Below are 41,123 nucleotides of genomic sequence, written 5' to 3'. Positions count from 1 at the left end.
ACCGGGTTTTTGATGCCGGCGAAATTGCGGCTGCCGGGCTGATCGGCGGCCTCGCTTGACCAGAAGACGCGCTGTTCATTGCCCGGTGTCAGGGCCTGCGTCCACCAGAAGGTGGTAACGTCAAAGTCAAAGGCCTGAATACGGTTGACCCACTGCCCGGTATCGATCAGGCGGATATCCATCTCAACGCCAAGCTGTTTGAGGCGCGCCTTGAAGACCAGCGCGATTTTTTCCAGTCCGGGTTGGCGAATGATCAGTTCGAACCGGAAAGGTTCGCCGGTTTCCTTATTGACCAGAATCTTGTCGCGCAGTTCCCAACCCGCTTCGTTCAGAAGGGTCATGGATTCCCTAAGCGCCTTGCGACGGCCATCGGGTTCGTCAAAATTTGGCAGCCTGAAAGGCTGGGTAAACAGTTCCGGCGGCAATTGATCGCGATAGGGTTCAAGCAAGGCCAGCTCATCCCCGGTTGGAATGCCGCTTGATGCCAGTTCGGAATTCACGAAATAGCTGTCTGTGCGTTTATAGGCCCCATAGAACATCGCACGGTTGAGCCACTGGAAATCAAAGCCGTATTGCAACGCCTTGCGCACCCGCCAATCGGCAAAAAGCGGCAGACGGTTATTCATCACATAGGCCTGCATGCCCACCGGAAGGTTATCGGGCAGGAATTCTTTTTGAATGTCGCCGCGTTCAACTGCCGGGGTGTTGTAGGCGGTGCTCCAGTCGCGCGATGAATGTTCGGAACGCACCATATATTCGCCGGCAAGGAATGCCTGGCGCTGGACTTCCGGATCGAGATAGGTGTCGTAACGGATGATGTCGAAATTGTTCTGTCCGCGATTGACCGGCAGATCTTCGGCCCAGTAATCCTTGACCCGTTCATAGGTGATGCGTCGGCCCGCCTCGATGCTGGCAATGCGATAGGCGCCGCTACCGACCGGGATTTCAAAGGTGGTTTTCGAGAAATCCTTACCGTCCCAGAATTTCTTGGGCATGATCGAAATGCCCGCCGCCGTCATTGGCGTTTCGCGGTTATTGCCGGGCTTGAAGGTGAATTTGACGGTCAGATCGTCAATCGCTTCGGCCCCTTCGATCTGGGAGAAATATTGCCGGTAGACCGGACTTCCTTTTTCGACCAGCACTTCATAGGAAAACACCACATCTTCGGCGGTGATTTCCGATCCGTCCTGAAAACGGGCGCGCGGGTCCAGATGGAAGATGGCAAAGGACCGGTCATCGGGGACTTCGATGCTGCGCGCAATCAGGCCATACATCGCATAGGGTTCATCGGAACTGGCCACCATCAGGCTGTCATAGATCAGACCAAGCCCGGCAGCCGATGTCCCCTTGAGCGTGAAAGGATTGAGCGTATCAAAGGCGACAATCGATGACTGGATCAGGGTTCCGCCCTTGGGCGCGTCGGGATTAACATAATCGAAATGGGTGAAATCCGGCCCGTATTTCAGATCACCATAAAGCGATATGCCATGGGATGTAGTGGTCAGGGGGGCAAGTTCGGCTTCTTCGACGGCGACGGTCGGGGCCGGCTTGATCACCGGTTTGTCACTGTCCTGTGCCCGGGGGGCGGTGACGGGCAATAGCGATGCAAAAACCGTCACACCAAGCGCAAGACATGCGGATGACACCGCCTTGCGCACAAGTTGCTTGCCCGACAGTTTCATATTGGCGACATACGCGATCATGTGACTTATCGTCTTTCCCCTGATGCAAACTGGTTGCGAGTCTTGTCACGAATTGGGACGCAGCAGGCCGGGTTTCCCGGACATTATATTCGATACACGGTCATCGCCCGGCTGCGGTCTTTTATCTGCGGATCATAATGAAGAATAAAATGGTTCAATTTCAAGGCATCATGACGGCCCCGGTGCCTTTTGCGCCAGTTTTCGCCGTTCGGTTTCAATTTTGATTTCACCCATCAACCAGTTGCGGAACGCCCGGACCTTGCGCCGTTCAAGCCGACCTTCGGGATAACAAAGCGAATAGGCATAGGGACTGTCGACCGGCAGATCAAAAGGCACGGTCAGACGATTGGTCACGACATATTCCCCAATCATCGCCGGATCAGAAATCACCACGCCAAAGCCGCTTGCCGCGGCCTCCATCGCCATATCAAGGGTGGCAAAGACCGGGCCGCGATCGGCATCAACGCCCTTGATCCCCGTACCGCTCAGCCAGATGCGCCAGTCTTCGCGCTGGGCCGAGCAATGCAAAAGCGTCACCCCGGCAAGGTCTTCGGGGGTTTTGAGCTTTTTGGCAAGATCGGGATGACAGACCGGCAATAACCGTTCCCCGGTCAGAAATTCATGCACAAGCTGCTCATCCTGGGTATCGGCGAAACGCACGGCGATATCGACCTCGTTGAAATCGACCGGGGCCTTGTCATCATTATAGGTGCCCAGTTGCACCTGAAGATCGGGATGTTCCATCTGAAAGCGGCCAAGCCGCGGCACGATCCAGCGCATGGAAAAAGTCAGCGGCGCCAGAACCGAAAGCTGGGTGTCATCAGCGCGGTCTTCGACCCGGGCCACCGCATGTTCGATCGCATCAAAGGCCGGGGTCAGCCCAACCAGAAGATTGCGCCCCGCGCGGGTGAGCTTGAGACTTCTGTGCTGTCGCTCAAAAAGTTTACGGCCCAAAACTTCTTCAAGATGCTGCACCTGTCGGCTTACCGCACCTTGGGTCACGTTAAGCTCATGTGACGCTTTGGTGAAACTTTCAAGACGACCGGCTACTTCAAAGGCCCGAAGCGCATTTAATGGCAATGGACGGCGTTTCATCGCGAAGACTTTGCATGACTAAAACTCATGCCATGATGACAAAAGATGGTTTGAGCGCAAGTGTTTTTCGGCGTAACTCTGGGTTTATCGAAACGAGACACACGCATCACAGATGCCGGGCCGCTGATGTATTGAGAGCAGGCCTCAGATTACAAGGATGAGAATCATGGTCGCGATCACCAAAGATGCAGGCGCATTTGTTGCAACCCGCCCCCATAACACCGTCAGCCTGATGGATCTGCCGCGCGAATGGTACAAACGCCACGATCTGCGCAAGAAACTTGGCCTGATGGATGCCCGTATGCTGCGCGATATCGGCTGGAACGTCTATGACGCCCGTCGCGAAGCTGCAAAACCGTTCTGGAAAGCCTGATTTCCGGACAAAACCCGCGCTGATGCGCACAACAGAGTATGTATCATGTCTGCCCCGATGTTTCGCTTGCAGGGGTCCCTTTCATTCCCCCTGCAGGTGCTTGATGCTCTTTTGAGCATATTGAAGATCCCGAGCCTTAAATAAGGTTTGGCATTCTTCTTCTCCCTGAACGCAGATGCCAGCATCCCCCCGTTGGCACATGCGTATGAGATTGCCGGTCACTTCCCCTGGTGACCGGCATTTCTTTTGGGCAATACCCGCCTGTCAAAAGTCGCTATTTCTTTGCCGGTTGGCGTAAATACATCAGGTTTGCGGCATTCAGAACCGAATACATCACGGCAAACTGCGCATTGAATTCAAATTTTTCCGGTTTCGGATCGAACATTTCGTAAATTTCACGAATGCTGCGTTTACCGTCGATCCGCGACAGGATGGCCGGTGATGCGGCGGGCATGGTGCGGGTAACGGACAGACCGGTAAAGGTGATCTTGATATTGCCCGACTTGGCCACCGACCGGGCAAGGGCCGCACCATCAACCCGGGTAAAGAACGGAATGGCGTCTTCGGCCGGGACCGGTGGTTTGGTCTTGTTCTTGGCCTTTACCACATAAAAGATGTGCTTGGTGATGTTGCCGGCCATCAGTTCGGCCAACGCAGCCCGTTCACGGAACGGCACATGAACCGCCTTTTCCAGAACATCATGGCGCGAACAATAGGTGGTCGGGTCATAGCGCATCGGCTCGATAAAGCTTTGCAGGCGCAGACCGGCCTTTTCAACGAAATCAAACACTTCATCGACGCGATAGGCCCGATCCTGCTGATGCAAAAGCAGGTCATAAAACCCGGCATCGCCGCCATGAATATGATCGCCGACAAACGGATTGCGCTTGAGCCAGTTGGTCCCGGGCAGGGAATTGAACAGCGCCTTGCCGAAATTAAGGCGGCGCGCCCCGCCGGCCTCGGCATTGAGGCGTTCCATCATTTCCTGCATGTGATAGACGCCCTGGCGACCCAATTCGCCATAAACCATCAACCCCATGCCACCATTGGGTTTGAGCGCATCAGAAAGCGCGCGCAATCCCGCATCGGGATCGGGCAGATGATGCAGCACCCCGCAACAGTCAATGTAATCAAACGGACCGTATTCGGATGCCAGATCAACGAATGAGCCGGTGACAAAGGTCACGTTCTTTTCAAGATTGCGGCGCTTGATACGGGCTTCGGCGATTTCGCGGGAACTTTCGGACAGGTCGATATAGACGATATCGGCCTTGGCCTTGCGGTCGCGGGCCTGCTGGGCCAGCATGACAAGCGCATCGCCGGTGCCACCCCCGGCGACCAGAATTTTGATCTTGCCGCTTTTGGTTTGTGCGGACGGATCACGCCCGCCAAAAACGAAATGCACCACTTCGTCCCAGTTGCCCGGCGATCCGGTGACAAGTCTTTTATCCTCATCCTCGGGATTGCGGGCCGGATAGGGATATGTCTCGTACTGGTCGCGTGTCTTTTCAGACGATTGCACAGCATCGGCACTTTTTTTGTTGTCGGGCATTACCGAGTTTTCCAGCAGAGAAGTGATTGGGACGGAAACATCCTATACCAACGAATTAATTAATAAAATCCAGCAGTTCATGCCAACTCAATCCATCCGGATCACAAGTTTGCCGGTCGCGGTGCGATTGCGGATGGCATCAAGGGCGACCATCGCGTCATCCAGGGGATAGGTTGCTGAAATCATCGGCGTGATCCGGCCATCGCGCAGCAGATCAAGAAGCTCGCCCATGCCCTGTCGGGCGATATCGGGATTTTGTGCCAGATAGGCGCCGAAATAAAATCCGATCGCGGCAACGTTTTTGACCAGAAGAATATTGGCCGGGATTTGCGGCACGGTGCCGCTGGCAAAGCCGATCAGCAATATCCGCGCGCCCGGCGCAACACAGCGCAGGCTTTGATCAAACACATCCCCGCCCACCGGATCATAAACCACATCAACCCCGGCTGCCCTGCCAAGGCCGGTGGCAATTTCGCGTACCCGGTCGCGGATATTTTCGACCTTGTAATCAATGGTGTAATCGGCCCCGTGATCGCGTGCGATCCGGCATTTGTCAGCCCCGCCGGCCGTGGCAATGACCGTTGCCCCCAAAAGCTTGGCACATTCCACCGCCGTCAGCCCGACACCGCCAGCCGCCCCGTGCACCAGAACGATGTCACCAGCCACCACACCGGCGCGATATTTCAACCCGAACCAGCTTGTGCCATATGCGATCTGAAAGGCCGCTGCGCCATCCATATCGACCCCGTCGGGCAAGGCAACAACCCCGGATGCCGGAACAACCACCTTTTGGGCAAATCCGCCCCAGTCGGGCATCGCCATCACCCGGTCACCAATATGAATATCATCGACATTTTCGCCGACCGCATGAACAGTACCACTGACTTCAAAACCCGGGGAAAAGGGACCATCAGGGCGCTTTTGATATTTGCCTTGCAAGATCAGGGTATCGGCGAAATTCACACCACAGGCGGCAATATCAATCACCACCTGACCCGGACCGGGTTGGGGATCAGCCCAGTCAACCAGTGCCGGTGTTTCACCAAATGCCTTGCAAATCCACGCCTTCATACCCGTCCCCTGCGATCATCTGTCCAAGTGATGCGAGTTTGCCGACCAAGCCCGCGCCAGACAAGCCGACATTCGACTAAACACACCCGATCAGTAGCATGACGACCGGATCAGACCGGGTCAGACCGGATCGGAAAGCAGATCAGATTGGAAATCAGAAAGGAAAAAGACAGGCCGGAACCGGCACAAGGAACAATCAGAAAATGCGCTGACGCTTGCGCTTGCGGGTCAGCACCAGCAGAACCAGTGACGGCACAAGCAACACCACAAGGGCCGGTGCCAGCAAGACCGGGACAAAAAGCGTGTCCCATGCCCAGGAGGACACATAACGCTGGATGAAAGACTGCAACAGGTTCAGGCTTCCAGCATCCAGTCGATACCAAAGCTCACCGGCGGCAACCAGTCGAAAACTGCCTGTTTGAAGTGCGGTAATGGAATCGTCGACCAGCACCGCGATGCTGGCAAACAGTAAAATCCATCCCAAGGCCCTTAGAACCCACATTATCTTCTCCAGACTACCCGTCACGGGCGGCTTATATTAGCGAACCCTGATCGCACCCTAACGGCTCTGCCCTGCCAAGGTAAAGGGGCCGGAAAAGCGCGTGCAAAGACATAGCGATCGGAAATCCTAACGTGAAACCTTACGGATCAAGCATCAACAAGAAGTAAAGATCACGCCAAGCCACGGTTTATCAAGGGTTTCAGCCGGTTAAACTGGGCTTTGGCACCCTGTTTGACCGATGAAATCCCGCTGATTTCATGAAAGTGAAAAAAGAGGCTTATTGGGCCTTGTCAAGCAAGGTCGGGTCGGCTAATGTCCGCCCGCTTTCGCGATATATACAAGATCGCATGTGGAGAGGTGGCCGAGTGGTTTAAGGCGCACGCCTGGAAAGCGTGTTGGGGTGTAAGCCCCTCAGGGGTTCGAATCCCCTCCTCTCTGCCACTGACCAAATTCCCGAAAAATCACAGATCAGACGCCACACAGTTCCCACTGTGTGACGAAACGCGTTTGCCTATTTATCCGATCCGGTTTGGGCGGAAACGGCCCCAAGCCATTTGCGCAGCAATCCGTCAAGCTGATCCAGCTCATCGGCATTCAGGCCGTCAAGCAACCGGTGCTGATTGGCGACGTGGTCGGTGACGGCGGCATCGATCAGCTCAAACCCGTGCGGGGTCAGGGCGACCACAAATCCGCGACCGTCTTCGGGGTTGCGCTGACGGGTGATCAGGCCGGCTTCTTCGAGTTTATCAAGCCGGTTGGTCATGGTGCCTGATGTCACCATCGTCCATTCGATCAATTGTGACGGGCTTAGCGCATAGGGTGGCCCCGACCGGCGGAGGGTCGCCAATACATCAAAGCTGGCTCCGTTCAGATCGTGCTGTTTGAAGACACGATCCATCTCCGCCATCAGAATGGCACGCAATCGCCCGACCCGGCCAATCACCCCCATCTGGGCAACATCAAGATCCGGACGTTCGCGGCGCCATTGCGCCAGAATGCGATCGATTTTGTCTGTGCTGTTTTCCATGGCTTGAGGATATGCCGAAAATTTATCTTGACGTCAAGATTTCTGATTATATCTTGACGTCAAGATAAATGGAGCCACCATCATGAACCGAACGACCGACTTGTTACTGACAGCAATTGCCCCGGTGATCTGGGGCAGCAGCTATATCGTGGCGACCGAATTGTTGCCGCATGGCTACCCACTGACCGTATCGCTTTTGCGCGCTTTGCCTGCCGGACTGATCCTGTTGCTGGTAGTGCGCCAGCTTCCCGGTGCCGGGTGGCGTGGCCGGGTTTTAATCCTGGGCGCGCTTAACTTCGCGATATTCTGGGCCATGCTGTTTGTCGCGGCCTATCGCCTGCCGGGCGGAGTTGCAGCTACGCTTGGCGCGATCCAGCCGTTGCTTGTGCTGTTTCTGGCACGTTTTGCCCTAGGCAACACCATCACCCTGCTTGGCATTTTTGCCGCCATTTCGGGACTGATCGGGGTTGCGATGCTTGTTCTTGGCCCATCGGCAAGCCTTGATCCGATTGGCATTGCCGCGGCCCTGTTTGGCGCGGCTTCCATGGCGGCCGGTACGGTCCTGACCCGCAAATGGCAACCGCCGGTATCCCCACTGACCTTTACCGCATGGCAATTGACCGCGGGCGGCATCCTTTTGATCCCGGTTGCCCTGATTGTCGAGCCGGGCTTTCCGATGCCAACCCTCACCAATCTTGCCGGACTGATCTGGTTGGGACTGATCGGTGCGGCCCTGACCTATTTCCTGTGGTTTCGGGGTATTGCGCGGCTTGGCCCGACCACGGTGACAAGCTTTGGCTTCTTAAGCCCGACCAGTGCGGTTTTGCTCGGCTGGGTCATTCTGGGCGAACAGTTATCGCCACTTCAGATCGCCGGTGTTGTCGTTGTCCTGCTCAGTATCTGGCTGGGACAACGTGCCGCACGGCCCAAACCGGCCCTTGCCCCCGACATGACCGCCGATGACAGCCCCCTTGCTGCCACACCGAAACCGTAACGCACCACCAAACACAATTCAGAAAAGGAACGCCCCATGACCAATACCGCCCCGCATAATCGCAAAATCGTTGTTTTTGGCGCCACCGGCGATGTCGGCCGCGAAGTTGTGAGCGAAGCAGTTTTGCGCGGATATCAGGTCACAGCCATTGCCCGCGACATTGCAAAACTGTCCGCCCTTCCGGACTCTGTCGCGCGCCAAAGCATCGATATCCTTGCCAATCCCGAGATTGTCGCAGAAGTCCTTGCCGACCATGATGTTGCGGTCAGTTCACTGCGCCCGGCAACCGGACAGGAAACGCTGTTACCGGAAATGACCAAGGTGCTGCTGGATGCGGCCCGGCAAAGCAAGACGCCAATCTTTGTCACCGGCGGGGCAGCAACCCTGAAACTCGCCGATGGTAGCGGCCATACGGTTCTGAGCGCGCCGGACTTCCTGCCGGGCAGTGTGCGCCCGATTGCCGAGGCCTGCGAACAGGTCGATCGCCTGTTTGATCAATATGACGATGTGCGATGGACCTGCCTGCGCCCGCCGGCCATGCTGATACCGGGCGAGAAAACCCGCAACTATGTGCGCGGGACCGACACACTTGTCACCGATCACGATGGCGTTGCCCGGATTTCCTTTGCCGATTTCGGCGTGGCGATGGCGGACCTTGTTGATGCCAGTTTTGACGCCGGTACCCGCAACCCGCAACGCTTGACGGTTGGCTATCAGTCACAGGTCGCAGCGGCCTGATCCGGCCCGAACAACACATATATATAGATATAAATGAAAAACGGGCGGCTCGACAAAACCGGATAAAGCCGCCCGTTATCAATTCTGATCAGTCGGATATGGATGCGGCCTTGATCCGGGCAAAGACTTCATCAAGGGCGGTATGGATTGCAGATGCGCCGTTTTCACGGACAAAAGCCTTGGCGACCTGTTCGTTCAGGCCGCCCGGTGTGGAATGGCCATCAACCAGTTCGGCAAAGCTTTTATCCGGTGACTTGGCCGTATTTTGCGCGAGCCCCGAAAACAGGGCGGCAAGGTAACGCCTGGCATCGGCCGCATCCGATCCCTGTTTGACCATCCAGTCCGCCGCACTTTCAAGCACCGTGAAATAGGTCGCCATCAGCGCACTTCCCGCTGCATAACCATCAAAGGCATCAATCGTTTTGGCGGCAACCGCCCCGCCAAGTTTGTCAAACAGAGCCATCACATCGTCCGATCCGGGATAGATCGCGGTCACACAGGCATGATGTTCGACCGATGGCAGGGGAATGGCACGGTCACATTGCGCATTGGTGCCAAGCCAGGATTTAAGTTCAGCAATCGGGATGGTGGCGATCAGGCTGACGAGTTTTTTGTCATCGGGCACATCAAGCGGTTCAAGCACTTCACGGGCAATTTGCGGCAACACAGCAAGGAAGATCATATCGGACTGATCAATAATCGCCTGATTGTCGTCGCAGATACGGACATTTTCAAAATCAGCGGCAAGCTTGCGCGAGACCGCATCGCTTCGGCGCGAAACAATGAATTCGGACACCGGATAATCCGATGAAGCCAATCCACGGATCACCGCATCACTGATCGCACCGGTGCCGATAAAGCCAAGCTTCATTTAAAGTCCCCTGTCATATCCTTTGCCCTATCGTCTGGCATGTCGCCAAACATATCCTGTGGCGCAAACGCATCGGCCCGATCAGATGGTCGCATGCCCGCATCGCTGCCATCATAGGCGGCAATGACCCGAAATTCCGGCCCGTCCGAGGTCGAATGGCTTTCATAAAGACAGAACCGATCAATGGTGAAAACCCGCGAGCTCAGATCAACATGATCGGCAACCGTTTGTTCGATGGTGGCACGCGCAGCATCGCGGTTCCGACCGAGCGTGATATGCGGGGTGAATTTGCGCATATCCATATCCGGGCATTCATCGAGTGCAAGAAGCGCGTTTTCAACCCGGTGCGCCAGACGGTGCAGGGCCGGCTGGTCCTTTATCCCGGCCCAGAAGATGCGGATCTTGCGGCTGGAGGCAAAGACATCCAGTCCCCTGACCTGAAGATCAAAGGGTTCGAACGATACCTGTGCAAGGGCGTGATCAATTTCTTCGGCCAGACCGGGATCGACATTGCCGATGAATTTAAGGGTGATATGCATGTTTTCCGGGGTCTGGGCATCCAGCCCCTTGATCCCGCGCGCAAGCGGATAAAGATCGGCTGCGATATCGCCGGGAATTTCCACGCCGACAAACAAACGCATGACTGGGGGTATCCAATTCTATTCTGGTGGCAGGGTGGCGTTGGAAATATCGCCTAGCCGGTGGAACGTCCGGGCAGCGGAAGAACATCGTCCTCGCCATCGATCTGCGGGAAGTTGCCCGATGCCCAGTCGGCCTTGGCCTTTTCGATGCGTTCCTTTGAAGACGCAACGAAATTCCACCACAAATGCCGATGGCCCAGCGGCAAGCCGCCCAGCAACATCACCCGACTGTCGGTGGCAGCAACGATATCGGGGATTTCTTCGGGCGCGACATAGACGAAGCTTTCCGGGCCAAAGGCATCGCCATCAATGGCAACGCTGCCAGACACAACATAAATCGCGCCTTCCTGATTTTCACCGGGCAGCAGCAATTGCGCGCCTTCATCCATGTGAACATCAAGATAATACAGTTTGGATTTGACCGGAACGGGTGCGGTTTTGCCAAATGCCTCGCCCGCGATCAGGCGCATGTGAAGACCGGCATCTTCAATGATCGGAAGGTCATGCTTGGGCACATGATAAAAGGCGGGATCGGATTCTTCGGCCTCTTCGGGAAGGGCGACCCAAAGCTGCAAACCGTCAAGTTCATGGACCGAATTGCGGACTTCGGGTGTTTCGCGTTCGGAATGGGTGATGCCATGTCCGGCATTCATCCAGTTGAGATCACCCGGCGTGATTTCCAGATTGCTGCCCAGACTGTCACGATGAAGCACCGCCCCCTTGAACAGATAGGTCACGGTTGCCAGACAGATATGGGGATGCGGGGGCACGTCAATGCCCTGACCGGGTTGGAATTCGGCCGGACCCATATGATCGAAAAAGACGAACGGCCCGACAGACCGCACTTCGCGATGGGGCAGAACGCGGCGCACGGAAAAAGCCCCAAGATCGGCTTCCTTGCCAGTGATAAGCTTAACCATGCGCCGCCTCCTTATATATGTGGGTCGGACACAGCCCGATCCGGGCTGCGCCGATTTACGAATGCGTGATGACCATCCCGATTACGGGCACGGGAACGGCCATTTCTGATGGATCGCCTCGATCTCGGCCAGAACATCGTCGGACAAGGTAATGTTGGCCGATCCAATATTGGTTTTGAGCTGTTCCATGCTGGTCGCGCCAATGATGTTCGACGTCAGGAACGGACGCGAATTGACATAGGCCAGCGCCATCTGGCACGGGTCAAGACCATTGTCCTTGGCCAGTTTCACATAGGCCTCGGTCGATTTGATGCCATTTTCGGTCTGGTAACGGCCGAAATATTGCGGCCATTTGGCAACGCGCGATCCTTCGGGACGGGCACCGCCCAGATATTTGCCCGAAAGCGCCCCGCCGCCCAGCGGCGAATAGGCCAGAAGACCGGCATCTTCGCGGATCGAACATTCAGCCATGCCGACTTCGTATTGGCGGGTCAGAAGGCTATAGGGGTTCTGAACCGAAACCACGCGCGGCCAGCCATTTTTTTCGGCCAGTTCAAGGAACTTCATCAGTCCCCACGGGTTTTCGTTCGACAGCCCGATATGGCGGACCTTGCCGGCCTTTACCAGTTCATCAAGGGCCGCAAGGCTTTCCTCGATCGGGGTGAAATCTTCGTTCTCGTCATGGACATAGCCCAGCTTGCCAAAGAAGTTGGAATTCCGGTCCGGCCAATGGAGCTGATAAAGATCGACATAGTCGGTCTTAAGACGTTTGAGCGATCCGTCGATTGCCTCGTGAATTTGGGCACGGGTCAGACGCGGCCCGTTGCGGACATAGGCAAAACGTTCGGCCGGGCCAACGATCTTGGTCGCGATCACCAGATCATCACGACGCCCGCGCTTTTCAAGCCAGTTGCCGATGATGGTTTCGGTCGCGGTAAAGGTTTCTTCCATTGCCGGGACCGGATACATTTCGGCGGTATCAATGAAATTGACTTCGTTTGCAGTCGCATAGTCGAGCTGTTCGAACGCTTCGTCCTGCGTATTCTGCTGTCCCCAGGTCATGGTGCCCAGGCAGATAACACTGACATCAATGTCAGTACGTCCCAATCGACGATATTCCATATAACAATCCCCTTTTGCATCCCGCCGCCAAGCGGCTCCTGAAAGGATGCGACTTTTCACAATGGTATGAATATATCCCGTGACGGGCGTGATGAAACCGCCCGCGGCAAAAAATCTTATGCGATCACGGATTTAGCCAACAATTTCCGGGGATGTTAGCGCGAACACGCGGCAAGGGCCGGCCCTAGACAAACAGGGTCAGAACCCCGGTATAGCCATAGAAACGGTCATTGCAGATTTCACCATTGCCGTAAAATCCGGTCAGGGGCAAATCCCCCAATTCGTCGCGGATGATCATCATTTCACGGCTTTCGGTGCCAAACAGATGCGGGCCACGGGCGACACAGCTGCAATAAAGGGCACCGCGCGGTTTGCCGGGCAGACGTTTTTGCAATTCCGATAGCATCCGGCGCAAATCCTGTTCGGCGGCGGCCCCGTCGCGGCGGACAAAGCGGATGGCGTCACCGGCCTGCACATCGCCACTGATGGCGATCATGTTGTTGTGGGGATCAACCCCCATCAGATTGCGCACGACAAAATCACCGGTATCGGAACCGGGCACCATCAGGGCCGCGTGATAACGCCCGGATGCCATTGAATGTTCACTGCCATCGGCGTCGAGTTCTTCCTTAAGCACCGAAAGAGCCGGACGGTCATCAAGGGTGGAAACAATGCCTTCGCGGCCTTCGGTCACGCGATGGACCGGGCCGATTGGCGTGCAGGCCTGGCTGATGCCGACCTGAACGGTGGTTTTGCTGTCAAACAGCACGCCTGAAAGACCGCCATTGACCACGCGATCGGCAATCTGTGGCGCGCTTCGTTCGCCCGATGCAATCCCGCCGACCAGATAGGTTGATCCCATGCGCGCCAGTTCCGACAGGGTCGCCAGACTTTGCGGTGCGCCGGGATCGCCATGGACCAGACCGAAAATCGGTTGCAGACGATCAATCGCCTTTTGCAGTTCCGGTGCATCAAGATCGGCATCGGTTTTCAGCGGTTCGAAAATATGAAAGTCGTCACTGGCAAACGGGGCCACCATGACAGAAGCCGCCGGAACCCCGAAATAGGCGCGGCCCGATCCACAGACACCAACACCCGATGTGCCGATCCAGTGTTCAATCGACAGGCGCGATCGCAAAAAGGTCAGGATGCTGCCGATATCTTCGGCAAGGGCTTCGGAAACATAGAGAAACGCCAAAGCCTGGGAGGGAAGCGGTTCTTTTTCCAACAGTTCCGCCAGCTCGGAGGCGACAGAGGCCCAGTTTTCCCCGCTGGCATGTGCAGCCCGAAATTCCGCCGTCATGCATTCTCCCGATTTTGACTGATCACACGATCCGGGTCTTGCGCCCGCCTTTGTCCGAACATCCCGACACGACAGCGTGCAGCGATCCGGATAGCTCACTTACATTATATCTAAGCATCGGGTCCGGTTTTCGACAAGGGCCATCGAAAAAGCAGGGCGTGATGCGCGCTTGCGGTCAGGAAATATGTTTGCGCAACAGGTCCATGGCGGCATTCAGCTGTGTCATGCGTTGATGAGACCCGTAATTGCTGTCGGGATGATGGATCGCGGCAAGCACCCGGTATTTGGCACGTATCGTGCGCATATCGGGCCGGGCACTGGGCGCGAACCCCATGACATGCAGGGCCTCGTTAAAGGTGGTCACACCACGATCAAGCGGATCAAAGGCAAGGTTATCAACAATCTGGCGCAGACGTTCGAGTTCCTCGCGCGATTGCAAAAGCTCGACCGGGGGTTCGGCCTGACGCTTTTTGATGGCGCGCGCTTCTTCAAGGGCGGCGCGTTCTGCGGCAAGGACATCGGACTTTTCAACCCGCATATTGACGTCCCCCGCATCAAAATCGATGGCCATTTTCAAGGCCTTGCGCACGGTGACCACTGCAAATCCCGGTGGCAAACGCAATTGCAGGCGCGGTTTGCGCCGCCACGGGCGACCTTCGGCCGGACCTGATTTCAGAACAATGGTTTCACGGTCCCCTTTGGGCGGATCACCGGGATCTTCGTAATCCTCGATCGTTTTTTCCGGCACGATCAACATCACTGATCGCGCCAGATCTGCGGCATTGACGCCGCGCCGTTCGGCCAATTGCAAAACGGTGTCTCGAAATGTCGACGAACAGGGGATGGTGTAGGATTGTTTGACGCCAGATGATGCGGACACGCCCGATGCCTCTGTTAAATTATTGATTTAATTTAATAATTATCACGTCCCGGGTAACTTTAACCGCCCGATTGCGCGGACTTTTTCTGTTCCCGGATGGAAGTGTATCGGGTGATTCCGGCAGCTGCAACTGCATTTGCAGTCAAAATCGAATCGCTTCCGATTCATCCACAGGGAAAATTGCGACTCGGGATGAATCCTTGGAGTCGCCGAATGGCATCCAAAGCCCTGATATTGCGCCATTCCCGCCGAATCACCAGGGATTCCAAGCTGCGACTCGGTGAAAAGTTATTCAACAAACTTATCCACAGGCCCGGATTGGCATTTTGCGGGTAAATTTACCTAAATTATTGAATCATATGGATTCTTTATATGAATCAGCGGTTATGACATTTCCCCACCCTGCGCAGCCTGCAGTTCCGCGTTGGAAGATCGTGCGTCTCTAAAAACACCCAGCGGCTTCTTAAAACAACATACGCAGTTAACGGACTGACAATTCGGAACATATCCGAAAGTAAATGGTCTGTTAATTTTACAGTAAAGCCGGTGTTTTGGGGCCAAATCCGGGTGTTTTCGGGTGTTTCAGCCACTCATGGCACATTCCGAACCTATGCTTAATCAATTGATTTTAAACGATTATCATAACATCTGCGCCAAGTTTCCGACCTTCCTCCTCACAGAGGGAGAAATCGTTTCGGGTTGTTGATGTTTTCTATCTACATTTGCAGTTTTTTCGCCACCCCCGGTCCGAAAATGTCGCAATTCCATCGCCAAACGACATTTTCCGTCGGATTTTTTGACCGATAACCCATTGGAAAACGGTTGTTTTTCAAACCAACACTCGATAGGCGGCAAAATTCAGAAACTGCTGCACTGCACAGCTTGCCCGCATGGGGCAGTCGCACCGCACCAACGATCACCGGTCACAGATTGTGCCAAAATTGCCGCCATCGGCTAATCCACCCCGATCCACAAAACCCAAACCATGGTCCGCAAACAGCAAAAAACCCCGATACCACAAGGCAATCGGGGCTTTTGGCAGGGACAAGATTAATCAGGCAGGATCAGGATGCATCGTCGAGCAGATTGATCACATCGGGCAAAATGCGTTCAACAATGACCGCGACCCCGTCCGCATTGGGATGCATGCCGTCATCCTGGTTAAGGTCGGGTTCGGCCGCAACGCCATCCAGGAAAAATGGATAGAAATCAATTTCATAGCGACCGGCAAGGTCGGGATAGATGCTGTTGAATTCATCGCCATATGCCTTGCCCATATTGGGCGGCGCCATCATCCCGGCCAACAGGACATCGACATCCTGCGCGCGCAGTTTTTCGATGATTTTGGCCAGATTGTCGCGCGTCTGGGCCGGTTCGACCCCGCGCAAGGCATCATTGGCGCCAAGTTCAAGCAACACCGCATCGGGTTTATCCACAAGCGCCCAGTCAAGGCGGGCCAAACCGGCAGCAGAAGTATCACCCGACACCGAACTGTTAATCACCCGCACATCGTGACCGGCTTGTTTCAGGGCGCTTTGAAGCTTCGGGGCGAAGCCGTCATCATGGGCAAGGCCATATCCGGCCATCAAACTATCGCCAAACAAAACAATGGTTTGCGGCGATTTATCAGCGGCCTGAACCGGTAAAACTGCGCCAAACAGGCCAAAGAGTGCGACCATCGCCACCACAAGCCCGCGTGAAAGCCGCCTGATCGCAGTGCGCAGTGCAGTGAACTCGATTACAGTGCGGTCTTGCCCGATCGCCAAATTCATAACAAATCTCACCCCATATGCTGTCATCTTGCCGGGATGGTTACCAAGCGGTTACCCTGCGACAGCGCATTCAGATCATTAGAAATATTATCTGAACCAGAAACGTCCTGATCCGTAAGCTTATGTAACCTGCTTTGATGATCTTGCAACGGACAAGCCCGATAGGACCCCAAATGAGTGTGACCGAAACCACCGCCGTCGCGGAACAAACTGATGCTTCTGCGGGCAAGAAAGCCGAACAGACCATTGATGTCCGCAACCTGAAGCTCAGACTGCAAGGCCCCGCCGGCATTGTCGAGATTCTCAAAGGTGTTGATCTGTCACTTTATGCCGGGGAAAGGGTCAGTCTGGTTGGCCCGTCCGGATCGGGCAAAACATCGCTTTTGATGGTTATTGCGGGGTTGGAACAAGCCCAGGAAGGTGTGGTCAATGTCTGTGGCAATGACCTGCGCGCCCTTGATGAGGATGGCTTGGCACTTTATCGCCGCCACCATGTCGGCATCGTGTTTCAGGACTTCCATCTGATCCCGACCATGAGCGCGCTTGAAAACGTTGCACTTCCGATGGAGTTCGCCGGACGCAAGGATGCATTCGAAAAGGCCCGTGCCGAACTTGAACTGGTCGGGCTTGGCCATCGCACCGATCATTATCCCGGCCAATTGTCGGGTGGCGAACAGCAACGCGTGGCCCTTGCCCGGGCTCTTGCCACCGATCCGGAACTTTTGCTGGCCGATGAGCCGACCGGCAACCTTGATGGTGCGACCGGTGAAACGATTATCGAATTGCTGTTTGATCTGACCAAACGGCGCGGTTCCACGTTGCTTTTGATCACCCATGATCCGGGCCTTGCCGAGCGGTGCGACCGTACCGTAATGCTGCGCGACGGCGAAATCGTTTCGCAACTGGAATCGCGGTCATGAGCAACGGTTTATCTTTATCCCCAAGCGATGACCGCCTGTGGTCGATTGCCTGGCGGGTGTGCCGCCGGGAATTGCGCGGCGGTCTTTCGGGTTTCCGGATTTTCCTGGCCTGTCTGGCGCTGGGCGTCGGGGCGATTGCCGCTGTGGGAAACGTTTCGGAATCCGTTCTTTCCGCGCTGGAGCGCGACGGGCGCAAGCTTTTGGGCGGCGATGTCGAACTGCGCCTGACCCATATGGAAGCCACAGCCGAGCAACTTGACTGGTTGCGCGCCAATACCGAACGCATGGGCGAACTGGCAACCATGCGCACCACGGCTTATGGCCCGGAGCAGCGGCGGCTGGTGGAACTCAAGGCGGTTGATGATATCTATCCGCTGTTTGGCGAGATGGAGCTTGCCGATAACATTCCGTTTGACGGTATCCTTGATCGGAAAGACGGCCTTTGGGGTGCGGTGACCGAGGCCGGCCTTCTGGAACGTCTTAACATCGCGATCGGAGATACGGTCAAACTTGGCGATATCGATGTCCAGATCCGTGGCGTCATTGCCACGGAACCTGACAAGGCGGTCGGGTTCTTTAACTTTGGCCCGCGCCTGATGGTGTCAAAAGCTGCCCTGATGGACACCGGCCTTGTTCAGCCCGGCAGCCTGATCCGCTATTATTACGCATTGGATCTGATGGGCAATGAAACGCCCACCGCGTTTCGTGAACGGCTTGAAAACCAGTTTGAAGATGCCGGTTGGCGCATCCGCGACACATCGAACGCCAATCCCGGTTTGCGCCGTTTTATTGAACGTCTGACCCTGTTTCTGACACTGGTTGGTCTGTCCGCCCTTCTGGTGGGCGGCATCGGGGTCGCCAATGCAGTGCGCAGCCATATCGAAAGCAAAACATCTGTTATCGCCACCCTGAAATCGATCGGGGCGTCACATGGACTGGTGTTGCGGATTTACTTCCTGCAAATCCTGGTGCTTGCGCTGATCGGGATCGGGATCGGGCTTTTGATCGGGGCTGTGACCCCGGCAATTGTCGCCCCGCTTCTGGCCGGGCGGTTGCCGATCGATGTGACCCTTGGCCCGGCATTGCCATCCCTGATCATTGCCACCAGCTTCGGGGTGCTGACCACACTGGTCTTTGCGTTGCCGTCCCTGTTGCGTGCGCGTGAGATTCCCGCTGCCCGGCTTTTCCGGGCCAGTGCGGGACTGTTTAACGGCAGTCCGGTGCGCAGGCGCGACCTGCCCTATATCGGCATCCCCCTTGTGCTGTTGCTGGTCCTGACGGTTTTGACGGCAACCGACCGGGCAATTGCACTGGGCTTTATTGCCGGATCTGCGGCGGCCGTGGTGATTTTCACCTATGCCGGACGGGGAATTGTATCTCTTTCGAAACGGTTTATCACCGGTCGGGATGCCTTTTCGCGTCTTGCCCTGGCCAACCTGCATCGTCCGGGGGCAAGCACGGTTCCGGTCGCCCTGTCACTTGGGCTTGGCCTGACCCTGCTGGTCACGATTTCCGGGATCGAGGGCAATCTTGATAACGAGATCAATGAAAACCTTCCTGAATCTGCCCCGGCCTTCTTCTTCCTTGATATCCGTCCGGATCAGATGGATCAGTTCCGAAGCCAGCTTCTGGCGCAGGAAAATGTTTCGGATATCGAACAAACACCGATGCTGCGCGGGCGTGTCACCGCGATTGACGGGGTTGATGCCAATGATGTGGGCCCGGGCGATGATCGCTGGTTCCTGCGTGGTGACCGTGGCCTGACCTTTGCCGCCGCCCCGCCGCCCGAAACCAAACTGGTGCGCGGGGAATGGTGGCCGTCTGATTATGATGATGCGTCCAAGCCGCTGGTATCGATCAGTGCCGATATCGGCAATGCCTTTGAACTTGAACCCGGTGATACGATCACGGTCAATATTCTGGGCCGCGACATCACAGCCGAGATCGCCAACTGGCGCGAGGTCGAATGGCAAAGCCTGCGCATGAATTTTGCCATGGTGTTTTCACCCGGCCTGATCGACAAGGCCCCCTATAGCCTGATTGCCACCGCCCATATGCCGCGCGAAATGGAAGAACCGGTTGATCGCATGATCGGGCTCGACTTCCCGAATGTATCCGCCATCCGCGTGCGCGAGGCGCTGGAAGCCGCCAACGCCATTCTGGCCGGGATCGGAACCGCACTTAATGCGACAAGCATGATTGCGATTGTTGCCGGGGTGCTTGTGCTTGCCGGCGCAGTTGCCGCAGGCCGCCGCAAGCGGATCTATGATGCCGTGGTGCTCAAGACGCTTGGCGCGACACGGGCCAATATCCTTTATGCCTATGCGCTGGAATACGGGATTTTGGGTCTTGCGACCGGGGTAATTGCCGCCTTTGTCGGCTCGGTCGCGGCATGGTCGGTGCTGGTTCTGGTGATGGAGGCACATTGGGTCTTCTTGCCGATGACCATTTTCGGTCCGATTGCCATCGGTCTTCTGGCAACGCTTTCGGCCGGCTTCGTTGGCACCTGGCAGGCGCTGCGCAGTCCCGCCGCACCGATGTTGCGCAACGAATAGGCCATTTCCCGATATCTTGAAAAAACAGGGCCGGTCACATGTGACCGGCCCTGTTTTATGTTTCAGATCATTTCGATATCAAACCGGAAAGACCGGTTTGGCAGGCAATGGCATCACGCCAGATCACGCAAAGCACGCCTGACGACCTTGCCGGTCGTGGTCATTGGCAACTGATCGAGAAACGCGATTTCGCGCGGATATTCATGCGCGGCAAGGCGGGTTTTGACGAAATCCTTGATATCGCTTTCAAGTTCGGGGCTTTGCGCATAACCATCAGCCAGAACCACAAAGGCCTTTACGATCTGTCCGCGCTGGTCATCGGGTTTGCCAATCACGCCGGCCATACGAATGGCCGGATGGGCAATCAGGCAATCTTCGATCTCGCCCGGGCCGATGCGATATCCGGCCGAACTGATGACATCATCATCGCGCCCGACAAAGCGGATATAGCCATCCGCATCGACACAGCCCATATCACCGGTCAAAAGCCATTCGCCGACAAATTTGTCACGGGTGGCTTCGGGATTGCGCCAATATTCCAGAAACATCACCGGATCGGGTGCCCGCACCGCAATGCGCCCCATCTCACCGGGCGCCACGACATTCCCGCCCAGATCAATCACCGCAACATTATGGCCCGGCACCGGACGGCCCATGACGCCGGGCTTGGGCGCCATGATCGACTGACAGGAACTGACGACCATATTGCATTCGGTCTGACCGTAAAATTCATTGATGGTGACACCGAACACCCGACGCCCCCAATCAAGAAGTTCCGCACCAAGCGTTTCACCACCACTTGCAATAGAGCGCAGATTGCAGTTGAATTTTTGCGCCATTTCATCGCCTGCTGCCCGCATCATCTTTAATGCAGTTGGCGGCAGGAAGGTATTGCGCACACCATATTCGGCAATCAGGCCAAAGGCGGCTTCGGGTGTGAATTTTTCAAAACGGTGCGCAACCACCGGCACCCCGTGATGCCAGGCCGGCAGCAACACATCAAGCAGCCCGCCGATCCAGGCCCAATCCGCAGGGGTCCACATCACATCCCCGTCCTTGGGGAAGAAATCATGGGACATTTCAACACCGGGCAAATGGCCGAGCAAAACCCGATGGGCATGAAGTGCGCCTTTGGGTTGGCCGGTGGTGCCGGATGTGTAAATGATCAGGGCCGGTTCATCGGCACGGGTTTTGACAACATCGAACTGGTCGCTGGCCTCGGCTGACAGGGCCTTGAAATCAAAGCAGCCATCCGGCGCGCCATCAATGACATAGACATATTCAAGTGCCGGCAAAAGATCGCGGATTTCAGCAATTTTTGCCGCCCCTTCCTTGTCGGTCACCAGCGCCTTGGCGGCACAGTTGCCCAACCGGTATTCCAGCGCATCAACCCCGAACAAGGTAAAGAGCGGAACCGCAATCCCGCCCATCTTGTAGGTCGCGATATGGGCAATCGCGGTTTCGGGGCTTTGCGGCAACAGAATACCCACCCGGTCCCCGCGCCGGATGCCATGGCGGCGCATGACATTGGCAAAGCGGTTCGACAAACGTTTGAACTGGGCAAATGTGTAATCACGGCGCGATCCGTCGCGCCGACGGTGCATCAGCGCCAAACGATCCGGGTCATCGGCCCATTTGTCGCAAACATCAACACCAATATTGAAATGAGTCGGTACATCCCAGACAAAATCCGAGCATACCGTCGCGTAGTCATCACGACTGGTCAGCATATTTCCTCCCTGAATTTACCGCTGTTATTTGTTTTTGGCTGCGGCAAATATTGGCGACATGATAGTGCCTTTTGCATTCGGATTGCACCGATTTTGTTTGTCGCCGACGATCTGAATGGCAAGAAAGCCCCATCAGAACGATGCAGTGCATCATTCAAACCATAAACCGGCCTTGTCTGACCCGGGGTTATTTGCAGATAAGTTGCCGATCCTGATTCAGGGTGACGGATCAAGCAGGAAAGTGAAATTCGCAGACTGCCCGGCATCGGTTGTGGCCCGGCTGTGGCAGCCCAGACAGGTGGCATCGGGTTGGTGCTGAATGAAGCTTTCAAGCGCACTGTTGGTCAGATAACGGGGAACTTCGCCGACGCCAAATGTCGCCCCGCCCGGATTTCCGATCCATTGTGTGCCAAGCAGCATGTAATTCTGCCAGATGGTACCGGCCAGTTTGCGTTGCCAGATGAAATTGGACTCCGCCGTGCCCGAAAACAGTCGCCAGCAGCGAACGATATCGGATCCCCCGACCGGTTCCCCGGACAGGCGCCGCGCATAGGGTGCGCTGTCCGCCCATTTCACATCCCCCGAAACCGGATTATTGGCCGCCGTCCCGCCAACGCCATGCCCGCCGTAAAATGCATAGGGCCGATCAATATCAGCTGGCGCCAGACATCCGTTGGCAAACGGGGTATCGGTGATGATGCTGTTGGGGCGACGGGCATTCGACGCCAAGGGCACATTGTCGATATGCTCGAAACTTGACCAGATCCAGCGATCCCCATTGCCACTTTGCACCCGCTGTACCAGATGCAAGCCCACCAGTCCGACCGTGACATCAAGACATTTCGCCCGCCCGTCGACCGTTTGCGATGGCCCCAGCGATATACGGGCCGGACGGGTGTAATAGCCATGATCGACCAGCGTTTTGGTGCCGTCATTGCCCGGTAAAATGCGCCAGGCAAATTTCAATAATTGCGCACCCATAACCCCGGGTGCGCTTGGCGGAATGCGCGGGGAATCGCCGCCGGATGCACCATTCCTTACAGCGTTGCGCGTATCACCACTTGATCCGGATGATGTGCTGTCTGCTATGGCCGTCGCAGTGATTGGTGGCGTCATGTGCCCGACAGGAAAGCTTATGGGGTTTTGCCCGTTGGCAAAGGCAAGACGCCCGGACTTCTGATCAAGGCCGTTCTCGCGGATATAATCCGCTGCAACCTGATTGATGCGGGTTTCATACAGCACAAAATTCCCGGCCTGATCGATCAGGATATCGCCGGTCGATTGCACATAGCTTGCCAGCAGCAGGGACCCGTCGGGCAAATCATCGGCACAGGACGGGTTGGGAAAGGCGACTTCGGAAAACAGATCCCGTCGGGTCGGGAAATCTTGCCAGGCGGCTTTGCTGTCCGGGATATCAAGATTGGCACCACGTGCGACATCATGTGCGGCATCACCCGGGGCCATAAGCGCAGTAAAAGCCTGCCAGGAGAAGCGGTCAAACGGACGTTGCGCATGATAGGCCAGAAACCGGTAGACGAAACTGGCATCAAATTCCGGCACATCGACGGGCGCAATTGCGCAGGGTTGCGTGACCGAACCGTCGGCACAGAATTCACCGTCATCATATTTTTCAACAAAGACCGGGATATCCCCACGTTCGGCATTGGCGGTGAATTTCGCATTCTGGGCCAGCGTGGCAGACGGCATCGCCAACATCACCGGCATCAGACACAGGGCAATGCCAAGTTTGCGCATCGAAAATGGTGGTGCCACGATGGTTTCTGACATGCCTGTTGGTACCTTTGATGTATCGCGCTGCACATCATGCTTTACGCCGTGGCGCTATCATAAACCTGTTTGGGCGGGCTGTCCTTAATGTGGAATTTCACATTCTTGTCAGATGTCGGGTGAACAAGATCACATTCGGGCGCGCCGGGGGATTGCCGTTTCCGCCAAACCGTTGCTTTTCACGGAAATCCTGCCATATTTTGACCATCGCAGAATTGTATAAACGATTCTGCCCACAATTGGATCAAAGAGGGATTTCAATGGCTTTTGAAACGCGTCAACGCGGCTATGACGTCTCGGTTGGCCGGTCGGCGGCCGAGATCGATGAAGGTCTCCGCGCCTATATGCTGCGTGTCTATAACTACATGGCATCCGCACTTGCCCTGACCGGTATCGTGGCAATGGCTGTGTCGACCAGCCCGGCCCTGATGCAGGCTATTTTTGGCACCGGACTGCACTGGATTGTCATGCTGGCCCCGATCGGGCTTGTCTTCTTCCTGAGCGCACGAATTCATAAAATGAGCTTCGGCGCAGCACAGGCGACATTCTGGGTATATGCCGGGCTGATGGGCTTGTCCCTTGCTTCGATCTTCCTGGTTTATACCGGTGAATCGATCGCACGTACCTTCTTCATCACCGCCGGTACCTTTGGTGCGATGAGCCTTTATGGCTACACCACCAAGAAGGACCTGTCGGGCTGGGGCAGCTTCCTGTTCATGGGCCTGATCGGCATCATCATCGCCAGCGTGGTCAACATCTTCCTTGGCAGCAGCATGCTGCAGTTCGTCATTTCGGCGGCTGGTGTTCTGATCTTCACGGGCCTTACCGCCTATGACACCCAGCGCATCAAGGAAGCCTATCACGAGCATGATGACGCAACCACCGCAGGCAAAAAAGCCCTGTTCGGTGCGCTGCAGCTTTATCTCGACTTCGTGAACCTGTTCATCATGCTTCTGCACTTCTTCGGTAATCGCGAATAGAAGTGACGTTGTATGCTGCCCCCGGGCAGTCGCAGTCAAAACCCCCGCAGCGGCTGCTGCGGGGGTTTCTTTTTGTTCGGATCACTTGGTGATGCCTGACGTGCTTCCGGTGTCCCCTGAACGCCCGGCGCAGACAGCTCGCCAACTGGCAATCAGGAGGCCGCGGCCTTTGCCGATCCGTCGCCGCCGGTGGCTTCCATCACCGCCTTGCGATGGCCCATTTGCGAAATGATGTTTTCAGCACGGGTATAGCCCCCGGAAGCCGCACGCGCCGCACCCTTGGCCCCGGCATCGACAAAGGCCTCATAGGATTGCGAGAAGCCCATTCTGGCATTGGACAGCATGGTGACGTCCTGATCCTGTGTGCCATTGGTCAGATAGACCGTCGCCAGGGCAAACATTGTCCTGCCCCAGATATAGGGATCATCACGCCGGCCACAGATTTTAAGGGCGGCCTGAAAGACAGGAACGACCTGTGCATCGGGGATGCTGACATCATTGATGATGGCCGCAGACACAATCGATTCCGCCAGCCCATAGGCGGTAATCGCATAAAGCGGCGCATGTGCCCGACTGTTGATCATGCCAAGGGCACGGCGATATTGCGATGCCCCCTGTTCGACAAGTTTGGCGTCCTCGGCATCCTTGCCGGTTGCGACCATTGCCTCGGCCAGTTTGCAGATCGCCAGTGCACGATCAACGGGCGATCCCATCGACAGTTCGAACCGCCGTTCAAGCATTTTCCAGATGCCAATGGCCAGCGCACCCGAGCGCGCCTTGAGACTGGCGATCAGTGACCAGTTCACAAGCCCCGCATACAGCGCAAGAAGGGCGGCAGATCGGGCGTCGATTTTTGAAAAGTCGCTGATTTGCGCCACCAGGTCTTCGGTGCGCAATTCACGTACGACTTCTTCTTTTTGCTGGGGCCGTGATGATTCACCCAACAATCCCGATGATGTACGGGCCTTGGGTTTGGCCGGTTCGGATATGGTTTCGCCCGCCGCACCAAGGGTTTTGCGAATATGGGGTTCAAGCACGCGCAAGGCACTGGCGCAATAGGTGCGATCCCCGGTTTCGGTCAAAACAAACGCCCCAAAGGCATAGGCGGTCGCCACCCCCTGGCCGGCCATTTCAAAATGTTCGCCGCGATTGATGCGTTCCTGAAATTCTTCGAGATGGGTGGTCAGACGTGAAATTTGCAGCAACCGCTGCTCCCCGCCCCGCGATTTGAAAATCAGCTGGGCCGCCAGCAAAATGCGCAAGGCCTGGGCGACATCGGGATGATCGGTTTGCCGGAAACTGTGAGTAAGCGGCAACATCAGATCATAAAGCGACGAGGTCAAAGCATCACTGACCAGATGCAGATCGAAACCGCCGGTATTGTGGTTTTCCTGTCCCCAGAAAACCGCATCCGCATCAACCCGGCGCCCCATATTCAAAACATTGAGCTGGGCTTCGCGCATTGCCTGGAATGCATCAACCGCATCCGAATTGGGGGCAAAATACTGATCCAGTCTGATCTGGCTGCTTTCGGGCATATCGGCCAGACTGCGCGCGATCATATCGCTTAGCGGATCTGGCGGGCGGACACCACCTTGGGCAGTTGCATCGGGACGATTGAAGCGGGCAATGGCATACAGGCACAGCGGTTCCGCAACCGAGGCAGTATCATCCCCCGCAGTCTCAACCAACTCCCCTGATGTATCGTTGCCGGTAATCAGTGACTTGATCACCAGGCCAACCATTGACCAGAACCCAGCCATTCCTGCCCTTATTGCATCCACGAAAAACTGACACGCAGCTTCTATAGATACTTGAATTCATTAAGGGTCCATTGTCATCCGCGCAACGCGGCTGGTCAATGCTGGAGCGCGGCTTTAACGCCATACCGAAGTATAGAAAACCTACCCTTCAAATACCGAAACCCCCAGTCGATCAAGTAGATTTGATGGTTCTGTGCGGTGATCGCAAACCCGTGACCTTTTTGAAACCGTCACGGGAATGACTTGCGTTCCCGGGCGCGTTGCAGAAACAAAATCACCCATATGACACCCCATGATCGGCCAAGCAAAAGGCACCGGACCATAACGATCCGGTGCCTTGAAAACAGGGCATCAGCATGTCGCACGAACAGTTTTCAGTTCCAGGGACGGGTGCGGCGCCGTGGTTTGGTTGCCGGTTGCGTCGGGCGCGATGCCGGTTGCGATCCGCCCCAGGGTCCTTTTTGTGATGCCGGACGCGCAGACGCAGGCCGCGCAGCCGCACCATGTCCACCACTACCCTGCCCGGTCAGGCCACTGGCCATTTCCTGAAGCTTGGCGATGCGGTTGGCCATGTTGGGGTGGGTGGAAAACAGATTGTCGACACCCTTCCCCGACAGCGGATTGGCGATATACATATGTGCGGTTGCCGGGTTGCGTTCGGCTTCCATGTTCGGGATGGCGTGCACACCCTTGTCAAGCTTGGCCAGTGCACTGGCCAGCCACAGGGGATGTCCGCAAATTTCGGCCCCGATACGGTCAGCGTCATATTCGCGGGTGCGCGAAATTGCCATCTGCACAATCATCGCCCCCATCGGCGCCAGAATGGCAATCAGGATCATGCCGATCCCGCCCAATGGATTGTTGTTTTCGCTGCGATTGCCGCCGAACATGCCGGCAAACATCGCGAAATTGGCAAGGGCCGAAATCGCACCGGCGATGGTTGCCGTAATCGTCATGGTCAGGGTATCGCGGTTTTTGACATGGGCCAGTTCATGGGCCATGACACCGGCGATCTCGTTGCGATCAAGCAGTTTCAGCAAACCCGTTGTTGCCGCCACCGCCGCATTTTCCGGATTGCGCCCGGTGGCAAAGGCATTGGGTTGCGGGTTTTCAATCACATAGACCTTGGGCATTGGCAGACCGGCATTGCGCGCCAGATCGCGCACCATGGAAACCAGTTCCGGCGCGGTGCGATCATCAACCTGTTTTGCACTGCGCATCCGAAGCAGCATGGCATCGGAATTCCAATAGGCGAACACATTCATCGCCCCGGCAAACAACAGCGCAATGATCATGCCCTGTTGCCCGCCGATCATCATGCCAACGGCACCAAACAGCGCGGTCAACCCCGCCAGCAACAAACCTGTACGCACATAGTTCATGGTCGAACACCCTTTTCGACAAACCTTTCGAACGACAGATAAGGCAAAGTTTGCCAATGGCAAGCGCCCGGCAAACTTGTCCTGCCTGTTTGCCACAGCATCGAAAACTTATTCCTTGGTGTGGGAAGATTATTCCCGCCAACCCTTTGAACAAGCAAAATGATTATGGCTTTTTTATCTGCGTGACCAACATCACAGAACAAATACCGCAGATATCAAGGGCACCCGGCACACACACCGATAAGTGGTCTTTTAATTGCATGCACAATTTAAGATATCACTCAAGGAGGTGTTCTATGGTCGAGTTTCAAGGAAAGATGTCCATCGTCGGTGCGCGGTACCTGACCATGCCCAGACCGATTGATCCGCAAACCGGTGAATACAGCACCAAGTTTTCGCTTGATGAATGGAAAGACATCCAGGCCAAGCGCAAGGAACAATTCGAAACCTATCAGGCCAATGCCGAAAACCATCTGAACAGCTGGCTTGATGATAACAGCGACGCAGAGATCACACGCGCCTATTATCTTGATGATGAACTGGTTGCCGTGTTTGGCGAGGATAACGTCAATGTATCCAATGGCATGAATTACGCCATGGAGTATCGCTATGCACAAAGCGATGGCGAGGATCTTGGATATTCCGGGGATCAGTTAACCCGATATGTTGAAAACCGTATCGAGTTCGCGTTGCGTCGCGAATATGGCGACCGATTGACGGTCAAGGAAGGCCCGGCCGGGACACTTGGCACGCTGGCAGATTATCGCGAGGAACTGTTTGGCGGGGATCGATGGCCATCAGAAGAAAACATGCCGCCAATGCGCGAAATTGACTGGGATGCGCCATCACCGGCACAGGCAGGCACCTGGCAAGGACCCGTGGCCCTGATTGATACCCAGGCATTTCTCGACATCCGCACCATGAGACTTGAGACGCAGTAGGATAAGTAAAACAGCCGGACCGGCGGGGTCGGGGGAAAAAGACGGTCCGGCTGTTTCTGCAACGATGTCGGTTACTCCGCAGGCTGGTGTGCGTCAGCCTCATCAAGTGAACGAACTTCGTTGCGCCGGCCAATCATGCGTACAAGAACATAAAAGACCGGGGTCAGGATCAGGCCAAATATCGTCACGCCCAGCATCCCCGAGAACACGGCAATACCAATCGCGTGGCGCATCTCGGCACCGGCACCACTGGACAGAACCAGCGGCACGACACCCATGATGAAGGCCAAAGAGGTCATAAGGATCGGGCGCAGGCGCAGACGGCTGGCCTCGATCGCGGCTTGAACGGTGCTGCGTCCCTGATGTTCAAGTTCGCGGGCGAACTCGACAATCAGGATGGCGTTTTTCGATGCCAGTCCGGCCAGCACAAACAGGCTGATCTGGGTGAAGATATTGTTGTCACCCCCGAACAGATAGACACCAAACACAGCAGACAGGATGCTCATCGGGACGATCAGGATCACGGCCAGTGGCATGGTCAGGCTTTCATATTGAGCCGCCAGAACCAGGAACACCAGAAGGATACAGATCGGGAAGATGAAGATCGCCGTGTTGCCCGCCAGGATCTGCTGATAGGTCAGTTCCGTCCATTCATAGGACATGCCGGGCGGCAATGTTTCATCCAGAATCTTGCTGATCGCAGCCTGTGCCTCGCCGCTGGAATAGCCCGGGGCGGCGTTGCCATTCAGATCGGCCGACCGGAACGCGTTGTAGCGCATTGCCGTGTCCGGTCCGAATGTTTCAGATACCGACAAAACAGAACCCAGCGGCACCATGTCGCCATCCGAATTGCGCGTTTGCAGACGCAGGATGTCTTCCGGGCTTGAACGATATGGCTTGTCGGCCTGTGCGATCACCTGATAGGTGCGGCCAAAGGCGTTGAAGTCATTGACATACATCGAGCCAAGATAGACCTGCATGGTCCGGAAGATTTCATCAACCGGCACACCAAGCTGCTGAACCTTGGTACGGTCAAGGGTCGCCTGAAGCTGCGGGACATTGATGTTATAGCTTGAAAACACACCGGTCAGTTCCGGTGCCGCCCATGCCTTGGCAAGGACCTGTTTCATGGCATCATCAAGGGCGCGATAGCCCTGATCAGAGCGATCCTGAACCTGAAGCTTGAAGCCCCCAACAGTCCCAAGTCCCTGAACCGGCGGTGCCGGGAAGATGGCAACAAAGGCCTCGTCAATGGCGGCAAATTTCTGTTGCAGCTTGCCGGCGATGGCAAGGCCCGACAGATCATCGCTTTTGCGTTCGTCAAAGTCGGTCAGGGTGACAAACACGATGCCGGCACTTGAACTGTTCACAAAGCCGTTGATCGAAAGCCCCGGGAAGGCCACGGCACTTTCAACACCGGGTTCCTTAAGCGCGATGTCAGACATTTCACGAATGACATCTTCGGTCCGGTCCAGTGTCGCGCCCTGCGGGAGCTGGGCGAAACTGACCAGATATTGCTTGTCCTGAAGGGGAACAAAACCCGTCGGCAGGATCTGGAAACCCTGCCAGGTCAGAACCAGCAACCCGGCATAAAGCGCCATCATGATGGCCTTTACACCCAGCAGACGCTTGACCCCGCCGGCATACATTTCCGTGCTGCGGTTAAAGAAGCGGTTAAAGCCGCGGAAGAACCAGCCAAAGACAAAGTCCATGCCACGCGTCAGCCAGTCTTTCGGCGCATCATGACCACGCAGAAGGACCGCTGACAAAGCCGGGCTCAGCGTCAGCGAGTTGATGGTTGAAATGATCGTCGCAATGGCGATGGTCAGGGCAAATTGCTGATAGAACTGGCCGGTCAGGCCGGAAATAAAGGCAATTGGCACAAACACACCGGTAATCACAAGCGAGGTCGCGATGATCGGACCGGTCACTTCGCGCATGGCCGCAACCGTTGCATCGCGCGGTGAAAGACCCCGTTCGATGTTACGTTCAACGTTTTCGACCACGACAATCGCGTCATCAACCACGATCCCGATCGCCAGGATCAATCCGAACAGCGACAGCACGTTGATCGAAAAGCCCATCAGAAGCATCAGGGCAAAAGTCCCGATGATCGATACCGGCACAGCCAGCAACGGAATGATCGATGCCCGCCAGGTTTGCAGGAAGATCGTCACCACGATCACCACAAGGGCGATGGCCTCCAACAACGTCTTGATCACCGATTTGATCGAGCCGCGCACAAACACGGTCGGGTCATAAACAATCGAGTAATCGAGATCATCGGGGAAGTTCTGTTTGAGTTCTTCCATGGTCGCGCGCACGTTGCTTGAAATATCAAGCGCGTTTGACCCCGGGGATGCAAAGATCGGAATGGCGACCGCGGGTTTGTTATCAAGCAGGGAACGCAGCGCATATTGCTGGGCTTCCATTTCGACACGCGCCACATCGCCAAGACGCGTAATCGTGCCATCGGCTTCGCGTTTGATGATGATGTTCTGGAATTCCTCGGGGGTTTCCAGACGGCCACTGATATTGATCGGCAACTGGAACTGCACACCACTGTCATAGGGTGCACCACCGATGATGCCGGCTGCGACCTGGACGTTCTGGCTTTGGATGGCGGCAACCACTTCGCCCGCGGTCAGGTTACGTTCGGCAACCTTGTCGGGGTTCAGCCAGACACGCATGGCATAATCGCCCGATCCGAACAGGCCAACCTGCCCGACGCCACTGATACGTGCCAGACGGTCACGGACATTAAGCGTCGCATAGTTGCGCAGATACAGCATGTCATAGCGTTCATTGGGCGAACGCAAATGCACGACCATGGTCAGATCAGGGGACCGTTTGGACACGGTCACACCAAGCTGACGCACGATATCGGGCAGACGCGGTTCGGCCTGTGATACGCGGTTCTGGACCTTTTGCTGGGCCAGATCGGGATCGGTGCCAATTTCAAAGGTCACGGTCAGCGACAGGTTGCCGTCCGTTGTGGCCAGTGAGTTGACATAAAGCATCCCTTCAACCCCGTTGATCTGTTCTTCAAGCGGGGATGCAACAGTTTCGGCAATCTCGGCGGGGTTCGCGCCGGGAAACTTGGCTTCGACCACGATCGAAGGCGGCACGACTTCGGGATATTCCGAAATCGGCAAACGCCACATCGCAATCAGACCGGCCAGCAACATCAGCACCGACAAAACGCCGGCAAAGATCGGGCGGTCGACAAAAAATCTTGAAAGGTTCTGCATGATAGTAAGCCTTGCTTAGCGCGCCATACGCATCCCTCAGGATGCGGCGGCCTGCAGAATTTCAGGAGCCACCGGCATGCCGGGGCGGACCTTCATGATGCCGTTGACGATGACAAGATCACCTTCGTTCAGCCCAGAGGTCACAATGCGCATACCGTTGATTTCCGCCCCCAGGGTGACCTGGCGATAGGCAACCGTATTGTCCGGTTCGACCACATAGACGAATTTGCGGTCCTGATCGGTGCTGATTGCTTCGGGCGAAACCGTGATGACATCCTGCTTGGCAAGCGTTCCGACCTGAAGGGCGGCAAACGTGCCCGGCAGAAGGTTGCCATCGAGATTGTCAAACAGTGCGCGGGTACGGATGGTCCCGGTGCGCGCATCAATCCGGTTATCGAAACTGTGCACATAGCCCGACACCTGACGCCCGTTTGACAGGGTCATGTTGACCGGGATGTTGTGGGCAGCTTCGTCGATTTTGCCGTTATCCCCGATGCTGGCAAAGAAGGTCTGCTCGTCGAGATCGAAATCGGCATAGATTTTACCGGTCGAGACAATGGTGGTCAGAACCGGGGCATTCGGGCCGGCATTGACCTGGTTGCCAACGGTCAGTTCGACCCGGCTGACACGCCCGCTGATCGGGGCTTTGACAAAGGCATGATCCAGTTCGATTTCAGCCAGTTCAAGATTGGCCTTGGCGCGGGTGACCTGGCTTTGTGCCACGCGATGGGCATTCAGGCGTTCGTCATAGACGCGCTTGGAAACCGTGCCGTTCGACACCAGCTTTTCCGCGCGTGCCTTTTCCTTGGCCGCCAGCGACAGATTCTGTTCGGCTGCGGCCAGTTCGGCACGGGCTTCGTTCACGGCGGCCTGATAGCTGCGCGGATCAATCACGGCAAGCACATCACCCTTCTGAACAAGCTGGCCGTCTTCAAACCGGATTTCGACGATCGCACCGCTGACCTGCGGGCGCAGCTGCACTTCTTCAACCGCGCTCAGACGGCCGGAAAAATTGTTCCAAAGACGGACGGAACTGCTTTTGACGTTGGATACGGTAACAGGGGTTGCCATCGGGGCGGTCTGAACCGCCACTTCGTCGGCAGATGAGCCAGAGATATGCAAGCCATATCCACCGGCAGCAGCAATCAGTGCCAATGCGGCAACTGGCAGCAAAATTTTGCGTTTTGATCGAGACTGCATCTTTTGATCTTCCAAATGGGTTGCGCCGCACACACGCGGCCCGTTTGAAGCTTAGATGCATACCAATCGGTTTGTTCGCAAGGGGAAGAAGGCAAAAAAATGGCGTTTTTTTAATTTTTATTGTTTTGTGACAGGAATGAAATCAGGAAAATATACGTCTAACTATCTGAATTTGCATTGCAAATTAAGGATGCGATAGATCCCTTCGCGCAGATCAGACCGAACAGTATCAAGATCGTTAAAAACCTTGCCATAGGTCAGCAGACCATGGACATACTGGAAAACCAGCCGTGCCAGGGTGGTGACGTCACCATCTTCGCCCAGCATGCCTTCGCCCTTCAGACCGCGCACCATCGAGGCCAGATATTTGATCTGTTCGTCAGCCAGTTCGCGCGAACAATTCTGGATTTCCATATCTTCGGGGCCGACCTGGCCGCCAGCGGTAAAGATCGGACAGACACAGACTTCGCTTTCGCCGGGCACGGCATAGCGTTCCTGCTTGTCACAAACCAGCTCGATATAGCGGTTAAGCTGTTCGACCGGCGGAACTTCGGGGGAAAAGATGGCGCGAAGCTCATCCTTGCCTTTTTCCCAGTGATGGCGGGCAGAGGCCGCAAACAGGGCCGCCTTGCTGTCAAAATGATGATAGAACGCGCCCTTTGTCACGCCGGCATGCTTGCAGACATCACTGACACCGATATCGTGATAGCTGCGCGTTGACAGCAACTCGATCGCGGTTTCCAGAAGCTTGGTCCGGGTTTCTTCGGCGTTCCTCATGGCTTTGACCTGTATATTGATTATGGATCAGATATACGTACCGGTTGGTATTTTTCAAGGAAACCCAGCCGACACATTCCAAGATCATCATATAAACATGGCAGGAGGATGACAGGAATGTTCAGAAATTCAAAGATTTAACTCGCGATGTGCGTGATGCACATAACAGCCATCAAAGCGGTATTTTTTTCATCCCGTCCCGTTTCAACGACGAAATCCGGCCCCGAAACGACAAAAGAGGGCGCACAAGGCGCCCTCTTTGCACTGAGATGTTTGATGCCGATCCGGGTCAGGCCCCGATCAGCGCCCGCATCTGGCGGTTTGCCACCGTGATCATCGACAGATCGATCTGGCCTGCGGCGCGCAACTCGTTGATCAGTTCGTCACAGCGCGCACAACCACGCTGATGGGCAGCAACCCATTTATCCACAAGCTCGCTACCCGAGCTGCCTTTTTTGCCTTCGGCCAGAACAGCACGGGTCAGTTCGCGCTGATGACCAAACAGGTCATCAATCACTGCTGCACGTGCCAGTTTCTGCCAATGGGTTTCGGCTTCGATCGATTCTGCTGCGGCCCGCATCAGACCAAGCTGGAAGCGGGTTCCGACCGCGAAATAGGTCGATGCAACTTCGATGACGTCACGACCGGTTGCCTCGGCAATCCGGACCACATCACAAATCGCCACCATCTGGGCAACCGATGCGATACGGCGCGCTAGTTCTTCCGGAACGCCCTGTGCGGTCAGCGACTGGGTTTTCTGTTCCAGTGCAGTCCGGAATGCAGCATCGGCAGGAACGATTTCATCAAAGGCCGAAATCACCTTGGATACTGCCGGACGGAACATTTCGATCTTGGCACCGACATTCAGGTCTTCGCAATTGCGCAGGAACCATTGGGTGACGTCATTGACCATGCGGTTGATGTCGCGGAACATGCTGGTCTGCAATTTGGCCAGCACCACGTTATCAAGGGCTTCGATCCCGGCCCAAAGATCACGCAGACCAAACACCGCACGGGTGATCAGATAACCGCGTGATACATCAACGGCCGAAAGACCGGTTGCTTCCATCATGTCATGCACGAACGTGCCACCAACCCGGTTGACCAGACTGTTGGTCGCCACCGTGGCAATGATTTCACGTTTCAGACGATGGCCCGAAATCGCATCCGCATATTTCTTGCGAAGCGGTGTCGGGAAATAGCGTACCAGTTCTTCGACCAGAATCGGATCATCAGGAAGATCGGATTCCAGCACTTCGTCATAAAGCCAAAGTTTGGCATAGGGCATCAGCACCGAAACTTCGGGGCGGGTCAGACCTTCATGCGCATTGGCACGACGTGCGAGTTCTTCGTCATCGGGAAGATACTCGATTTCCCGGTTCAGACGACCTTCGCGTTCCAGCATCCGGATCAGGCGCACCTGCGCATCAAGCAATTCCGAATTTGCCGCATGGGCATTGGAAATGGCCTGACTTTGCAGATAGTTGTCGCGCAGAACCAGATCGCCAACCTCGTCGGTCATTTCGACCAGAAGCTTGTTGCGCTGCTTTTCGGTCATATCACCGGCCGAGACAACTTCGCCCAGCAGGATCTTGATATTGACCTCGTGATCCGAGCAGTTCACACCCGCTGCGTTGTCAATCGCATCGGTATTCAGGCGACCACCGGCATGGGCATATTCAATACGGCCACGCTGGGTCGCACCAAGGTTTGCGCCTTCGCCCACCACCTTGGCCCGGACTTCGCGACCATTGATGCGGATGGCATCATTGGCACGGTCCCCGGCATCGGCATTGGTTTCGTGACTGGACTTGATATAGGTCCCGATACCACCGAACCACAGCAATTCGACATCGGCCTTCAGAATGGCCTTCATCATGTCGGCCGGGGTTACCTTGCCGCCATCAAGACCCAGAAGCTTGCGGACTTCGGGGGACGGATCAAGGGTTTTGGCCTTGCGGTCAAAGATGTCGCCGCCTTTTGACAGGACCTTTTTGTCATAGTCGGTCCAGCTTGAACGCGGCAGATCGAACAAGCGTTTGCGTTCGGCAAAGCTTTTTGCCGGATCCGGGTCCGGATCGACAAAGATATGCATGTGGTTGAAGGCCGCGACCAGTTTGATCTGTTCGGACAACAACATGCCATTGCCAAACACGTCACCGGACATGTCACCAACACCGGCAACGGTGAATGGCGTGGTCTGGATATCCTTGCCCATTTCGCGGAAGTGACGTTTGACCGATTCCCAGGCACCGCGCGCCGTGATGCCCATTTTTTTGTGGTCATAGCCCTGCGACCCGCCCGATGCAAAGGCATCGTCAAGCCAGAAGCCATAATCACGGGCGACACCATTGGCGATATCGGAAAATGTCGCCGTGCCCTTGTCAGCAGCAACCACCAGATAGGGATCATCATCATCAAGACGACGGACCCGTTCCGGCGGAATGATTTCGCCGCCAACAATATTGTCGGTGATATCGAGCATGCCGCTCATCAATGTTTTGTAGCAGGCAATGCCTTCTTCAAGGAATGCTTCGCGCGACCCGTCCGCAGGTGGACGTTTGACCACGAACCCGCCCTTGGACCCGACCGGCACGATCACCGCGTTCTTGACCATCTGGGCTTTGACCAGACCAAGAATTTCGGTGCGGAAATCTTCCTGACGGTCGGACCAGCGGATGCCGCCACGGGCAACCGGCCCACCGCGCAGATGGACAGCTTCGACCCGCGGGGAATAGACAAAGATTTCCCGCCACGGACGCGGCAGGGGCAAATCTTCGATCATGCCGGAATTGAATTTGACCGACAGATATGGTTTCGGATTTCCATCCGCACCATACTGGAAGAAGTTGGTGCGCAATGTCGACTGAACCAGATTGAGGAAGGCGCGCAAAATGCGGTCTTCGTCCGGGTTCATCACGTCTTCAAGACGGGTGATGATATCGGCCTCGATCACGTCGACTTCGGCGGCCAGACCCGGATCGCGATCCGGATCAAACTTGGCAATGAACAGCGACACAATCGCCGATGCCAAGGCCGGGTTATTGGCAAGGGTACGCGCCATATAGTTCTGCGAGAAGGCCGAGCCCATCTGACGGGTATAGCGGGCATAAGCCCGCAGGATGACGACTTCGCGCCAGTTCAGATTCCCCAGCAGAACCAGACGGTTAAAGGCGTCATTTTCGACCTCGCCATGCCACATGCGCACGAACAGTTCCTGGAACTTGTCACGGACGTCATGCAGATTGAACTCACCATCGACAACCACACCGAAATCATGGATCCGCACGTTGGTTTCAACATCGCGCGGGCTTACGGTAAACGGGTTCTCGGTGATGACCTTAAGCCCCATATTTTCAAGCATGGGCAGAACATCAGACAGCGGAACCGGCGCACCGGGATTGTATATCTTGAAGCGCAGTTCGTTTTCGGCAGCCTCGATCGGGCGATACAGGTTCACCCGCAGGTCATTGGCCTTGATCACATCTTCGATGCGTTCAATATCAAGGGCCGCACTTTCGACCGTGAAACGTTCGCGATAGTCGCTTGAGAAACTTTCCCCATAGCGACGATACAGCGCAAGCCCACGTTCTTCGCCCATTTCACGGACAAGAACCTGACGCAATGTGTCGGTCCAGTCGCGGGCAACTTCCACCAGTTGGCGTTCGATTTCTGCAACGTCATATTCCGGCAGCTCACCCGGATTGGTTTTGACCAGCAAGTGCAGACGCGCAAGCGGGCTGTCCCCGATCAGGGTGTAATGCGCGGTTACCTTGCCATCAAAGGCATCCTCGATGACTTTCTGGAACTTGAAGCGCAACTTGGTCGAGAACCGGTCACGCGGACAGAACAGCTGACAGGATACAAACCGTTCAAACGCATCGCGACGGACAAACAAGGCGATGCGTTGACGTTCCTGCAAATGCAGGATGCCCATGCAGGTATGATACAGGTCATCGAGTTCGACCTGGAACAGCTCATCGCGCGGGAAAGTTTCAAGAATATTGACCAGCGCCTTGCCATCGTGGCTGGCAGGCGGGAAGCCGGCACGTTTGACCGTTTCGGCAAGTTTCATGCGCAGAAGCGGGATCAGACGCGGGCTGAGGTTATAGGCGACCGAAGTAAACAGACCGACAAACAGATGCTGACCGACGACCTTGCCCTTGGCGTCGAACTGTTTGACGACGATGGTATCAAGATGCACCGGGCGATGAACGGTGGATTGCTTGTTGGCTTTGGTCACCATCAGAAGGTTGGGGCTGGTGACGAAATCCTGAACTTCGGGCGACAGATTGCCGATCTGGCGCAGTTCGTCAAAAACATGCGTTCCTTCACGCGACAGAATGCCCAGCTGGTTTTTCACCTCGACATCGACCGCACCCTTCTTGCCACCGGTTTTGAAGCGGTATTCGCGATATCCAAGGAAGGTGAAGTGATCATTATGCAGCCAGCCAAGGAAATCCTTGACCTCCTGGCGGTCTTCCTCGGCAACGCCACCGGTGCTTTCACCGATTTCATCAAGAACTTCGGTGACCTTTTTAAGCATCGGCTGCCAGTCACGCACAGCCAGCGCAACATCGGTCAGCGCGTTTTCCAGACGGTCGTGAATTTTGGTCAGAACAGCCTGATCGGTTTGTTCGTCAATTTCGACATGCATCACCGATTCACGCGGGTCTTTTGACTCGTCCACCCCGGCAACCGACAGCAATTCACCACTGTCATCACGGGCAATGCGCATGATCGGGTGAATGACAAGATGCACGGTCAGATCAAGTTCATGCAGGGCCGATGTTACGGAATCGACCAGAAACGGCATGTCGGTATTGCTGATTTCGATCACGGTGTGATCGGATTTCCAGCCGTGCTCTTCGAGATCGGGGTTATAGACCCGGATCTTGGCAGCATCGGCAGACGGGCGCTTTTGCGCGAATTTATAAAGCGTCAACGCCGCGCCATAAAGCGAGTCGACCGATCGACCCGCCATGTCGTCAGGCGGAACATCCTTATAAAAAAGGCGAACGAATGCTTCTGCATCCTTCGCCGTCTTGCCTTTTATGCGTTGCTTGATTTGTTCGACAACTTTGTCGATGACTTCCCGTTTCGGGTCGTCTTTTCGGGCTTTCATGTCCAATTTCCCTTTTTCTCAGTTCTGTTTGCCAGAACCGAAACACCGACCTTTGCGGCCGGCATCACACACCACGGATGTCACATTTTATTTTTGGGCCGAAACCCGAAAGAAACCGGGGGAAAACCGCTATTGGATGACACGGAATTCCGAAGGATCCTTCCAAGGCTACACATAGCCGATCAATTGCCTAAAAACTATGCTTCTGCACAAAAAAAATTCATTTAACCAACAAGCTAGGCATCACCCATCTGATTAACTGTTAGGCAGTATTGTCACAGAATTTTGTTCTTTGCTGCGACGCAAAATCACCTAAACTGTTTCCTGCTGCCATACACAGCCGATTCTTTCGCACCCGCACACCACATTGCCGGAGACACGCCATGCTGGAAGGCAAAAAGGGATTAATCGTTGGAATTGCCAATGACCTGTCCATTGCCTGGGGATGTGCGCGCATTTTCCGACGCGAAGGTGCCGATCTTGCGGTCACCTACCTCAATGACAAGGCCGAACCCTATGTTCGCCCCCTTGCCCAAAAGGTCGATGCCGCGATCATCACCAAACTTGATGTCAGAGATGAACAACAATCTGACATGTTGTTTGCGCAGATCGAAAAACAATGGGGAAAGCTTGATTTTCTGTTGCATTCCATCGCTTTTGCCCCGGCAGATGCCCTGCACGGGCGGGTCGTTGATTGCTCGCGCGACGGATTTTTGGCCGCCATGGACATATCGTGCCATTCCTTTGCCAGGCTCGCCAAACGGGCCGAACCGCTTATGGGCGATGGCGGGACACTTTTGACGGTAACCTATATGGGATCGGAACGGGTTGTGGATCATTACGGGGTGATGGGCCCGGTAAAGGCCGCACTTGAAACCACGACTCGCTATATGGCAGCCGAGCTTGGCGCCAAAGGCATCAGATGCCATGCCATATCGCCCGGCCCGCTTTTGACCCGTGCCGCATCGGGCATCGCCGAATTTCAGCATCTTATGGATGAAACCGCCCAGCGCGCCCCGTCAAAACGCCTTGTCACCATTGACGAGATCGGTGAACTGGCAGCCTTTCTGGTCAGTGACCGGGCAAAATCACTGACCGGCGATGTCGTCCATATTGATGGCGGTTACAACATCATGGGCTAGATCCGCAATCAGGCGGCCCGCATCGCCAAGACCCCGATTACCCACCCCCATCATGCCCCAAGCTTCCTAGCGGCGCTTGATGGCGTCATCGGCCATTGGCGCGACACGTTTGATCTGTCGGGCCAATGCCAGTTTGTAATCCGCATCCGGGTCGGGTTCGGCCGCGGCAAACAGATCGGGGACATCCCCGCCATTGACCTGAAGCATCCTCTGTTCAGTTTCCGTCTGGCTTTCGATGCGGCCTTCGACCAGATGGCGCAAATCAAACCCGGCTTCCTTCAATGCCGGTGCGATCAACAAGGTCCGATGACAATCAAGCGGGTCCTTTTCCGCACACATCAGGCAAATACGATATTTTTCCGCCCCGCTGACAAGCCGCGCGATCCCCGACCGAAAAGCAGGCGTTTGCGCCATCAGGCCATAATCAAGCTGCCCATCAGGATACAGCGCGGGAGTCTGGGGCTTGCCACCCATCACATCGCCCATAAAGACATAGGCAATGCCGTTTTCGCGCAAAAACGGCCCGAAACTGTCCGCATCAAAAGCCGTCCAGTAACTGGATCGCTTGAATGTCCTGATATCGGCAACTGCCGTGATGCCCTGCGCCTTGAAAAGCGCAAGCAAACTGTCACGGTCATGCCCGGCATAGCCGACAGTGAAGATGATACGATCTGGATTATGCGAAGTGGTCGAAGCTTGATTTTGCATAGGGCCAAGAAACGATAATTCGGCCCAAGCTGCAAGATTGATGGTGACTCCGTCACGCAATCGCAAAAGCAAAAGGCCGCCCCGAAGGACGGCCTTTGAACTTTCATCATGGAGCGGGCGAAGAGATTCGAACTCTCGACCCTAACCTTGGCAAGGTTATGCTCTACCCCTGAGCTACGCCCGCATCATCATGAAAGCGATGCTTGTGGAAACCGTCTGATGGAGCGGGCGAAGAGATTCGAACTCTCGACCCTAACCTTGGCAAGGTTATGCTCTACCCCTGAGCTACGCCCGCAT

Annotated in this window: 30 protein-coding genes and 3 tRNA genes (1 of these 33 cut by a window edge); 9 read left to right on the top strand and 24 right to left on the bottom strand. The window is 55.7% G+C overall.

Annotated elements, in window-relative coordinates:
* Positions 1–1,274, bottom strand: the 5' portion of a protein-coding gene (locus WA429_RS01625; RefSeq protein ID WP_443082673.1) for an extracellular solute-binding protein. The gene continues 337 nt to the left of window position 1, outside the view; only the first 1,274 of its 1,611 coding nucleotides appear in the window; its start codon is at positions 1,272–1,274; its stop codon lies beyond the left edge, outside the window.
* Positions 1,275–1,871: 597 nt separating this feature from the next.
* Positions 1,872–2,798, bottom strand: coding sequence for a LysR substrate-binding domain-containing protein (locus tag WA429_RS01620; protein ID WP_101248220.1), 927 nt, complete (start codon positions 2,796–2,798; stop codon positions 1,872–1,874).
* 166 nt (positions 2,799–2,964) lie between these two features.
* Between WA429_RS01620 and WA429_RS01615 the strand changes: the two genes are divergently transcribed.
* Positions 2,965–3,171: a DUF1127 domain-containing protein gene (locus tag WA429_RS01615; protein ID WP_114111964.1), complete on the top strand. Its 207-nt coding sequence runs from the start codon at positions 2,965–2,967 to the stop codon at positions 3,169–3,171.
* 274 nt (positions 3,172–3,445) lie between these two features.
* Here WA429_RS01615 and WA429_RS01610 read toward each other — a convergent pair whose 3' ends face one another.
* From WA429_RS01610 to WA429_RS01600, 3 genes are all read right to left on the bottom strand, one after another.
* Positions 3,446–4,723: a class I SAM-dependent methyltransferase gene (locus WA429_RS01610; protein ID WP_206926636.1), complete on the bottom strand. Its 1,278-nt coding sequence runs from the start codon at positions 4,721–4,723 to the stop codon at positions 3,446–3,448.
* 87 nt (positions 4,724–4,810) lie between these two features.
* Positions 4,811–5,794 carry an NADPH:quinone oxidoreductase family protein gene (locus tag WA429_RS01605; protein WP_287464452.1) on the bottom strand — a complete coding sequence of 328 codons (984 nt, stop codon included), beginning with the start codon at positions 5,792–5,794 and terminating at the stop codon, positions 4,811–4,813.
* 196 nt (positions 5,795–5,990) lie between these two features.
* Positions 5,991–6,296, bottom strand: coding sequence for a hypothetical protein (locus tag WA429_RS01600; protein WP_101248224.1), 306 nt, complete (start codon positions 6,294–6,296; stop codon positions 5,991–5,993).
* A gap of 351 nt (positions 6,297–6,647) precedes the next feature.
* Between WA429_RS01600 and WA429_RS01595 the strand changes: the two genes are divergently transcribed.
* Positions 6,648–6,737, top strand: a tRNA-Ser gene (locus WA429_RS01595).
* A 70-nt stretch (positions 6,738–6,807) separates the two neighbouring features.
* On the opposite strand, the gene WA429_RS01590 is transcribed toward WA429_RS01595, so the two are convergent.
* The gene (locus tag WA429_RS01590) at positions 6,808–7,323 is read right to left on the bottom strand and encodes a MarR family winged helix-turn-helix transcriptional regulator (RefSeq protein WP_287464453.1); all 516 of its coding nucleotides are present in this window, start codon (positions 7,321–7,323) and stop codon (positions 6,808–6,810) included.
* Positions 7,324–7,405: 82 nt separating this feature from the next.
* Between WA429_RS01590 and WA429_RS01585 the strand changes: the two genes are divergently transcribed.
* Together WA429_RS01585 and WA429_RS01580 are read left to right on the top strand one after the other, a co-directional pair.
* Positions 7,406–8,317, top strand: coding sequence for an EamA family transporter (locus WA429_RS01585; protein WP_443082671.1), 912 nt, complete (start codon positions 7,406–7,408; stop codon positions 8,315–8,317).
* A gap of 36 nt (positions 8,318–8,353) precedes the next feature.
* The gene (locus WA429_RS01580) at positions 8,354–9,055 is read left to right on the top strand and encodes an NAD(P)-dependent oxidoreductase (protein WP_287464454.1); all 702 of its coding nucleotides are present in this window, start codon (positions 8,354–8,356) and stop codon (positions 9,053–9,055) included.
* 88 nt (positions 9,056–9,143) lie between these two features.
* On the opposite strand, the gene WA429_RS01575 is transcribed toward WA429_RS01580, so the two are convergent.
* The 7 genes from WA429_RS01575 to WA429_RS01545 all read right to left on the bottom strand — a co-directional run bounded on the left by WA429_RS01575 (position 9,144) and on the right by WA429_RS01545 (position 16,564).
* A complete protein-coding gene (locus WA429_RS01575) occupies positions 9,144–9,926 on the bottom strand; it encodes a pyrroline-5-carboxylate reductase (RefSeq protein ID WP_287464455.1) in 783 nt (260 codons plus the stop codon).
* On the bottom strand, positions 9,923–10,567 hold the full coding sequence (thpR, locus tag WA429_RS01570; protein ID WP_287464456.1) for an RNA 2',3'-cyclic phosphodiesterase: 645 nt from the start codon (positions 10,565–10,567) through the stop codon (positions 9,923–9,925). Before thpR ends, WA429_RS01575 begins: the two co-directional genes overlap by 4 nt.
* Positions 10,568–10,620: 53 nt before the next feature.
* Entirely contained in the window at positions 10,621–11,487 is an 867-nt protein-coding gene (locus WA429_RS01565) for a pirin family protein (RefSeq protein ID WP_206926629.1), read from the bottom strand.
* A gap of 81 nt (positions 11,488–11,568) precedes the next feature.
* Positions 11,569–12,609 (bottom strand): NADP(H)-dependent aldo-keto reductase, encoded by a 1,041-nt coding sequence (locus WA429_RS01560; RefSeq protein ID WP_101248231.1) that lies wholly within the window; start codon positions 12,607–12,609, stop codon positions 11,569–11,571.
* A gap of 184 nt (positions 12,610–12,793) precedes the next feature.
* Positions 12,794–13,912, bottom strand: a complete 1,119-nt coding sequence (locus tag WA429_RS01555; RefSeq protein ID WP_101248232.1) for an FIST signal transduction protein — start codon at positions 13,910–13,912, stop codon at positions 12,794–12,796.
* 175 nt (positions 13,913–14,087) lie between these two features.
* Complete coding sequence (locus tag WA429_RS01550; protein WP_101248233.1) at positions 14,088–14,792, bottom strand: J domain-containing protein; 705 nt, start codon at positions 14,790–14,792, stop codon at positions 14,088–14,090.
* 1,064 nt (positions 14,793–15,856) lie between these two features.
* The gene (locus WA429_RS01545) at positions 15,857–16,564 is read right to left on the bottom strand and encodes an arylesterase (protein WP_250281500.1); all 708 of its coding nucleotides are present in this window, start codon (positions 16,562–16,564) and stop codon (positions 15,857–15,859) included.
* A gap of 173 nt (positions 16,565–16,737) precedes the next feature.
* Between WA429_RS01545 and WA429_RS01540 the strand changes: the two genes are divergently transcribed.
* Positions 16,738–17,484 (top strand): ABC transporter ATP-binding protein, encoded by a 747-nt coding sequence (locus WA429_RS01540; RefSeq protein WP_101248235.1) that lies wholly within the window; start codon positions 16,738–16,740, stop codon positions 17,482–17,484.
* The gene (locus WA429_RS01535; RefSeq protein ID WP_101248236.1) at positions 17,481–20,039 is read left to right on the top strand and encodes an ABC transporter permease; all 2,559 of its coding nucleotides are present in this window, start codon (positions 17,481–17,483) and stop codon (positions 20,037–20,039) included. Before WA429_RS01540 ends, WA429_RS01535 begins: the two co-directional genes overlap by 4 nt.
* A 113-nt stretch (positions 20,040–20,152) precedes the next feature.
* Here WA429_RS01535 and WA429_RS01530 read toward each other — a convergent pair whose 3' ends face one another.
* Together WA429_RS01530 and WA429_RS01525 are read right to left on the bottom strand one after the other, a co-directional pair.
* Positions 20,153–21,769 carry an acyl-CoA synthetase gene (locus WA429_RS01530; protein ID WP_101248237.1) on the bottom strand — a complete coding sequence of 539 codons (1,617 nt, stop codon included), beginning with the start codon at positions 21,767–21,769 and terminating at the stop codon, positions 20,153–20,155.
* A gap of 216 nt (positions 21,770–21,985) precedes the next feature.
* Positions 21,986–23,557, bottom strand: coding sequence for a hypothetical protein (locus tag WA429_RS01525; RefSeq protein ID WP_287464457.1), 1,572 nt, complete (start codon positions 23,555–23,557; stop codon positions 21,986–21,988).
* A gap of 260 nt (positions 23,558–23,817) precedes the next feature.
* On the opposite strand from WA429_RS01525, the gene WA429_RS01520 reads away from it, so the two are divergent.
* Positions 23,818–24,537, top strand: coding sequence for a Bax inhibitor-1/YccA family protein (locus WA429_RS01520; protein ID WP_101248238.1), 720 nt, complete (start codon positions 23,818–23,820; stop codon positions 24,535–24,537).
* Between the two features lie 152 nt (positions 24,538–24,689).
* Here the strand turns inward: WA429_RS01520 and WA429_RS01515 are convergent, their stop codons facing one another.
* Together WA429_RS01515 and htpX are read right to left on the bottom strand one after the other, a co-directional pair.
* Positions 24,690–26,300 carry a hypothetical protein gene (locus tag WA429_RS01515; RefSeq protein ID WP_287464458.1) on the bottom strand — a complete coding sequence of 537 codons (1,611 nt, stop codon included), beginning with the start codon at positions 26,298–26,300 and terminating at the stop codon, positions 24,690–24,692.
* A 374-nt stretch (positions 26,301–26,674) separates the two neighbouring features.
* On the bottom strand, positions 26,675–27,682 hold the full coding sequence (htpX, locus tag WA429_RS01510) for a zinc metalloprotease HtpX (protein ID WP_287464459.1): 1,008 nt from the start codon (positions 27,680–27,682) through the stop codon (positions 26,675–26,677).
* Positions 27,683–27,978: 296 nt separating this feature from the next.
* Between htpX and WA429_RS01505 the strand changes: the two genes are divergently transcribed.
* On the top strand, positions 27,979–28,623 hold the full coding sequence (locus tag WA429_RS01505; protein ID WP_250281491.1) for a hypothetical protein: 645 nt from the start codon (positions 27,979–27,981) through the stop codon (positions 28,621–28,623).
* A gap of 71 nt (positions 28,624–28,694) precedes the next feature.
* Here WA429_RS01505 and WA429_RS01500 read toward each other — a convergent pair whose 3' ends face one another.
* The 4 genes from WA429_RS01500 to WA429_RS01485 form a co-directional block, all read right to left on the bottom strand.
* Entirely contained in the window at positions 28,695–31,874 is a 3,180-nt protein-coding gene (locus WA429_RS01500; protein ID WP_287464460.1) for an efflux RND transporter permease subunit, read from the bottom strand.
* A 36-nt stretch (positions 31,875–31,910) separates the two neighbouring features.
* Positions 31,911–33,074, bottom strand: a complete 1,164-nt coding sequence (locus tag WA429_RS01495) for an efflux RND transporter periplasmic adaptor subunit (RefSeq protein WP_250281486.1) — start codon at positions 33,072–33,074, stop codon at positions 31,911–31,913.
* Between the two features lie 162 nt (positions 33,075–33,236).
* A complete protein-coding gene (locus WA429_RS01490; RefSeq protein WP_101248243.1) occupies positions 33,237–33,851 on the bottom strand; it encodes a TetR/AcrR family transcriptional regulator in 615 nt (204 codons plus the stop codon).
* A gap of 289 nt (positions 33,852–34,140) precedes the next feature.
* Positions 34,141–38,976, bottom strand: coding sequence for an NAD-glutamate dehydrogenase (locus WA429_RS01485; RefSeq protein WP_101248244.1), 4,836 nt, complete (start codon positions 38,974–38,976; stop codon positions 34,141–34,143).
* 383 nt (positions 38,977–39,359) lie between these two features.
* Here WA429_RS01485 and fabI point away from each other — a divergent pair, with 383 nt between their 5' ends.
* Positions 39,360–40,118, top strand: a complete 759-nt coding sequence (gene fabI / locus WA429_RS01480) for an enoyl-ACP reductase FabI (RefSeq protein ID WP_101248245.1) — start codon at positions 39,360–39,362, stop codon at positions 40,116–40,118.
* A gap of 66 nt (positions 40,119–40,184) precedes the next feature.
* On the opposite strand, the gene WA429_RS01475 is transcribed toward fabI, so the two are convergent.
* The 3 genes from WA429_RS01475 to WA429_RS01465 form a co-directional block, all read right to left on the bottom strand.
* Positions 40,185–40,826, bottom strand: a complete 642-nt coding sequence (locus tag WA429_RS01475) for a DUF488 domain-containing protein (RefSeq protein WP_101248252.1) — start codon at positions 40,824–40,826, stop codon at positions 40,185–40,187.
* Between the two features lie 109 nt (positions 40,827–40,935).
* Positions 40,936–41,010 (bottom strand) — tRNA-Gly (locus tag WA429_RS01470).
* A 36-nt stretch (positions 41,011–41,046) separates the two neighbouring features.
* A tRNA-Gly gene (locus WA429_RS01465) sits at positions 41,047–41,121 on the bottom strand.
* Between the last annotated feature and the right edge of the window lie 2 nt (positions 41,122–41,123).

Origin of the sequence: Thalassospira sp. CH_XMU1420-2 (assembly GCF_037029325.1) — a bacterium.
Classification (GTDB): Bacteria; Pseudomonadota; Alphaproteobacteria; order Rhodospirillales; family Thalassospiraceae; genus Thalassospira; species Thalassospira povalilytica.
The sequence above is the reverse complement of the archived record's forward strand: the minus strand, read 5'-3'. Positions and strand labels throughout refer to the sequence as shown.

Coding starts and splice junctions, on each gene's coding strand:
- WA429_RS01530 (WP_101248237.1), bottom strand. CDS start 21,769: ATGCTGACCAGTCGTGATGACTACGCGACGGTATGCTCGGATTTTGTC.
- WA429_RS01545 (WP_250281500.1), bottom strand. CDS start 16,564: ATGAATTTGGCGATCGGGCAAGACCGCACTGTAATCGAGTTCACTGCA.
- htpX (WP_287464459.1), bottom strand. CDS start 27,682: ATGAACTATGTGCGTACAGGTTTGTTGCTGGCGGGGTTGACCGCGCTG.
- WA429_RS01620 (WP_101248220.1), bottom strand. CDS start 2,798: ATGAAACGCCGTCCATTGCCATTAAATGCGCTTCGGGCCTTTGAAGTA.
- WA429_RS01605 (WP_287464452.1), bottom strand. CDS start 5,794: ATGAAGGCGTGGATTTGCAAGGCATTTGGTGAAACACCGGCACTGGTT.
- WA429_RS01500 (WP_287464460.1), bottom strand. CDS start 31,874: ATGCAGAACCTTTCAAGATTTTTTGTCGACCGCCCGATCTTTGCCGGC.
- WA429_RS01515 (WP_287464458.1), bottom strand. CDS start 26,300: ATGGCTGGGTTCTGGTCAATGGTTGGCCTGGTGATCAAGTCACTGATT.
- fabI (WP_101248245.1), top strand. CDS start 39,360: ATGCTGGAAGGCAAAAAGGGATTAATCGTTGGAATTGCCAATGACCTG.
- WA429_RS01540 (WP_101248235.1), top strand. CDS start 16,738: ATGAGTGTGACCGAAACCACCGCCGTCGCGGAACAAACTGATGCTTCT.
- thpR (WP_287464456.1), bottom strand. CDS start 10,567: ATGCGTTTGTTTGTCGGCGTGGAAATTCCCGGCGATATCGCAGCCGAT.
- WA429_RS01615 (WP_114111964.1), top strand. CDS start 2,965: ATGGTCGCGATCACCAAAGATGCAGGCGCATTTGTTGCAACCCGCCCC.
- WA429_RS01575 (WP_287464455.1), bottom strand. CDS start 9,926: ATGAAGCTTGGCTTTATCGGCACCGGTGCGATCAGTGATGCGGTGATC.
- WA429_RS01555 (WP_101248232.1), bottom strand. CDS start 13,912: ATGACGGCGGAATTTCGGGCTGCACATGCCAGCGGGGAAAACTGGGCC.
- WA429_RS01565 (WP_206926629.1), bottom strand. CDS start 11,487: ATGGTTAAGCTTATCACTGGCAAGGAAGCCGATCTTGGGGCTTTTTCC.
- WA429_RS01580 (WP_287464454.1), top strand. CDS start 8,354: ATGACCAATACCGCCCCGCATAATCGCAAAATCGTTGTTTTTGGCGCC.
- WA429_RS01475 (WP_101248252.1), bottom strand. CDS start 40,826: ATGCAAAATCAAGCTTCGACCACTTCGCATAATCCAGATCGTATCATC.
- WA429_RS01600 (WP_101248224.1), bottom strand. CDS start 6,296: ATGTGGGTTCTAAGGGCCTTGGGATGGATTTTACTGTTTGCCAGCATC.
- WA429_RS01590 (WP_287464453.1), bottom strand. CDS start 7,323: ATGGAAAACAGCACAGACAAAATCGATCGCATTCTGGCGCAATGGCGC.
- WA429_RS01535 (WP_101248236.1), top strand. CDS start 17,481: ATGAGCAACGGTTTATCTTTATCCCCAAGCGATGACCGCCTGTGGTCG.
- WA429_RS01505 (WP_250281491.1), top strand. CDS start 27,979: ATGGTCGAGTTTCAAGGAAAGATGTCCATCGTCGGTGCGCGGTACCTG.
- WA429_RS01585 (WP_443082671.1), top strand. CDS start 7,406: ATGAACCGAACGACCGACTTGTTACTGACAGCAATTGCCCCGGTGATC.
- WA429_RS01485 (WP_101248244.1), bottom strand. CDS start 38,976: ATGAAAGCCCGAAAAGACGACCCGAAACGGGAAGTCATCGACAAAGTT.
- WA429_RS01495 (WP_250281486.1), bottom strand. CDS start 33,074: ATGCAGTCTCGATCAAAACGCAAAATTTTGCTGCCAGTTGCCGCATTG.
- WA429_RS01525 (WP_287464457.1), bottom strand. CDS start 23,557: ATGTCAGAAACCATCGTGGCACCACCATTTTCGATGCGCAAACTTGGC.
- WA429_RS01560 (WP_101248231.1), bottom strand. CDS start 12,609: ATGGAATATCGTCGATTGGGACGTACTGACATTGATGTCAGTGTTATC.
- WA429_RS01520 (WP_101248238.1), top strand. CDS start 23,818: ATGGCTTTTGAAACGCGTCAACGCGGCTATGACGTCTCGGTTGGCCGG.
- WA429_RS01610 (WP_206926636.1), bottom strand. CDS start 4,723: ATGCCCGACAACAAAAAAAGTGCCGATGCTGTGCAATCGTCTGAAAAG.
- WA429_RS01490 (WP_101248243.1), bottom strand. CDS start 33,851: ATGAGGAACGCCGAAGAAACCCGGACCAAGCTTCTGGAAACCGCGATC.